At 41.9% G+C, this 57,671-nt stretch carries 48 protein-coding genes and 1 pseudogene; 24 read left to right on the top strand and 25 right to left on the bottom strand.

The window, feature by feature from the left end:
• Positions 1-101: 101 nt before the first annotated feature.
• From BACCOP_RS13490 to BACCOP_RS13480, 3 genes and pseudogenes are all read left to right on the top strand, one after another.
• The gene (locus BACCOP_RS13490) at positions 102-668 is read left to right on the top strand and encodes a flavodoxin (RefSeq protein WP_007570034.1); all 567 of its coding nucleotides are present in this window, start codon (positions 102-104) and stop codon (positions 666-668) included.
• 2 nt (positions 669-670) lie between these two features.
• Positions 671-1,192 (top strand): acyltransferase, encoded by a 522-nt coding sequence (locus BACCOP_RS13485; RefSeq protein WP_007570032.1) that lies wholly within the window; start codon positions 671-673, stop codon positions 1,190-1,192.
• A 369-nt stretch (positions 1,193-1,561) separates the two neighbouring features.
• A pseudogene (locus BACCOP_RS13480) lies at positions 1,562-3,028 on the top strand (sulfatase).
• A 338-nt stretch (positions 3,029-3,366) separates the two neighbouring features.
• Here BACCOP_RS13480 and BACCOP_RS13475 read toward each other — a convergent pair.
• The 9 genes from BACCOP_RS13475 to gltB all read right to left on the bottom strand — a co-directional run bounded on the left by BACCOP_RS13475 (position 3,367) and on the right by gltB (position 18,376).
• Positions 3,367-5,556 (bottom strand): glutamine synthetase III family protein, encoded by a 2,190-nt coding sequence (locus BACCOP_RS13475; RefSeq protein WP_007570024.1) that lies wholly within the window; start codon positions 5,554-5,556, stop codon positions 3,367-3,369.
• Between the two features lie 51 nt (positions 5,557-5,607).
• Positions 5,608-6,870: an ammonium transporter gene (locus BACCOP_RS13470; RefSeq protein WP_007570023.1), complete on the bottom strand. Its 1,263-nt coding sequence runs from the start codon at positions 6,868-6,870 to the stop codon at positions 5,608-5,610.
• A 43-nt stretch (positions 6,871-6,913) separates the two neighbouring features.
• Positions 6,914-7,270 (bottom strand): P-II family nitrogen regulator, encoded by a 357-nt coding sequence (locus tag BACCOP_RS13465; protein WP_007570022.1) that lies wholly within the window; start codon positions 7,268-7,270, stop codon positions 6,914-6,916.
• A gap of 89 nt (positions 7,271-7,359) precedes the next feature.
• Positions 7,360-8,079, bottom strand: a complete 720-nt coding sequence (locus BACCOP_RS13460) for a hypothetical protein (protein ID WP_007570021.1) — start codon at positions 8,077-8,079, stop codon at positions 7,360-7,362.
• Positions 8,080-8,653: 574 nt separating this feature from the next.
• A complete protein-coding gene (locus BACCOP_RS13455; RefSeq protein WP_007570019.1) occupies positions 8,654-9,883 on the bottom strand; it encodes an LL-diaminopimelate aminotransferase in 1,230 nt (409 codons plus the stop codon).
• A gap of 9 nt (positions 9,884-9,892) precedes the next feature.
• On the bottom strand, positions 9,893-10,693 hold the full coding sequence (gene dapF / locus BACCOP_RS13450) for a diaminopimelate epimerase (RefSeq protein WP_007570018.1): 801 nt from the start codon (positions 10,691-10,693) through the stop codon (positions 9,893-9,895).
• 45 nt (positions 10,694-10,738) lie between these two features.
• Positions 10,739-12,433, bottom strand: a complete 1,695-nt coding sequence (gene asnB / locus BACCOP_RS13445) for an asparagine synthase B (protein ID WP_007570017.1) — start codon at positions 12,431-12,433, stop codon at positions 10,739-10,741.
• 24 nt (positions 12,434-12,457) lie between these two features.
• Positions 12,458-13,810, bottom strand: a complete 1,353-nt coding sequence (locus tag BACCOP_RS13440) for a glutamate synthase subunit beta (protein WP_007570015.1) — start codon at positions 13,808-13,810, stop codon at positions 12,458-12,460.
• A 24-nt stretch (positions 13,811-13,834) separates the two neighbouring features.
• On the bottom strand, positions 13,835-18,376 hold the full coding sequence (gene gltB, locus BACCOP_RS13435; RefSeq protein ID WP_040312092.1) for a glutamate synthase large subunit: 4,542 nt from the start codon (positions 18,374-18,376) through the stop codon (positions 13,835-13,837).
• A 333-nt stretch (positions 18,377-18,709) separates the two neighbouring features.
• On the opposite strand from gltB, the gene tilS reads away from it, so the two are divergent.
• From tilS to BACCOP_RS13405, 6 genes are all read left to right on the top strand, one after another.
• The gene (gene tilS, locus BACCOP_RS13430) at positions 18,710-19,990 is read left to right on the top strand and encodes a tRNA lysidine(34) synthetase TilS (RefSeq protein ID WP_007570012.1); all 1,281 of its coding nucleotides are present in this window, start codon (positions 18,710-18,712) and stop codon (positions 19,988-19,990) included.
• A gap of 102 nt (positions 19,991-20,092) precedes the next feature.
• Positions 20,093-20,788 (top strand): hemerythrin domain-containing protein, encoded by a 696-nt coding sequence (locus BACCOP_RS13425; protein WP_040312091.1) that lies wholly within the window; start codon positions 20,093-20,095, stop codon positions 20,786-20,788.
• Complete coding sequence (locus tag BACCOP_RS13420; protein WP_007570008.1) at positions 20,785-21,393, top strand: response regulator transcription factor; 609 nt, start codon at positions 20,785-20,787, stop codon at positions 21,391-21,393. Before BACCOP_RS13425 ends, BACCOP_RS13420 begins: the two co-directional genes overlap by 4 nt.
• A gap of 325 nt (positions 21,394-21,718) precedes the next feature.
• Positions 21,719-22,459 (top strand): (Fe-S)-binding protein, encoded by a 741-nt coding sequence (locus BACCOP_RS13415; protein ID WP_022126144.1) that lies wholly within the window; start codon positions 21,719-21,721, stop codon positions 22,457-22,459.
• Positions 22,456-23,823 (top strand): lactate utilization protein B, encoded by a 1,368-nt coding sequence (locus tag BACCOP_RS13410; RefSeq protein WP_007570001.1) that lies wholly within the window; start codon positions 22,456-22,458, stop codon positions 23,821-23,823. Before BACCOP_RS13415 ends, BACCOP_RS13410 begins: the two co-directional genes overlap by 4 nt.
• A gap of 2 nt (positions 23,824-23,825) precedes the next feature.
• Positions 23,826-24,440 (top strand): LutC/YkgG family protein, encoded by a 615-nt coding sequence (locus BACCOP_RS13405; RefSeq protein ID WP_040312090.1) that lies wholly within the window; start codon positions 23,826-23,828, stop codon positions 24,438-24,440.
• A 115-nt stretch (positions 24,441-24,555) separates the two neighbouring features.
• Here BACCOP_RS13405 and BACCOP_RS20485 read toward each other — a convergent pair whose 3' ends face one another.
• The 11 genes from BACCOP_RS20485 to BACCOP_RS13355 all read right to left on the bottom strand — a co-directional run bounded on the left by BACCOP_RS20485 (position 24,556) and on the right by BACCOP_RS13355 (position 35,048).
• On the bottom strand, positions 24,556-24,714 hold the full coding sequence (locus BACCOP_RS20485) for a hypothetical protein (RefSeq protein WP_007569998.1): 159 nt from the start codon (positions 24,712-24,714) through the stop codon (positions 24,556-24,558).
• 111 nt (positions 24,715-24,825) lie between these two features.
• Entirely contained in the window at positions 24,826-25,488 is a 663-nt protein-coding gene (locus BACCOP_RS13400; protein ID WP_007569995.1) for a hypothetical protein, read from the bottom strand.
• Positions 25,469-26,308 (bottom strand): metallophosphoesterase family protein, encoded by an 840-nt coding sequence (locus BACCOP_RS13395; RefSeq protein ID WP_007569993.1) that lies wholly within the window; start codon positions 26,306-26,308, stop codon positions 25,469-25,471. Before BACCOP_RS13395 ends, BACCOP_RS13400 begins: the two co-directional genes overlap by 20 nt.
• Before the next feature lie 111 nt (positions 26,309-26,419).
• Positions 26,420-27,559 (bottom strand): aldose epimerase family protein, encoded by a 1,140-nt coding sequence (locus tag BACCOP_RS13390; RefSeq protein ID WP_007569991.1) that lies wholly within the window; start codon positions 27,557-27,559, stop codon positions 26,420-26,422.
• A 208-nt stretch (positions 27,560-27,767) separates the two neighbouring features.
• Entirely contained in the window at positions 27,768-28,064 is a 297-nt protein-coding gene (locus BACCOP_RS13385; RefSeq protein ID WP_007569989.1) for a hypothetical protein, read from the bottom strand.
• Between the two features lie 417 nt (positions 28,065-28,481).
• Positions 28,482-29,216: a LytR/AlgR family response regulator transcription factor gene (locus BACCOP_RS13380; protein ID WP_007569987.1), complete on the bottom strand. Its 735-nt coding sequence runs from the start codon at positions 29,214-29,216 to the stop codon at positions 28,482-28,484.
• 18 nt (positions 29,217-29,234) lie between these two features.
• Positions 29,235-30,284: a sensor histidine kinase gene (locus BACCOP_RS13375; RefSeq protein ID WP_007569986.1), complete on the bottom strand. Its 1,050-nt coding sequence runs from the start codon at positions 30,282-30,284 to the stop codon at positions 29,235-29,237.
• Positions 30,285-30,436: 152 nt separating this feature from the next.
• The gene (locus tag BACCOP_RS13370) at positions 30,437-31,657 is read right to left on the bottom strand and encodes an ABC transporter permease (protein ID WP_007569985.1); all 1,221 of its coding nucleotides are present in this window, start codon (positions 31,655-31,657) and stop codon (positions 30,437-30,439) included.
• A gap of 41 nt (positions 31,658-31,698) precedes the next feature.
• Positions 31,699-32,445 (bottom strand): ABC transporter ATP-binding protein, encoded by a 747-nt coding sequence (locus tag BACCOP_RS13365; protein WP_007569984.1) that lies wholly within the window; start codon positions 32,443-32,445, stop codon positions 31,699-31,701.
• Positions 32,446-32,463: 18 nt separating this feature from the next.
• On the bottom strand, positions 32,464-33,693 hold the full coding sequence (locus BACCOP_RS13360) for an efflux RND transporter periplasmic adaptor subunit (RefSeq protein ID WP_007569983.1): 1,230 nt from the start codon (positions 33,691-33,693) through the stop codon (positions 32,464-32,466).
• 11 nt (positions 33,694-33,704) lie between these two features.
• Positions 33,705-35,048 (bottom strand): TolC family protein, encoded by a 1,344-nt coding sequence (locus BACCOP_RS13355; RefSeq protein ID WP_040312085.1) that lies wholly within the window; start codon positions 35,046-35,048, stop codon positions 33,705-33,707.
• A gap of 146 nt (positions 35,049-35,194) precedes the next feature.
• On the opposite strand from BACCOP_RS13355, the gene BACCOP_RS13350 reads away from it, so the two are divergent.
• Genes BACCOP_RS13350 through BACCOP_RS13340 form a run of 3 tightly spaced genes read left to right on the top strand, consistent with a single transcriptional unit; the run spans position 35,195 to position 38,125 of the window.
• On the top strand, positions 35,195-35,425 hold the full coding sequence (locus tag BACCOP_RS13350; protein WP_007569981.1) for a DUF4492 domain-containing protein: 231 nt from the start codon (positions 35,195-35,197) through the stop codon (positions 35,423-35,425).
• A gap of 12 nt (positions 35,426-35,437) precedes the next feature.
• Entirely contained in the window at positions 35,438-36,934 is a 1,497-nt protein-coding gene (locus BACCOP_RS13345) for a cytochrome ubiquinol oxidase subunit I (RefSeq protein ID WP_007569980.1), read from the top strand.
• Positions 36,935-36,973: 39 nt separating this feature from the next.
• Positions 36,974-38,125: a cytochrome d ubiquinol oxidase subunit II gene (locus tag BACCOP_RS13340; RefSeq protein WP_007569979.1), complete on the top strand. Its 1,152-nt coding sequence runs from the start codon at positions 36,974-36,976 to the stop codon at positions 38,123-38,125.
• A 153-nt stretch (positions 38,126-38,278) separates the two neighbouring features.
• On the opposite strand, the gene BACCOP_RS13335 is transcribed toward BACCOP_RS13340, so the two are convergent.
• The 3 genes from BACCOP_RS13335 to ispE form a co-directional block, all read right to left on the bottom strand.
• The gene (locus BACCOP_RS13335; protein WP_007569978.1) at positions 38,279-38,797 is read right to left on the bottom strand and encodes a hypothetical protein; all 519 of its coding nucleotides are present in this window, start codon (positions 38,795-38,797) and stop codon (positions 38,279-38,281) included.
• Positions 38,798-38,909: 112 nt separating this feature from the next.
• Positions 38,910-40,559, bottom strand: a complete 1,650-nt coding sequence (locus tag BACCOP_RS13330; RefSeq protein ID WP_007569977.1) for an RluA family pseudouridine synthase — start codon at positions 40,557-40,559, stop codon at positions 38,910-38,912.
• A gap of 8 nt (positions 40,560-40,567) precedes the next feature.
• Positions 40,568-41,395, bottom strand: a complete 828-nt coding sequence (gene ispE, locus BACCOP_RS13325; protein WP_007569975.1) for a 4-(cytidine 5'-diphospho)-2-C-methyl-D-erythritol kinase — start codon at positions 41,393-41,395, stop codon at positions 40,568-40,570.
• 191 nt (positions 41,396-41,586) lie between these two features.
• On the opposite strand from ispE, the gene dnaB reads away from it, so the two are divergent.
• The 7 genes from dnaB to BACCOP_RS13290 all read left to right on the top strand — a co-directional run bounded on the left by dnaB (position 41,587) and on the right by BACCOP_RS13290 (position 48,450).
• Positions 41,587-43,146 (top strand): replicative DNA helicase, encoded by a 1,560-nt coding sequence (gene dnaB / locus BACCOP_RS13320; RefSeq protein ID WP_007569970.1) that lies wholly within the window; start codon positions 41,587-41,589, stop codon positions 43,144-43,146.
• Positions 43,147-43,303: 157 nt separating this feature from the next.
• The gene (gene pheT, locus BACCOP_RS13315) at positions 43,304-45,766 is read left to right on the top strand and encodes a phenylalanine--tRNA ligase subunit beta (protein ID WP_007569969.1); all 2,463 of its coding nucleotides are present in this window, start codon (positions 43,304-43,306) and stop codon (positions 45,764-45,766) included.
• A gap of 45 nt (positions 45,767-45,811) precedes the next feature.
• Positions 45,812-46,549: a YebC/PmpR family DNA-binding transcriptional regulator gene (locus BACCOP_RS13310; RefSeq protein ID WP_007569966.1), complete on the top strand. Its 738-nt coding sequence runs from the start codon at positions 45,812-45,814 to the stop codon at positions 46,547-46,549.
• Between the two features lie 117 nt (positions 46,550-46,666).
• The gene (locus BACCOP_RS13305; RefSeq protein WP_022125807.1) at positions 46,667-46,912 is read left to right on the top strand and encodes a TIGR03905 family TSCPD domain-containing protein; all 246 of its coding nucleotides are present in this window, start codon (positions 46,667-46,669) and stop codon (positions 46,910-46,912) included.
• 40 nt (positions 46,913-46,952) lie between these two features.
• A complete protein-coding gene (locus BACCOP_RS13300) occupies positions 46,953-47,525 on the top strand; it encodes a flavodoxin family protein (RefSeq protein WP_007569962.1) in 573 nt (190 codons plus the stop codon).
• 2 nt (positions 47,526-47,527) lie between these two features.
• Positions 47,528-48,073, top strand: a complete 546-nt coding sequence (locus BACCOP_RS13295; protein WP_040312087.1) for a hypothetical protein — start codon at positions 47,528-47,530, stop codon at positions 48,071-48,073.
• Positions 48,074-48,159: 86 nt separating this feature from the next.
• Positions 48,160-48,450 (top strand): hypothetical protein, encoded by a 291-nt coding sequence (locus BACCOP_RS13290; protein WP_040312086.1) that lies wholly within the window; start codon positions 48,160-48,162, stop codon positions 48,448-48,450.
• Positions 48,451-49,060: 610 nt separating this feature from the next.
• On the opposite strand, the gene BACCOP_RS13280 is transcribed toward BACCOP_RS13290, so the two are convergent.
• Positions 49,061-49,495 (bottom strand): hypothetical protein, encoded by a 435-nt coding sequence (locus BACCOP_RS13280; RefSeq protein WP_007569950.1) that lies wholly within the window; start codon positions 49,493-49,495, stop codon positions 49,061-49,063.
• Positions 49,496-49,731: 236 nt separating this feature from the next.
• Here BACCOP_RS13280 and BACCOP_RS13275 point away from each other — a divergent pair, with 236 nt between their 5' ends.
• The 4 genes from BACCOP_RS13275 to BACCOP_RS13260 all read left to right on the top strand — a co-directional run bounded on the left by BACCOP_RS13275 (position 49,732) and on the right by BACCOP_RS13260 (position 54,893).
• The gene (locus tag BACCOP_RS13275; protein WP_007569948.1) at positions 49,732-50,484 is read left to right on the top strand and encodes an MBL fold metallo-hydrolase; all 753 of its coding nucleotides are present in this window, start codon (positions 49,732-49,734) and stop codon (positions 50,482-50,484) included.
• Positions 50,426-50,692: an NUDIX hydrolase gene (locus BACCOP_RS21425; protein WP_317618156.1), complete on the top strand. Its 267-nt coding sequence runs from the start codon at positions 50,426-50,428 to the stop codon at positions 50,690-50,692. Before BACCOP_RS13275 ends, BACCOP_RS21425 begins: the two co-directional genes overlap by 59 nt.
• 253 nt (positions 50,693-50,945) lie before the next feature.
• Positions 50,946-54,194 carry a helicase-related protein gene (locus tag BACCOP_RS13265; RefSeq protein WP_007569942.1) on the top strand — a complete coding sequence of 1,083 codons (3,249 nt, stop codon included), beginning with the start codon at positions 50,946-50,948 and terminating at the stop codon, positions 54,192-54,194.
• 3 nt (positions 54,195-54,197) lie between these two features.
• Complete coding sequence (locus BACCOP_RS13260; RefSeq protein ID WP_007569940.1) at positions 54,198-54,893, top strand: DUF4391 domain-containing protein; 696 nt, start codon at positions 54,198-54,200, stop codon at positions 54,891-54,893.
• 168 nt (positions 54,894-55,061) lie between these two features.
• Here BACCOP_RS13260 and BACCOP_RS13255 read toward each other — a convergent pair whose 3' ends face one another.
• Positions 55,062-56,504, bottom strand: a complete 1,443-nt coding sequence (locus tag BACCOP_RS13255) for an IS4 family transposase (protein WP_007565685.1) — start codon at positions 56,502-56,504, stop codon at positions 55,062-55,064.
• Positions 56,505-56,827: 323 nt separating this feature from the next.
• Here BACCOP_RS13255 and BACCOP_RS13250 point away from each other — a divergent pair.
• A partial coding sequence (locus tag BACCOP_RS13250) for a site-specific DNA-methyltransferase (protein ID WP_007569937.1) occupies positions 56,828-57,671 on the top strand: 844 nt, incomplete at its 3' end.

Below are 57,671 nucleotides of genomic sequence, written 5' to 3'. Positions count from 1 at the left end.
TCCGAACCGACTTTTGCCGGTTTTATTGTTTAACTTTTAATTTTTCGGTAAAAATTTACCGAAGTATTGATTAGATAGTCAAACAATAATCAAAACAAGTCATGAAAAGTATAGTATTAACACTTTTGGGAATTATCAGCTTTAGTTTCTCGTTAGGAGCACAGAAACAAAGTGTAAACAGTGATGTGCAGTCAGGCAAAAAAATTTTAGTGGCCTATTTCTCATGTACGGGAACAACTGAAAAGGTTGCAAATGCCATTGTTGAAGTGACAGGTGGAAAACCCTATAAAATAACTCCTGCTGATCCTTATACCTCAGCCGATCTTAATTGGAAGGATAAGAATAGTCGAAGTTCTAGAGAAATGTCAGATGAACAATCGCGTCCTGTATTGAGTGGAGATGTTCTTAATGTGAAAGATTATGATATTGTATTTCTGGGTTATCCTATATGGTGGAATTTATGTCCGCGTCCGATTAATACATTTATTGAGAAATATGATTTCTCTGGTAAGACCATCATTCCTTTTGCTACTTCGGGAAGTAGTTCGATAACCAATAGCATAAAGTATCTCAAGAAACTTTATCCTCAGATAAAATGGGGAGAGGGTAAATTGTTGAATAACGGAACTGGACAGGCTAAAGACTGGGCAAAACAGATAATTAAGTAAATATGGAAGAATTAAGAATTGACTGCTTACATCAAACAGCTGAAGAGTTAGATAAAGCGAAAGTATTGAAACAGCATATTTTTCGTCTGAATCATACGATGCCAGACACGGAAGAATACTATGAATTATTACATAAGGTTTTTCCAAATCTGGGAGAAAATTGTCGTATCGAAATACCTTTTGCTGGTGTCAGAACTGGTAATGTGAAATTCGGGCGTAATGTGATTATCATGCCTGGCTGTCTGATGATGTCAGCAGGAGGAATAACAATTGATGATGATGTTCAGATTGCTGCTAATGTTCAGCTTATATCCAATAACCATGATTTGAAATACCGTCATATAATAACCTGTAAACCGATACATATTTGTAGAGGAGCATGGATTGGAGCTGGGGCAACTATTCTTCCGGGTGTTACAGTAGGAGAAAATGCTGTAGTTGGAGCGGCTAGCGTTGTTACCCATGATGTTGAATCGAATACTATAGTTGCAGGAAATCCAGCAAAGTTGCTTCGACGGATCTGACCTTCTGTTATTGTAATGTAAAATTTATTTTGAACTGATTTTGAGCCCTGTAACAAAGTTGTTGCGGGGCTTTATTATGAAAATCTGTCGTCGTGTTTCTAAAAATAACAGCAAGAGTTGTATTGGTTATATATAAAGCGATGATGTTGCGGCAGAAGGATATTTTAAAAGGACAGTCTGATTTTAATGAATATTATGAGGAGTGTCTGTACAAGTTGACAGATTTAGATTACTTTTGTACACGAAACTAAATTATACTTGTTAAAACATTATTTCCTATGAAAAAACACCTTATTCCATTTATTGCATGCAGTTCGTTTATTCCGGTATCTATTTATTCACAAATATCTCAGCATCCTAACATTAATTATGTTTCTGGTTGATGATATGGGGTGGCAGGACACTTCTGTTCCTTTTTATAATAACGAACTCACGTCACTGAATAAACGATTTATTACACCCAATATGGAACGAATGGCACAAATGGGTGTCCGTTTTACGGATGCATATGCATGTGCGATTTCTTCACCTACGCGATGTAGTCTGATGTCGGGAATGAATGCGTCACGGCATAGAGTAACAAACTGGACATTGGAACTCGATCAGAAGACCGATGCAAAGAGTGATGTAATTGATCTTCCTGAATAGAATTATAATGGTATTCAGCCTGCATCAGAGGAAAAGGAAATAAATAATTCTACGGCTATTACTTCACTTCCTCAAGTGCTCAAGGAAAACGGATACAGAACTATCCATTGTGGAAAAGCTCATTTTGGTGCAAGAACTACACCGGGAGCAGACCCTATAAATATGGGTTTTGATGTAAATATAGCAGGAGGAGCAAACGGTGCTCCGGGAAGTTATCTGGGGACAAAAAATTTTGGTGAGGGATCCCGCTTTGCAGTGCAAGGACTGGAAAAGTATTACGGACAAGATATATTCATTACCGAGGCACTGACAAGAGAAGCTATAACAGAAATGGAAAAGTCTGTGAAAATGGATAAACCTTTTTATCTGTATATGTCGCACTATGCAGTTCATACTCCGTATGACGATGATAAGCGTTTCAGTCAGAAATATCGTGGGCGTTACGATGAGCAACTCAAGACTGGACTGAATGAGAATGAAGCCAGATATGCGGCATTGGTAGAGGGCATGGATAAGAGCCTGGGAGATATTCTGGATTATTTGCAGAAGAATCCGGAAGTTGCTCAGAATACGATTTTACTGTTTATGTCCGACAATGGAGGACAGGGATTGAATAATGTCCGTCAGGGAGTAGCAAACAGAGACCAGAATTACCCTGCACGCGGTGGAAAAGGATCTGCATTTATGGGAGGAGTTCGTGAACCTATGATGGTGTACTGGCCGGGAGTTACCAAGCCAAATACTGAATGCAGCCAGCGAGTTATTATCGAAGACTTTTATCCTACAATACTCGATATGGCAGGAGTAAAGAAATATACCACTCATCAGGTTATAGACGGTGTGAGTTTTGCAGATGTGCTTAAATCTCCGGAAAAAACAAAAGACAGAGTATTGATATGGCATTTCCCTAACTTATGGGGCGAATCTCAGAATAAAGAAGAAGGATACGGTGCTTATTCTGCTATTTTGAAAGGAGACTATCACCTCATTTATACATGGGAAACACGCCAGATTCGGTTGTATAATGTGAAGAAGGATATAAGCGAGCAGAATGATCTGTCACAAACCATGCCTGATAAAGTAAAGGAACTGACTGCTGAACTGTCTGATTATTTGAGGGAAAGAGATGCACAAAGACCGTCGTTAAAGGCAACGGGAGAAGTGATTCCATTCCCGGATGAGCAATAACTGTGTATATTGGCTTAATATCGTTTGGAAAGATCTCTCTATTGCAGGTGTTTGTCATATTAGGATACAAGACTGAAATAGAGAGATTTTTTCATATAAAGGATTTAACTTGTAAGAGTTTTAGGACTGTTAAGTTCAGTATCGGCTCTTCAATCTGTCTGAATGGAATTTACTCAGCTATGCTTGGAGCTGTGTTTGGTGAGAAATATGATAGTTTCTCGTATCTCAGGAAATATGTTTTTTAAGAGGCTGAAAAATGATAAAGCCGAACTGTTTTCCCAACAGCCCGACTTCCATCAAACATCCAATAAAAAAATTAGAGTTCGTTTTTGGTTATTTTATCTTATGAATAACAGCTCTCTATATTTAGGTAGTGTCCACATCTGGTCATCGACAATTAATTCCAGTTTATCGATGTGGTAACGAATCTGTTCCAGCATTGGTGAAATATTGTCGTGGTAAGCGATTGCTTTTTCACGCTCATCGGCAATTTTGTTTGCTACTTTGCGAGCTTCTACCATTGCATCTACATGCTCTTTAATGTAAATGGTATGTTCGGAAATCTTACGGATAATTGCCAGATTTTCCGATGATAGATGTTCAGCTTCTTCGGCAGGGAACAGTCCTTTCATTTTATAAACGTTATCCAGCAGTTTGGTCTGATATTCAGTAGCGATAGGTACGATGTGGTTCATGACCAGATCGCCCAATACACGTGCTTCTATCTGGATTTTCTTCGTGTAAGTTTCCCATTTTACCTCATTACGAGCTTCCAGCTCTTTCTGAGTCATGACTCCGGTTGATTCAAACATCTTGATGCTTTCCGGAGTAAGGTAACGGTCGAAGATAAGCGGGCAGCTGGTTTCACAATCCAGTCCGCGGCGGGCTGCTTCTTCTTTCCATTCGTCGCTGTATCCGTTACCGTCGAAGCGGATAGGCTTGCATAGTTTGATGTATTTGCGGATAACCTGAATGATAGCAGAAACTTTCGGCTCTCCTTTTTCCATGAGTTCATCTACGTCTTTCTTGAATTCGATGAGCTGTTCAGCCACCGCAGTATTCAGGGCGATCATTGCACTGGCACAGTTGGCCTCCGAACCTACAGCACGGAACTCGAATCTGTTTCCGGTGAAGGCGAAAGGAGAGGTACGGTTACGGTCTGTATTGTCAATCAGCAATTCCGGAATCTGTGGAATATCGAGTTTCATACCATGCTTTCCGCCCAGTGAAATCAGTTCGTCGGTAGAACTGTCTTCCATATGATCCAGAACCTTACTCAACTGTCTTCCAAGGAATGAAGAAATAATTGCGGGGGGTGCTTCGTTGGCTCCCAGACGGTGAGCGTTGGTTGCACTCATGATAGATGCTTTTAGCAGACCGTTGTGGCGGTATACAGCCATCAGGGTGTTGACTACGAATGTGATAAAGCGCAGGTTTTCTTCAGCTGTTTTTCCCGGAGCCATCAGCAGGATACCGGTATCTGTTCCCAGTGACCAGTTGTTGTGCTTACCCGAACCGTTTACTCCTTTGAATGGTTTTTCGTGCAACAAGACACGGAACCCGTGTGTACGTGCCACTTTTCTCATAAGCGACATGATAAGCATGTTATGGTCTACTGCCAGGTTACATTCTTCGAATATCGGAGCAAGTTCAAACTGGTTAGGTGCTACCTCATTGTGACGTGTCTTGACCGGAATACCCAATTCCAAAGCCTGAATTTCCAGATCTTTCATGAAAGCAGCTACACGGGTAGGGATAGCGCCGAAATAATGGTCTTCCAGCTGCTGGTTTTTAGATGCCTCGTGTCCCATCAGAGTACGACCCGTCAGAAGCAAGTCTGGACGTGCTGCATACAGACCTTCGTCCACAAGGAAGTATTCCTGTTCCCATCCCAGGTAAGCAACTACTTTCTTGACATCCGGGTTGAAATAATGGCAGACATCTACGGCAGCCTTGTTGACTGCTCTCAGTGCTTTCAGCAACGGAGTTTTATAGTCGAGTGATTCTCCGGTGTATGCAATGAATACGGTAGGAATACACAATGTATCATCCACAACAAATACTGGTGATGAAGGATCCCATGCACTGTACCCACGTGCTTCGAATGTATTTCGGATACCTCCGTTAGGGAATGAAGAGGCGTCCGGTTCTTGCTGAACAAGTAATTTTCCTGAAAATTCTTCCATCATGCCGCCTTTGCCGTCGTGTTCCACGAAAGCATCGTGCTTTTCGGCAGTACCTTCTGTCAATGGCTGAAACCAGTGAGTATAGTGTGTAGCTCCCAGTTCCATAGCCCATCTTTTCATACCTTCTGCTACTTTGTCGGCGATGTCGCGGTCGAGTGCAACACCGTTATCCATGGCATCTACCAGCTTGCTGTAAACAGGAGTAGGCAGATACTTGAACATCTTTTCGCGGTTGAAAACATACTTTGCGAAGTATTCGCTTGGTCGTTCTGACGGAGCCGTTACTTCTAAAGGTTTTGTCTGGAAAGCTTTTTCTACAACTCTAAATCTTAACTTTGACATAATACCTTGATTTTAATTAATTTATTAATAAGATGTTTGATTTATTCATTTTTAATGACTGTAAGCTGATTCTCCATGTTCGTAGATATCGAGTCCTTCTTCTTCTACTCTTTTATCTACACGGATACCAACCAGACGGTCAGTTATTTTAAATAATATATAGGTCATTACAGCACTGAATACGATTGATATGACTGTTGCTATGATTTGTATCCACAACTGATGCCAGTCACCGTACAAGGCTCCTTTTACTCCGCCTTCTCCGGAGATGAACTGAGTGGCAAATACACCGGTAAGAATGGATCCTACTATACCTCCGATGCCATGTACTCCGAAAGCATCCAGTGTGTCATCATATTTGAATCTGGGTTTGATGACTGCTACCATGTAGAAACAGATAAGCGGGGTAATTAAGCCGATAAAGAAAGCTCCGATGATATCTACAGTTCCGGCTGCCGGAGTGATTGCTACCAGACCTGATACAGCACCGGTACATGCCCCTACGGTTGTCGGCTTTTTATTGTGTATCCAGTCGACTGCCATCCATGTAAGTGCTGCTACGCAAGTGGCCAGATGGGTAACAAGGAATGCGTTAGCTGCTATACCGTCGGCATTCAGTCCACTTCCAGCATTGAATCCGAACCATCCCAGCCATAGAAAAGCTGTTCCTAGGAATACAAATGTGATGTTGTGTGGAGTCATAGGGTGTCCAATCTTGTAGTCGCTTCTTTTTCCTGCCATAATGGCCATGACAAGAGCTGAAATACCTGCGTTGATGTGTACTACCGTTCCTCCTGCAAAATCTATTGCACCCATCTGCTGGAGAAATCCTCCTCCCCATACCCAATGTGCCATAGGTATATATACCAGTATGCTCCATAATACGGTGAACAGCAGGAAGCCCGAAAATTTAATGCGCTCGGCAAAAGCTCCTAAAATAAGGGCAGGGGTGATAATTGCGAACATGCACTGGAACAGGACAAATATCAGTTCCGGAATGTTACCGGCGGAAAGACTACCTGTTGTAATGCCATTTAGCAGAACTTTGTCGAATCCTCCTATCAGGAATCCCCAGCGACTGCCGCTTTCCATCAGATCTGTTCCAAAAACAAAACTGTAACCAAAGGCGATCCATATGATAGTGACGGCACATACGATAAGCATACATTGCATAATAATGCTTAGTACATTTTTCTGTCGAACCAATCCTCCGTAAAATAAAGCAATACCGGGAATTGTCATTAACAGTACGAGCAAGGTGGCAACAATCATCCATGCTGTGTTTCCTGTGTCGAGTATAATGTTTGTATCCATAATTATTCTTGTTTAGTTTTGTATTTTGTATCGTTTCGTTTGTTTATTTCTCCTGTTCTGCATTGTATAATGCTATGTCACCACGCTCTCCGGTTCGGATCCGGATAGAATCTTCTACAGGGATGATAAAAATACGTCCGTCTCCGATTTCTCCCGTGCGGGCAGCTTGCATGACAGCTTGTACTGTCTTTTCTACATTCTTATCGCGTACGACAATTGATATAAGTATTCTTTCTATCGAACTGGTGTCGTATACGATTCCTCGGTAAATGCGACCTTCGCGTGTCTTACCTACTCCTCTTACATCGTAGTAAGAGAACCATTCGATATCAGCTGCCAATAAAGCTTCTTTGACATCTTCAAACCGTGTTCTGCGAATAATTGCCTCAATTTTTTTCATAAGCGTTGTATTTGTATTTTGTAATGTATAAACGTTATCCTGTCTTTTTAACCTTAATATCAAAACTATACCTAAATTTTCTCTCTCTCTTAGAAATTAATGCCAAATACAAAGTAAGCTCCTTCTGTTGCCGGATTCCATATGGCTTTAGCCGATACCGGTAATGAATACGATTCTGTTATATCTAGTGTTTTTGTTGCTGCCAGACTTATATTTGCTATTTCAAAGCCATTAGCTCCAAAGTCATCGCTTCCGGATTTGTTGTAGAAGCTTGTAGCCCATGGAGTAGCTCCCACTTCAGCGCACCAGTTCAAACCTCCCAGCTTGAAAGGAGCGGCTAGGGAAAAATAAGATGAATAAGCTCGTTCTCCTTTCTTGTTAAGTCCGTCATTTCCGGCAAAGTTGGTGTACCAGTTGACTGCTATGAAGTCGAAATCATATCCTATTTGTGCTTCGAACACATGCGATGTATTTCTTGCGCCATAGTGGAAATAACCGGCTCCTCCGTCAAACCAATAATCTGTGATTGAAGCGCTAAAGCCTTTAATGCTATATCCTACTGTCAAATCGAACTCTTTGGTATCATCTTTATCAAATCCTACCGTTCCCCATCCTGATAACCATATTCCTTTGTAGCTGATGGAAGCGGAGGGCTGAATACTGATATTTCCCAAGTCCTGTCCTCGCCAAATATATCCACTGACGATGTCGGCTCCGATATCAGCTTCGATATGTTCTTGTGCCGATAAGGCTGCAGGTAGCATTGCTATTATTGCTGCTGCTAGTTTGTGTTGAATCGTTGTTTTCATTGCTTTTGCTTTTTAAATTAGTGTATTTGTATCTATTTGTATTGTGTTTTGTTTATTTTGTGTTTAAATTATATATAATATTTTGTATTTGTTTCTTTTTGTTTTTCTGTATTGCAAAATTATATCTTTTTGCTTTTGTGTGGAACATTGAAGGAGCAAATTGTTTCTTATAAAATCATATATGTTTTATTTTGAAACTAAAATCTTGTATTGTATTTTAAATTGAAACTTAAATTGTTTTATATATGATAAATTGATACAAATATCGTTCTTTATGAATCTTTTTGTATTCGATTTGGATGAAGAGATAACTTAACATTGCTTTTTTCCAGGTATAGATAACTTATTGTTTACAAATAACGTCAGCAGAGGGCATATAATTTTTGTACAAAAATTTTAGAAACATCGAGAAGTTTCTTGTAAAATATCAGCATATTTTTTTAAAACATCAGCATATTTTCGGAGAGAGGTGAGTATACTATTTATAAGCAGGTTTATAGCCATAAAAAAGGCCGTCGTTACCACTTGATAAACAAGAAGTAATCGACGGCCTCCCTTTTTATTTTATTATATTTTATATCCAGTTCTGTAAGCGCTGCATGGCTTCCTGACATTCTTCACGTTGTCCGAAGGCTGTGAGGCGTAAATAGCCTTCACCGCTGGGACCGAAACCAACTCCCGGAGTACTTACGATGTTTACCTCGTATAGTAACTGGTCGAAGAATTTCCATGAAGTCATACCTTCCGGAACTTTCAGCCAGATATATGGAGCATTTATACCTCCGTAAACACTGAATCCTGCTTTTTTCAGACCTTCGCGCATGATACGGGCATTCTCCATGTAATAGTTTATAGTTTCTTTTATCTGTTTCTGCCCGTCGGGGGTATAGATTGCTTCTGCGCCGCGCTGGGTAATGTAGCTTGTTCCATTGAATTTTGTACATTGACGGCGGTTCCATAGCGGATTAAGCGGAATACGCTGTCCGTCCAGGCTGGCTGCTGTTACCTCTTTGGGGATGACAGTATACCCGCAACGTACACCGGTGAATCCAGCTGTTTTCGAGAAACTGCGGATTTCGATTGCCACCTTTTTGGCTCCTCGTATTTCGTAGATGGAGTGGGGCACGTTAGGCTCCTGAATGAAGGCTTCGTATGCTGCATCGAAGATAATCAGTGTATCATTCGAGAGTGCATAATCTACCCATTTCTTTAACTGTTCGTGGGTTAGAGTAGTGCCTGTCGGATTGTTAGGATAGCACAGATATATCAGGTCGACTCTGTGCTTAGGCAGCTCGGGTATGAAATTGTTTTCTTCTGTGCATGGAAGGTAAGTTACATTACTCCATTTTCCGTTTTCATCCAGTGTTCCTGAACGTCCGCACATGATGTTACTGTCTACATAAACAGGATATACCGGATCAGTAATTCCCATGCTGTTGTCCCAGCGAAGCAGTTCACCAATGTTGCCGGTATCACTTTTGGCTCCATCGCTGATGAATATTTCCGATGGGCTGAGGCTGATGCCACGTGAGGCAAAATCATGTTTGATAATTGCTTCTATCAGAAAGTCGTATCCTTGTTCCGGTCCGTATCCGCGGAAAGTCTTGGCGTTTGCCATTTCATCTACGGCACGGTGCATGGCTTCTATGCAGACGGGAGGAAGTGGGCGCGTGACGTCACCTATTCCCAAGCGAATTAAATTTTTTCCAGGATGAGTAACTTTAAATGCATTGACTTTTTTAGCAATGTCCGAGAATAAGTAGCTTCCCGGCAGCTTCAGAAAATGTTCGTTTACTAATGCCATAATGTATAATTATATTTCTATTTTACCATCAAATACTTTAGTAGCAGGTCCTGTCATATAAATATGATTATCGCCTGCCCATTCTATTTCAAGTGTTCCTCCATCCATTACGATGGAACTTTTTCTGCCACATCGGTCTGTAAAAGCTGAGGCTACAGCTGTGGCGCATGCTCCTGTACCGCATGCCTGAGTGATTCCAGAGCCTCGTTCCCATACTCTCATCCGGACTTTGCTGTCGGTAAGAACCTGAACAAATTCTACATTTACCCGGTCGGGGAACAAAGGATGATGTTCTAGGGCAGGACCTACTTCTTCCAGCTTTATTTTGTTAATCTCGTCAACAAAGATTACCAGATGGGGGTTACCCATTGATACGGCGATGCCTTTGGAGGCGATATAACCTTCACCCAAAGCTACTTCGTGAATATCTGTCGGAATACCCATATCGACCGTTACGCTTTCTACCGTGTTTTTATCGTTGAGGTGCAGGTGTAAAATTTTGATGCCCGACAATGTTTCGAGCTGGATGTCTGTCTTGTTGGTAAGACCTTCTTCGTATAAATATTTGCCGATGCAACGGCTGGCGTTTCCGCACATGCGAGCTTCGGAGCCGTCGGCATTGAATATACGCATTTTAAAGTCGGCCTGATCTGAAGGGCAGATAAGAACCAGTCCGTCGGAACCAATACCTGTATGGTAGCGGCTCCATTCGACTGACAGTTCTTCCGGATTATCTATCGGATAGCGCAGGGTGTTGACATAAATATAGTCATTTCCTGCGCCATGCATTTTTGTAAATTCAATTTCCATATCAGTTTATTGTTGGTTGAATGGCAATGCAGTATTATTGCTTTTTTAGTAAGCAGCCTCGTGTACTCCGGCTACTGCGCGGCCACTCGGATCGTTCAGGTTTTTGAAACTTGCGTCCCATGCCAGTGCTTCGGCTGTAGAACATGCGACACTTGGTACACTCGGTACGCTTTTGGCTGCCGACGCACTGGGGAAGTGTTCTTCGAAAATACAACGGTAGTAATATTCTTCTTTGTTCTGTGGCGGATTGATCGGGAAACGTTCTGCTGCATGTTGCATTTCCTCGTCGCTGACAGCGGCTGCTGTAATTGCTTTCAGGGTGTCAATCCACGAATATCCCACTCCGTCGGAGAACTGCTCTTTCTGTCGCCATGCTACACTCTCTGGCAGAAGAGAAGCAAAGGCATCACGTACGATACGTTTTTCGATGGTATGTCCCGGACACATTTTTACAGCCGGGTTCAGGCGCATGGCTACATCCAGAAACTCTTTGTCGAGGAACGGCACACGACCTTCTACACCCCATGCAGAAAGTGATTTGTTGGCACGCAGGCAGTCGTACAAGTGGAGTTTGGAGAGCTTGCGGACAGTTTCTTCGTGGAAGGCTTCCGCTGTAGGGGCTTTATGGAAGTAAAGGTAACCTCCGAATACTTCATCGGCTCCTTCACCACTTAGTACCATTTTGATACCCATCGACTTGATGACTCGAGCCAGCAGATACATCGGAGTAGAGGCACGGACGGTTGTCACGTCGTATGTTTCGATGTAATATATAACGTCGCGTATGGCATCCAGACCCTCCTGAATCGTATAATTGATCTCATGATGTACAGTACCGATATGTTCGGCTACCAGCCGGGCTTTTTCCAGATCGGGAGCACCTTTCAGACCTACGGCAAAGGAGTGCAGCTGAGGCCACCAGGCAGGAGCTTTCCCATCAGTTTCGATACGTTTGTCGGCGTAAATCTTTGCTATGGCGGAAATAACCGAAGAGTCCAGTCCGCCTGACAAAAGCACTCCATAAGGAACATCGCTCATCAGCTGACGGCGTACGGCTGCTTCGAGAGCTGTACGCACCTCGTTTACCTGAGTGGTATATGCTTCTGATTCGGGTAATGAAGTATAACGGTCTTTTACGGCCTGATATTCCATCCAGTCACGTTTGTACCATCGCTCCATTTTACCTTCTCTGCTCCAGTAATAGTGTCCGGGAAGGAACGGTTCATACTCCTCGCAGAATCCTTCCAGAGCTTTCAGTTCACTGGCACAGTATACGGTTCCGTCTGCATCATGTCCTATATATAAAGGTATAACGCCTATCGGGTCACGGGCTATCAGAAATTCATCACGCTCTTCGTCATAGAGGGCAAATGCAAAAATGCCGCTTAAGTCTTCCAGAAAGTGTATGCCTTTTTCCTGATAAAGTGCCAGAATCACTTCGCAGTCACTGCCTGTCTGAAAATTATATTTGCCGGCATACTGCGCACGTATGTCGCGGTGATTATAAATTTCGCCGTTTACGGCAAGTACTTTTTTTCCGTCGCTTGAATAGAGGGGTTGCCCTCCTGATTGCGGATCGACAATGGAAAGACGCTCGTGTGCCAGTATGGCGCTTCCACCGCAGTAAATGCCACTCCAGTCCGGACCGCGGTGGCGTATCTTTTTCGCCATCGACAAGGCTTTCTGCCTGAGTTCCGGCGTTTGCTGTTTGATATTGAAAATGCAGGCTATTCCACACATAATGTTTCTGTTTTAAAATGTTCTTTAATGGCTGCCCTTTTGCAGCATAGCATCAATTTCAGCGGCTGCCCGGCGTCCTGCTGCTATACATTTTACTACCAGGCTCGGACCTGTAGCAGCATCTCCGGCTACTACCGCGTTTTGAGGAAGCTCGGGTAATTGTGGCTTGAGGAATCCCATGGCAAGCAATACTAAATCTGCTTCTATGATTTCTTTTTTGCCAGTAGGACGCATTTGAGGGCGTCCGCCGTCTGCTGCGGGAATCCATTCCACCTCTTCAACTTCTACGCCGCATACACGTCCGTCTTCAGTTCCCAGAAAACGGTTTGAAGTAAGACTCCAACGGCGTGTACATCCTTCCTCATGACTTGAACTGGTCTTCAGAACTACGGGCCATTGTGGCCAGGGGGTTGCGGGATTATGACCAACAGGAGGTTTAGGCATGATTTCTATCTGGCATACACTGATAGCTCCCTGACGATTGGCTGTTCCGATACAATCGCTTCCTGTATCACCTCCTCCGATTACGAGAACTTTCTTGTTCTTTGCCGTGATACGTTCTTCGTCGCTGAATGTCTGTCCGGCTAGAACTCTGTTTTGCTGTGCCAGTATTTCCATGGCAAAATGAATGCCGCGAAGTTCACGTCCGGGGATGTTCAAGTTGCGTGCCTCTGGTGTTCCTGTACAGATAGCGTATGCGTCAAATCCTTCGGGTAAATGTTCCAAGTCGATTGTTGAGTTTGTCTTGAAGCAAATACCTTCGTCTTCCATAATCTTCAGTCGGCGGTCGATTACTGGTTTATGCAGTTTAAAGTTCGGTATGCCGAAACGTAATAAACCTCCTATATATTCGTCTTTTTCGAATACTGTAACCTGATATCCCCGACGGTTTAATTGATTGGCAGCAGCCAGTCCGGCAGGTCCGGAGCCGATGACAGCAACTTTTAATCCGTTTCTTTTGTATTGTTTTGCTGTAATATATCCTTCCCTGAATGCTGCTTCGATGATAGCAGCTTCGTCTTCTCGGATAGTAACCGGTGAGTCAATACTCAGCTTGAGCACACATGACTTCTCGCATAGTGCGGGGCAGACCCTTCCGGTAAACTCCGGAAAATCGTTTGTACGGGTTAATATTTCATAAGCTTCACGCCATTTACCATTACTTAATGCGTCCTGAAATTCGGGAGGACGGTTGCCCAGCGGGCATGCCCAGTGACAGAAAGGTACACCGCAGTCCATGCAGCGTGATGCCTGCAACTTGCGTTCGCTTGAGTTCAGTGTTTGTTCTACTTCTCCAAAGTCAGAGATGCGTTCGTGGATGGGGCGATAGCCTGCCTCCTGGCGAGGTATATTTAGAAATGCTTTAGGATTTCCCATGTCAATAGTTTTATTAGTTGTTCTTTAGTAATCTCTTTGTACTTCTGCTATTTTCTGCTGAAGCTTTTTCATTTGTTCTTCTGCCAGTACGCGCTTGTATTCGATAGGAGTGACTTGAATAAACTCGTCTACATGTTGCTGCCAGCTATCGAGCAGTGTACGTGCTAACTTGGAACCTGTATATTTCCAGTGAGATTCTATCAGTTCGCGAAGTTCTTTACGTGCAGCAGAGTCTTCCAACAGGCTGAGTTCCACCATTTCCATATTGCAGAAATAATCGAATGTGCGTTCCGGATCCCATACATATGCGATACCGCCACTCATTCCGGCAGCGAAATTTCGTCCGGTATGTCCTAAGACAACAACTCGTCCGCCTGTCATATACTCGCAGCAGTGGTCTCCTACGCCTTCTACTACAGCAATGGCTCCTGAGTTTCTGACAGCAAAGCGCTCACCTACACATCCGTTTATATATACTTCTCCGGTTGTAGCTCCATACATTAGGGTGTTGCCGGCAATTGTATTTTTTGAAGCATCAAAGCAAGATCCCATTGGAGGAAGTACAGCTATACGTCCGCCGCTTAAACCTTTACCGACATAATCGTTTGCTTCACCTTCCAGACGGAAACTGATACCCCGTGTAAGGAATGCGCCGAAACTCTGACCTGCGGAGCCTTTGAATTTGACATTAATAGTTCCATCGGGTAGTCCTTTGTGTCCATATCTGGTGGCAACTTCTCCAGCAAGCATAGTTCCTACTGAACGGTCTGTATTCGAAATGGTATATTCCAATTCTACTTGTTTCCCTTTTTCCAGCGCTTCGTGTGCCGCAGCAATGATTGATCGGTCTTTTACCTCAGAAAGATCGGTAGGATGGTCGGCCGTATGGTGGATATCTGTTCCGTTATCTACCTGATGGAGAATACGGCTGAAGTCTAATCCTCCTATTTTTCCAGCATTATCATGCGGAATAATCTCGATAAGGTCTGTTCTGCCAATAATGTCTTCCAGACGCGTGAAACCCATATCAGCCAGATACTCTCGTACTTCCTGAGCAAGGAATTCGAAGTAATTGATCAGGTAGCGATAGTGTCCGCGGAAATGTTCACGCAATTTTTCGTCTTGGGTAGCGACTCCTACCGGACATAAGTTGGTGTGGCATTTACGCATCATTACACATCCCAACACAATCAGAGCAGCTGTACCAAAAGCGTATTCATCGGCTCCCAGCAATGCCATGCTGATGATGTCACGACCCGTTTTCAATTGTCCGTCTGTTTGCAGGCGAACTTGTCCGCGCAGTCCGTTAAGTACGAGTGTTTGCTGTGTTTCACTCAATCCTATTTCAGGTGGAATACCTGCATATCTCATCGAAGAAGCTGGTGATGCGCCTGTTCCTCCTTCTGCTCCAGAGATAACAATTAAATCAGCTTTGGCTTTCGCTACTCCGGCTGCAATTGTTCCTACACCGCTTTCTGCTACCAGTTTCACGCTGATGGTTGCACGTGGATTTACATTTTTCAGATCGAAAATAAGTTGTGCCAAATCTTCGATACTGTAAATGTCATGATGAGGTGGAGGAGAAATGAGGGAAATGCCAGGGATGGAGTGACGTGTACGTGCTATCACTTCATTGACCTTGAATCCTGGTAACTGACCGCCTTCTCCCGGTTTTGCTCCCTGGGCTACTTTGATTTGGATTTCTTCTGCATTGACCAGATATTCAGTTGTGACTCCAAAGCGTCCTGAAGCAATCTGTTTGGTCTTACTGCATAAACTGATGTCTTCATTGTCACTGTCGGAATGATATACGGCGCTGAATCGTGCACTGTCTTCTCCACCTTCTCCGGTATTGCTTCGTGCACCCAGTTTGTTCATGGCAAGCGCCATGGCTTCATGAGCTTCTTTACTGATGGCGCCGAATGACATTGCACCGGTTACGAAATGTCTGACAATGTTTTCTACCGGTTCGACAGAGTTTATGTCTATCGGATTACTCCGGAAACTGAAAAAGTCGCGAAGGAATACTGGAGCTGACTTCTCGTTTGCTTTTTGTGTGAACTCCTTAAACTTCTTGTAGCTTCCGGTACGAGTGGCCAGTTGTAGCAAACTAATGGTATCAGGGTTCCATGCATGTATTTCACCATCCTTGCGGAAAGAGAATTGTCCGATATTATCGAGCATTGCTTCTGCTTCATCATCGGTGATGGAAACTCCAGCGGTGTGGAATTTCAGATAATCGTTTGCAATGTCTTTCAGACCGGCTCCGCCGATAGTAGAAATACAAGTACCGAAGTATCTTTTCATCATTTCCGAATTCAATCCTACAGCTTCAAAAAGTTTTGCGCCACGATATGATCGGATGGTGCTGATACCCATCTTGCTCATTACCTTATATAGTCCTTTACACAAGGCCTTTATATAGTTCTTTTCGGCTGTATTGTAATCCAGTTGTACGTCGCCTCTCTTTACTAATCCGTCTATTACCGCAAATGCCATATACGGACAGATTGCACTTGCGCCGTAACCCAATAATAGGGCAGCGTGCATTACTTCGCGTGCTTCACCACTTTCAACTATCAGAGCAGTCTGTACACGTTTTTGTACTGATATCAGATGATGGTGTACGGCACTTACAGCAAGTAAGGAGGGAACTGGTGCGTGGCTCTCGTCTATATCCCGATCTGAAAGTACAATGTAATTAGCTCCTCCATCGACTGCTTCTTCTGCTTTCTTACATAGGTTGTCAATAGCGGCACGCAATCCGTCTTCTCCAGTTTGGGCGTCAAAGACCATTTTTAGCTTTACAGTACTGAAGCCCTTGTATCTGATGTTGCACAATATATCAAGTTGTGTATTTGTCAGTATCGGATGAGGCAGACGTACCATCTTACAATGCAGGGCATCTGGGGTAAGAATGTTCTTTCCTACCGCACCAATGTATTCAGTCAGTGACATTACCAGTTCTTCACGAATTGGATCAATCGCTGGATTGGTAACTTGGGCGAACTGCTGTCTGAAATAGTTGAAAAGCAGCTGAGGCTTTTCTGATAAGACGGCAAGCGGGGTGTCATTTCCCATTGAAGCTGTTGGTTCAGCCCCTGTTTTACACATTGGAGTCAGCGTTCTTTCTACATCTTCACGTGTGAATCCGAAAATACGCAACCGGCGTCCGGCATCTTTTACTGCATTTTCTACTTTACGACCGCTCCGCAATGTATCGAGCTCGATACGGTTGGCAGAAAGCCATTCAGAGTAAGGTAGGGCAGAAGCCAGGTTTTCTTTTACTTCATTGTCATAATATATTTTTCCCTCTTGTGTGTCGACAAGTAGAATCTTACCGGGCTGCAACCTTCCTTTTGCTTCAATCTCGTCGGGATTGAAACTGATTGTTCCTGTTTCGCTTGCCACAACCATTGTGCCACTCTTGGTAACCAGCCAGCGTGCCGGACGGAGTCCGTTACGGTCGAGCATACCTCCGGCATAGCGGCCGTCGCTGAAAAGCAAGGCGGCTGGTCCGTCCCATGGTTCCATTAAGATGGAATGATACTCGTAAAAAGCCTTTAATGCAGGGCTGATAGGGTTTTTGTCATTCGTCGATTCTGGAACCATCATGGCAAGTGCATGAGGTAAACTTAATCCTGACATGACAAAAAATTCCAGTACGTTATCCATTGAAGCACTGTCGCTCATGCCTGGTTGTATGATGGGGCGTATTTGTGAAATATCTCCTAGTGCTTCCGATGACAATACGCTTTCTCTGGCTTCCATCCATGCACGGTTTCCCCGGATCGTATTTATCTCACCATTGTGTGCCATCATACGGAATGGTTGTGCCAAGCTCCATGTAGGGAAAGTATTGGTACTGAAACGTGAATGTACCAAGGCTAGGGCACTGGTAAAATAGGGTTGTGTCAGATCGGCATAATACTCTCGCAACTGAGTGGAAGTAAGCATACCTTTGTATACCATGTTCCGGCTGGAGAGTGATACTATATAGAAGTCTTTGTGTTCGATTCTGTTCTCTATCTTTTTCCTTATTATATATAGTTTCTTTTCAAGAAATTGTTCGTCTGCCTCTGCCGTAATAAATATTTGTTTTACATCAGGCTCTGTTGCAAGAGCATCTTTTCCGAGCACATTTGAATTGACAGGAACACTTCGTACGTGCATGAGCGTCATACTTTCGCGTTCTATTTCTTCAATCATTATGCTCATGATAGCTTGTTGAGCCTCTTTATCTTTGGGCATAAAGACTAGTCCGGTTCCATATTTCCCTTTTTCGGGCACAGGGATTCCTTGTAGCAGAATGAATTCATGAGGTATCTGGACCATAATTCCAGCTCCATCCCCCGTTTTATTATCTGCTCCTTCAGCACCGCGATGCTTCATGTTTTCCAATACTCTTAGGGCAGAGTCTATCAAATCGTGCGATTTTGTACCATGTAGGTTGACTATCATACCTACACCACAAGCATCATGTTCATTGGCCGGGCTATATAGTCCGCATTGATGTTGCGATATATTTACGCTGCTATTTGATAAAATGTAACCTTTTTCTTTCATTTGCTTTCTTATTTTGTTTTTATATCCGTTTGTTATTTCTTTGTGTTTGCAAAAATATATATATGCTTTCAAAAAACAAATAAAGATGAAAGAGAGTTTTGATAAAATATATTTTTCTATTACAGTTTCTTATATATGCATTAATTATTGCTATTAAAAATAACAATATATTACTTTATTGTCGTAAAATGTTTTAATTTGATTATTTTGCTTACAGGAAAGTATTTTTTACAACATCCCTTATAAAGTAAGTTTTAAGTTATACAATGATATACTTTTCTACTTTTGAAATATTCACCTGCGTGTTTACAGAACATTTTTTACCTTTGCAGTATGTTTAGACAAAAGGTTATTCAATATATAAATGAGAAACACTTGTTTCATCGTAGCGATAAGATACTTGTGGCATTGAGTGGCGGTGCAGATTCCGTTGCTTTGCTGCGTGTGTTGTTGCTGGAAGGATATAATTGCGTTGCAGCACATTGCAATTTTCACTTACGTGGTGAAGAATCTGACCGGGATGAAGAATTTGTTCAGAATTTGTGTCGAGGACTGGATGTACCACTTCAGGTTATACATTTTGATACGAACGGATATGCTTCCCGAAAAAGAATTTCTATTGAGATGGCCGCACGCGAACTTAGGTATGAATGGTTCGAACAGGTACGTCTACAGGTTGGAGCAAGTGTGATAGCTGTAGCTCATCATCGTGATGACAGTGTAGAAACTTTTCTCTTGAACTTAGTCAGAGGGACAGGTATTAATGGACTTAAGGGAATTGCTGCTGTCAATGGTAAAGTGGTGCGTCCGCTGCTTGACGTCAGCCGTGATGACATATTGGCTTTTCTTGCCGATTTAAAACAAGATTATGTGACCGACAGTACAAATCTGGAAGATGAATATCTGCGTAATAAGCTTCGTCTCAATGTTATCCCGTTATTAAAAGAGATAAATCCTTCTGTCTGTGAATCAATAACTGAAACTGCACGCAGACTGTCTGATGTGGAGGCTGTGTACCGTAAGTCGATACAAACAGTATGTACAGAAGTAACAGAGAGGGAAGGTAAATTCAGTATTTCCCGAATAATGAAAGCTGTAGCTCCCCTTGCCGTTTTGTTTGAATTACTACATCCTTATGGCTTCAATGCTGTTCAACTGAAGAATATATATCGAAGTTTAGGTACAGAATCAGGTAAATTGTTTTATTCGGAAAACTATGTTTTACTGCGTGACCGCGATTATTTATTTCTGAAAAGAAGAGAAGAATCGAAGGAGGATCAATCTTACACTTTACATCAGGAAATTTGTCAAATAGAAGATGGTTTTGAGGTTTCCCGAAATCCTGAACTTGCCTGTTTGGATGCCGATACTGTAAAAGAACCACTTGTGTTGCGCCGGTGGCAGTCGGGGGATAAGTTTGTTCCTTTCGGTATGCATAGTTTCAAAAAAGTGCGTGACTATCTGCGCGATCGTAAATACTCTTTGTTTGAAAAAGAGAACCAGTATGTAGTCTGTTCGGGAGAGAATATTGTATGGCTGGTGAATGAACGTACTGATAATCGTTTTCGTGTAACCGAAAAGACGCAAAGAGTTTTGAAACTTTGGATAGAGTAAGGGACAGCCGGACTTAATAAATACCTATAAATAGGGATTGCGTACCCTGTATAGATTGTCTTACTTTGTAAACGAATATAATGTATGAATTCTATTTTTAATATGTGCGGAACCAAAATATATAAGCCAACCGATAAGATGAGTGACTTGATTTGCGAAAACTATGCTTTGTTGCAAGTCTTAAGCCGTTTTGGTGTATCACTGGGATTCGGAGATAAGTCAGTACAGGAGGTATGCAGCATGAATGGAGTAGATTGTACCACTTTTCTTGCTGTCGTAAATTTTCTGACTGAAGAAAATAATCGTATGCAGGATCACGTGACCGGGCTTTCTGTACCTGCTTTGATGGATTATCTACAGCGGGCCCATTCGTATTTTCTGGATTTTCAGTTGCCTACCATACGCCGTAAGTTGATTAAGGCTATAGACTTTTCATCTCAAAATGAAGTATCGTTTCTGATACTCCAGTTTTTCGATGACTATGTAGGTGAGGTCAGAAAACACATGGAGTATGAAAATGAGAAGGTCTTTACCTACGTACGCGGCTTATTGAACGGTGAACGTTCCGCCCAATATAATATAGGAGTCTTTGCGCGTCATCACGATCAGGTAAATGCAAAGCTGACCGAATTGAAAAATATCATCATTAAGTATTATCCGGCCAACGGCGATAATCAGTTGTTGAACGCAACATTGTTCGATATATTTAGTTGTGAAGAAGATTTGGCATCGCATAATCGGGTAGAAGATTACTTGTTTGTCCCTGCCATAATGGAATTGGAAAAGGGGGAAAAATGAAATCTCAGGAAATAATCTTGATAGCTGTGGCAGAAACTTCGGTGATAGTCCGGAGCGGACTGGTTGCGGTACTGAAGCGCCTGCCTGACATGAATATACAGACTATTGAAGTGACATCAAAAAAAGGACTTCAGCATTGTATGGAAGCACATACACCGAATATTCTGATTGTGAATCCTCAGTTCGAAGGGTGGTTCGATGTGGATGCTTTCAAAGAACATTATCCTCATCTGGAAACAAAGATTGTATCATTAATCTGCACTTTTGTAGATGCCAATCAGTTGAAGGGATACGAAGAAAGCATTAATCTGTTTGATGATGTTGAATCTTTGGAGAAGAAAATCTCTGTACTTATGAATTTTGCAGAAGAAGATGATTCCGGTCAGGATACACTAAGTCAGAGAGAAAAAGAAATTATCGGTTGCGTAGTACGGGGGATGACCAATAAGGAAATAGCCGAAAAACTCTATATTTCTGTTCATACTGTAATCACCCACCGACGGAATATTACGCGCAAGCTGCAAATTCATTCAGCGGCCGGACTTACTATTTATGCTATTGTAAATAAGCTGGTGGAACTAAGCGAGGTTAAAATGAAAATATAGTGTTCTTATCTGGAATGCTTCTAAAATACCTACAAATAGGTATTGCTGAGATAGGCAAATGACCGTATCTTTGCAGTGTTAGTCATATGAAATTACGTAAAACCACAAAGTAAAAAGTTAGTTATTAGTTGGGTGCACCCTGCGAAGTGATTCGCGGGGTGCACGCGCTTTATCCCTTTGGCTCAATTTTGATACAGTATAGACCGGACATCGCTTACTTTTTTCTTAAAAACCGCATATTTCTTAAACTTTTTCATTTTTCTTTTTTTGTTTATTCAATGATAACGCATACCTTTGTTTATACAGAAACAAAATAGGTAAAATGATGAAAGTAGGATTATTTATTCCCTGCTATATCAATGCCGTTTATCCCGAAGTTGGAGTTGCTTCATATAAGCTCCTTAAAAGTTTGGGGGTAGATGTAGACTATCCGTTAGACCAAACCTGTTGCGGACAGCCTATGGCGAATGCAGGGTTCGAAAATGAATCGAAAGAATTAGCAAAGCGATTCGACCGGTTATTCGAGAGTTATGATTATATAGTTGGACCTTCTGCCAGTTGTGTAGTATTCGTGCGCGATCATTATGGCAATCTGCTGGAAGGAGAAAAACATCGTTGTGCCAGCGAAGGCAAGATATACGATATCTGCGAGTTTATCCACGATGTGGTGAAGCCGTCTTCTCTTCAGGCTTCGTTTCCTCATAAAGTAAGTATTCAGAACAGTTGTCATGGAGTGCGTCTGATGAAACTCTCTTCTCCCAGTGAACTGAACATACCTTATTATAATAAGCTACGCGATTTGCTGTCGTTGGTAAAGGATATCGAGATCGTAGAACCCGAACGTCCAGACGAATGTTGTGGCTTTGGCGGTATGTTTGCCGTAGAAGAACACGATGTTTCAGGGCAAATGGGTCGTGATAAAGTAAAGCGTCACATGGCGACTGGAGCCGAATATATTGTAGGAGCCGATGGCTCTTGCCTGATGCATCAAAACGGTATTATCTCGCGTGAGAAGCTTCCTATAAAGACCATTCATATTGTTCAAGTATTAGCTGCAGGATTATGAGTACGAAACATTCAAAAGCTGCCGGAAAGTTTCTGGAGAATAAAGAACTGGCAGCATGGCACGATGAAACATTGTGGATGGTTCGTGCCAAGCGTGATAAAGTGAGCAAAGAGGTTCCTGAATGGGAATATTTACGTGATATGGCATCTGCCATAAAGATGTATAGCAACAGCCACCTGGATCAGTTGCTGTTGGAGTTTGAAAAAAATGCCTTGGCCAACGGAGCTTATGTATATTGGGCGAAAGATGCCGATGAATATTGTTCCATTGTCTATAATATATTGAACGGACATCAGGTGAAGCATTTTATCAAAAGCAAATCAATGCTGGCAGAGGAATGTGGACTGAATGAATTTCTTGAGAAGAAAGGTATAGAGGTCGTAGAAAGCGATTTGGGAGAGCGTATTCTTCAGCTGATGCATAAACGTCCGAGCCATATCGTACTTCCTGCTATCCATGTTAAGAAAGAAGAGATCGGAGAGTTGTTCGTCCGCGAGATGGGAACAGAGCCTGGCAATAATGACCAGACCTATCTTACTCATGCTGCCCGTAAAAACCTGCGTCGTAAGTTTATCGAAGCCGAAGCTGCTATGACGGGTGCGAATTTTGCTGTCGCTTCAACCGGAGAATGTGTCGTTTGTACCAACGAAGGCAATGCTGATATGGGAACATCACAGCCCAAACTTCAGATAACGGCGTTCGGCATGGAGAAGATTGTGCCGGACCGTGATGCACTGGGAGTATTTACCCGTCTGCTTGCTCGTTCAGGTACAGGACAGCCTATTACGACTTATACATCTCATTATCGGAAACCTCGTAAAGGGGGAGAGCTGCATATCATCATTGTAGACAATGGCCGAAGCCGTATTTTGGCCGATCAGGAACATGTAAAAGCCTTGAACTGTCTTCGTTGTGGAGCGTGTATGAATACCTGTCCGGTCTATCGTCGTTCGGGAGGTTATTCATATACTTACTTTATCCCTGGTCCTATCGGTATCAATTTGGGTATGCTGAAGGCACCTCTTCATTACTATGACAACGTATCGGCATGTTCGTTGTGCTATTCATGTCAGAACGTGTGTCCTGCAAAGGTAGATTTGGCCGATCAGATTTATCACTGGAGACAGCAGTTGCATACACTGGGGGTAGCCAGCTCTTCCAAGAAACTGATGTCAGGTGGAATGAAATTCCTTATGTCGCGTCCGGCATTGTTCAACTTCGCTTTAAAAAATGCTCCGATTGTAAACTCATTGCCTCGAGGCATGATATACAACGACTTGAATGATTGGGGTAAAGAACGTGAAATACCTGAATTTGCCAAAGAGAGCTTCAATGAAATGTGGAAAAAGAATAAAGTGAAATGAGTATGAGTAGCAGAGAAGACATATTGCAAAGCATACGCCGCAATACCAGAGTGCGTTATGAAAAGCCCGATTTGTCCGCCTTGGAGCATGAAGCTCTTACATACGAAGACAAACTTTCGAAGTTTTGCGAGGTTATAAAACAAGTAGGCGGACAGGCTGTAATACTGAAAGATAAGGAAAATGTCAATGACGTGATAAAGGCTGCATATCCTGATGCCAAACGCATTGCTTCAACAATAAAGGAAATAAAGACAGGAAATACAATACAACCCATTACTTGTAGTACTTTTCATCCGGACGATGTAGAGGAATCGGGAGATCTGGATGGTACTGATGTAGCAATCGTCGATGGACGTATAGGAGTCTGTGAGAATGGAGCAGTATGGTTGACACAAGATGTGGAACAACGTGCCGTATATTTTATATCCGAAGCGCTGGTGATTATACTCGACAGAAACAATCTGGTAAATAACATGCACGAGGCTTATAAGCGAATCGATACAGGCGAATATGGCTATGGCGTATTCATTTCTGGTCCTTCGAAGACAGCCGATATCGAACAGGCGCTTGTTATGGGGGCACACGGAGCCCGCAGTGTTACGGTAATTCTGGTTTGACAGTTCTCTTTTTGACCTGAATAAAAGCTTGCCCTATTCACATAGAGCAAGCTTTTTTATCATATAGGAAGAAAGTTTATAAAGAGATTATTTTGAGTGTTTCTGCATTATATGTTTAGCGTATACATAATATAGCAATCCACCACAGGAGATTCAGTACAATGATTCCTCCGATAATGGCACATATGGTTCTTGCTGTATTTTTCTTGTTTACTGTGGTACTTTCCATAATATGTTCCTCGCTATATTTATGTTCGATTTGCTGTATCATCATAATTATTTTTGTTAGTCATCTTTAAAATGAGTGATACAGGCAAATACTGCACTGGGCGGAAACGATTTTTCTTATTTTAAGCCTTGTTAATTATCGGGAAGCTAAAATCTTTTATTTGTTCTTAAACAGTTGCACTTTTGCACCGAAAGAAAAGCGAAGTACATCTCTCATGGTCAGACTCCGGTTGGTCGCTTTGCTGATGATATACAGCTCGCAGGTACTGACCTCGTAAAATAGAGAGATATGTTGTACTATACTGTTTTTCAGATTGAAGTTCATACGTTGCCCGATAAAGATATACGGGCGAATTTTCGTACTGAAATTATAATATCGGTTAGGATAGCGTCCGGGTTCCTTCTCCCAAAACTCTTCTCCGGCAATGGTGGTAAGATACATTCCGCAGTAAAAAGGCTCTAGTGCCCAATGCTTGTCGAAACTCATGCTCCACGGTATGTAGTTTTGCTTTACTGTCAGTGTAAGAAGGAAATCGCTGGCATATTTAGCAGGCAGATATCCGAGCAGAACATCTGTTTCCCATTGCCTGCGTTTACCATAATCCCAACCTACACCGGTAGACAGTACTCCCATACCACCGGCATATTGCATTTTTACGTGAGTAGGTTTCATTCGTTCCCATCCTTCATATCTTAAGTGTATACGTTTGTCCCATCTTTTAGTATCGGAAACCTCTTGAGGTTCATCTGTTATAGCAAGCAGATTGACTGGGAAAGCCAGCAGGAGAGTCAGTAAATATTTAAAAATTGACCAGTTCATAATCGTAACCGTTTGGGGTGATAGAAAAATAAATATAGCTCCGCTTGTTTATGGAAGGAGCAGAATAGTACATAATGCCGTCATCGAAAAACTCATTTTCATTAAAGCTGTGTACATGTCCGTACACGCAGAATTGCAAGGACGGGAACTGAGTAATGTAATACTGGAATACTTTTGCTATATTGTTATTGAACTGTTCAGAGTAAGGAGGTGCATGCATTGCCACTACTGTCTTTTTTGCTTGAGACGGAACGTGTTTCAGTTCATCTTCTAGAAACAAAAGGTTGGGAACAGCTTCCGAATAATCAAACTCCAACGCATTCGTATTCAGGCATATAAAATGAGTATCTCCACCGGTAAACGAAAAATTTTCATTGCCGAAGATCGTATTGAACACTTCTTTTCCGGTAGCAAGACAGTCGTGATTACCTAGTAAGCATACATAAGGAACGTTCAGTCGGTTCAAACGGTCACGTTGTTCTTCGAATTCCATTTTCATACCGAAATCGGATAAGTCGCCACAGTGTATTACGAAATCGATATCATTTCGTCCGTTGATTGCATTTACTGCATCTTCCGTTTCGTCATACCAGCGCTGGGTATCGCTGATAAGTGCAAACGAGATACTTTGCTTTCCGGCTGTACTGGCTTCTATCGACTGAATGTTCCTTTCATTAATATTAGTTTCTCCCTCTATGTTTAAATCGTAGGGGTGATATTCTATCATATCGCATCCAGTCTGGGCTATGATTGTACTTCCAAGTAAAAAGCAGCCCAACAGGCTATGCAAGACATGGATATATTGCTTTTTTTTGAACATATATTTTTGTTTTTCTGTTTGTTATGCAAATGTTGCCATAAAATATCACATTGCGATAACTGTTTATACAGAAAAACTGTTCCAATTTGCTGAATATCACCCAAAGACCTGTTATTTTTCTATAACGAACTTGTACATGGTATGGCTTTGGAATATTTCTCCCGGAGCCAATGCTGTAGAAGGAAACTGCGGGTTGTTCGGGCTGTCCTGAAAATGACATGTTTCGAAGCATACGGCTCCTCGGAACGGATAATAGATGCCGTTCTTACCTTCGACCTTGCCTTTCAGTCCGTTTCCTGTATATATGTGGACTGCTGGTTCGGTAGTATAAATTTCCATTTTACGTCCACTTTTTTCATCATATATCCATGCTGCCGGGCGAGTATCATCTCCCGGATGGTTAAGTGCCCAGGCATGATCGTAACCGTTCACTACATGCAACTGTCCATAGTCGTCGTTTATATGTTCACCTATTGCATGAGGTTGTTTGAAATTCAGTGGTGTACTTTCTACGGGCCAGAATTCTCCTGTTACGCATTTCTTGCTGTCGTAAGGAGTGAAATAGTCGGCATCTACCCACATGGTCTGATTTTCTACGCTGCTGTTCAGGTTTCCCGATATATTAAAGAATGAATGGTTACACAAGTTAAGAACGGTAGGTTTATCCGTGGTAGCCTTGTAGGATATATCTAACGCATTATCTTCAGTGACTGTATAAGTCAGCTCTATATGCAGATTCCCTGGAAATCCGTTTTCTCCATCGGGAGAAAGATAAGTCAGTGTAACAGACGAGGGAGAGGTTTGTCTGGCTTTCCACATTCGTGCACCAAAATTCGGATTGCCTCCATGAGCGGTATGTCCGTCAGCGTGATTGGCTTGCAAGTGGTATTCCTTACCATTCATTGTATATCTAGCATGCAGGATACGTCCGATGTATCGCCCCACGGTAGCACCATAGTTTTGTGACTGGCTGGTGTAGCTGTTTATATCAGAAAAGCCGCATACTACATCTTCCATTTTTCCGTTACGGTCGGGAACCATGAGGGATACTACCCGTGCACCATAGTTGGTAATACATGCTTCAACACCATTTTTGTTGTAGATCCTATACAGACAGGTTTTTTCTCCGTCTACCTTTTGTTGGAAATGAGCAGAGTGTAATCCTGACGAGGAGATAAATTTGTTTCCGCCACAGGAGTTGAACATGCAGGCAAAAGCCATACAGGCGAGGATATATACAGATTGTTTCATACGTGTTTATATTGGTTTGATATAATGTTAAGCAATGCTAATAAAAAATATGCTGATATTTTCCTGAAAAGAAGGTGATATTTTGAAAAAAATTGTACAAATTTTTATTGAAAGATTACCTTCTTTTATTAGATATTTTATGAATAGGGATAAATCGGTTTATCAGAAGCTTTAAATAAATCGCTTATTTAGGGTAATTTGTTTATTATCAGATTAGTAAGGCGGCTGCGAATCCTAAAAGGAGGATTAACGGAATTAAGTCTACCAAGCTGATGCACAATCCGGCAATGGCTAGTCCGCGGGGAGATTTGAATATGCCGATAAACGAAAAAATGAATCCCAGCAGCCACAATATCCAGTTGAGTACAGGTACCCAGCATCCTAAAAGCGCCAGCAGAGCCAGTACAAATCCGGCAGTTCCCAGACCGTTCGATTTTCTGGATTCTTCCCGAATGATAATTGTTTGGTGTACGGGATTGCCCGACATCTTTTCTTGATTTTCCATAATATTAAGTACAGTCCTTCAGTCCCGAAAAGACATTTAAGTAATACAAAAAGCGTGGAACTGCAATCTCTTTATTTACCGGAGGTTATAACGCTTTTAAAAGTTATTTCTTGATACCGCCGGAGCGATACAGAATTCAAAAATACGAAAATATAATCAATTTATGCTTTATCCTGCGAATTTATTGATAGAAGAGAAATATTATAAAAAAAGATACTCCTGATGAACACTTTCAGCAGGAGTATCACAACACAAAAACTAAACTAGACTTAACTAAACTATTCAAATAAGAAGTTTCACAACTTCTGTTCTTATTATGTACTCTACAAATATAGAGGTTATATTTAGAAGTGACAAGCCTTTGCGCAAAAAACTTCAAAATGTGCAGTAAAAAAAAGTTAAATAATAGTACTCTGACTAAACAATATGTTCATTAACATAATTTTGAAGTTCCTGTTTGTAACTGTCAGAGATCGGAATATAATCTTTTCCGAATACGATTCGTCCTTTGTCGATAACTTTTATTTTCTGTTTCTGTACGATAAAAGACCGGTGTACACGGATAAACTGGTTGGCCGGAAGCTTTTCTTCCATGACACGCATGCTGACCAATGACAGGATAGGTCTGTCTTCATTCTCAAGATGAATTTTGATATAGTCTTTCAGGCCTTCTATGTATAATATTTTGTTAAGCTCTATTTGTATTAGTTTGTAATCACTTTTTACGTATATATAGTCTTTTTTATTCTCGTCTGAATCTCCTTCCGTGCTTTGCTTATCTGCTTTTTGCTGTAGTTCAAACCATTTTACAGCTTTATTGATAGCTTCCATAAAATCGGAATAGCTGATGGGTTTCAGCAGGTAATCGAGGGCATTTACCCGATAGCCGTCGAGTGCATATTGGTCGAAAGCTGTAGTGAAAATAATTCGTGTGTCTTCAGATACCATGCGTGAAAACTCCAGCCCGTTGAGTTCAGGCATCTGGATATCCAGAAAAAGTACATCTACCGGATGATCGGGTAAATACTTCATGGCTTGTATGGCACTGGAATAACTGCCGGAGAGTTCCAGAAAAGGTGTCTTTTTTATGTAACTTTCCAGAAGCCCGAGTGCTAGGGGCTCATCGTCTACAATGGCACATCTTAAGTTCATATTTATAGTTTTTGAGAGTTAATGTTTAAGGTATATGATGATATTGGAAAAATACTCTTTTCCGTCGTCAGACAAGTGATTGTCCCATTTATATATTCCGGGGTAAACCAGTTCCAGGCGCTTTCGTACTTGTTCCAGTCCGATACCCGAACCGCTTTTATCGGCTCTTGTCTTAGGATAATTACTGTTGCGTATGGTACATTCTATCTTGTCATTATCTTCCGAAATGGAGATGTTTATATAACTGGGCTCTACGGGAGAAATCCCATGCTTGAATGCATTTTCTATCAGTGAGATAAAAATCAAGGGAGCAATGGGGGTCTGACTTTTGGGCTTGATATTGAAGTTGGTCTGTATATCTACCTGGGCAGAAATACGGATGCGCATGAGTTCGATGTAATTGCGTATAAAATCGATTTCCTTGCTCAGTGGGACAAACATCTGCTGGTTGTCGTAAAGTACATAGCGCAACAACTTGCTTAACTCTTGCACAGCTTGTTGTGCTTTGTCTGTATCAAATGTTATCAGTGCGTAAATATTGTTTAGCGTATTCAGCAGAAAATGAGGATTAAGCTGATTACGTAAGTTTTTCAGTTCTGCTTCGGTACGGCTTTTTACTGCTTCCCGGCGTTCCGCTTCGGTCTGACTCCAGCGCTTACTCATACAGATGGCAACGCTCAGCCCTGCCGAGAATATAAGGCTTGCCATATCGCGCAAATAAAAGATATATGATGGCGGCATGGGGCGATGAGACGGTGGAGGAGGGCAGTGCATATTGTTCCAGTAGCGTAAGCCAAAGGTCAGAATAATAATAACTATCGCATTTATGAAAATAAACCGTTTGGTTTGCTCATGAAATAAAATATGAGGTATAAAAACGAAATAATTCAGATAAAAGATAATGCATAGTGTGGTTGGCACTATACAGTGAAACATGAAATCTTTCCAGTTTATCGTTCCGTCATTGTTTTGCGTAAAGAACAACGGGAAAGCGAAAAAGAGTCCCCAGCAAATGGTGTGTATCAGGATTTCGAGTGAACGGTGTGTGTTATCAGTGAGCTGTTTCATAGGTGATGTAGTCTGTACAAACAAAAGTAACTAAAAAATTTAAAAAGTCCGGCTGCGTAGCAATACTTTTATTGCCATAGACAGCCGGACAAGGAAACCAAAGTTATGAAGAACAAAGTTATAAAGATGAACTTTCACAAGCTCATTTATCGTTATTCATATCGTAATGCTTCAATCGGATCAAGGTCGGCTGCTTTTTTGGCAGGATACCATCCGAAGAAGACTCCTGTAACGGTACATACCGCGAATGACAGCAATACACTCCAGGGCTGTATAAATACCGGCCAGTGTGCCACTGTTTTGATGACAAAGCTGGCTCCGCATCCTAAGATTACTCCAATCAGTCCTCCGGTAATACTTATCAGTATGGCCTCTATCAGGAATTGTGACAAGATGTCGATGCCGCGTGCACCAACTGACATTCGCAGACCTATTTCTCGTGTACGTTCCGTTACGGATACATACATGATGTTCATGATTCCGATACCTCCTACAACCAGTGAAATTCCGGCAATGCAGGCAAGCAAAGTTGTCATCAGGTCGGTTGTTGTATTCAGCATTGAACTCAATTCTTGCTGGGTACGGATGGTAAAGTCATCATCGTCGCTTGCTTTCAGTTTGTGTTCACGGCGCAAGATAGTTGTGATTTCATCTACTGCCTCTTGAGTCATATCTTCGGTCAGTGCCGAGGCGAAGATACCACTCAGATAAGTTTGTGCCAATAGACGCTTCATTACTGTGGTGTAAGGAGCCAGCACTACATCATCCTGGTCCATACCCATTGAGTTGTATCCTTTCGACTTCAGGACTCCTACTACCCGAAAAGGTATTTTGTTGCATCGTATAATCTTACCTATCGGATCGGTTCCGTCGGGGAAAAGATTGTCTACAATTGTTTTACCAATTACGCAGACTTTAGCTGCTGTCTGGATATCATTCTCTGTAAACATTTCTCCCTGTTCTACTGTGAGCTGGCGGATTTTCAGGTAATCTATACTTACTCCACTCACTGAAGAGGGGTAGTTGTTGGGGCCGGCTATAAGTTGTCCGGAAGAAGACACATTGGGACTGATGCCCGAGAGAAACATACATTCATTGCACAATGTTTCGTAGTTTTCCAGCTTCAATGTCTGCATGGAAGACGGGTCTTGGCGAACTCCTCCTCGCATTTCTGCTCCCGGATGAATCATAATCATGTTCGAACCCATTTCCGAAATCTGCTGTTGTATGCTTCGTTTCGATCCCTGTCCGATAGCTAGCATGGCAATTACGGAAGCTACGCCGATGATTATACCAAGCATGGTAAGGAAGGCGCGGAGCTTATTGTTGGCCAACGCACGGAGGGCTATTTTAAAAAGGTTTGTTCCGTTCATGTTGTTCTTAATTTATAAGTTATCGTACGATAAAGACTTAGTTAGTCTTCATCATTTTTCGGCAAGGCTGCAAGAGCCTCTGCTGCCGATAAAATATGATTGTTTACCGTATCTTCGATTACATGTCCGTCACGCAGGCGGATATTCCGGCTACTGTATTGAGAGAGTTCCGGATTGTGAGTAACGAAAATAATGGTGCGTCCTTCGGCATGTAGCTTCTGGAAGAGTACCAGAATTTCGAAAGATGTACGTGTATCGAGGTTACCGGTTGCTTCGTCGGCCAGAATAACTGCCGGATCGTTTACCAATGCACGGGCGATTGCTACACGCTGCATCTGTCCACCGGACATCTGGTTCGACTTATGTTCCAGTCTGTCGCCTAATCCTACAGCAATCAGCGCTTCTATAGCTCTGCGGCGTCGTTCGGCAGCACTGATGGCTGAATTATACATCAACGGGAGTTCTACGTTTTCTACTGCCGTTGTTTTAGGCAGCAGGTTGTAGTTCTGGAATACGAATCCAATCTTGCGGTTACGTAAGATAGCTCGTTGAGGCTTGCTCATGGTTCTTACGGAAACTCCATCCAGCAGATACTCTCCGCTGGTGGGAGTGTCCAGACATCCCAGTGTATTCAGTAATGTAGATTTTCCTGAACCGGATGTTCCCATGATGGTAACGAACTCTCCTTCTGTGATAGAGAATGAAACACCTCGCAGTGCGTGTACGGTTTCATCTCCTACCTGAAAGTTTCGTTTTATATTTTGTAATTCTATGACAACTTTACTCATTGTATTATTGTTGGAGTTTTATTTGTTTCCTTTGCTTTTGCTTTTATCTTTTCCCGGAGGGCCTGGCATGAAAGGACTGCGTTCTCCTTGTGTTTCCATAGCACTCATATCCGGCATGCTGCCTTTTATTACAGCTTCGGTTACAATGCTTGTTCCTTCGCTTACACCTTCCAGTATTTCAGTATGCGATCCATCGCTTAAGCCTACTTTTACAGGATGTGCAACGAATGTTTCGTTTTCCAGTGTCCAGACTTTATGCTCTCCCTGGCAATCTTTGATACTACGGCTGCCGGCAAGTTCTTTGTTCGGAGAAAAACGTAGTGCCTTGGCAGGAACAGTAAGTACATTTTCGCGGATCTGAGTATAGATAGTTACGTTTGCAGTCAAACGTGGTTTAAGCTTCAGGTCTGGATTGTCTGCGGTAATGACAACTTCGTAAGTTACAACTGTTTCCGATGTGCTTGTTGAACTGCTGCTTGAGCTGCTGTTTGTACTTCCCAGGCGAACCTGTCGTACTTTCCCTTCGAATACATCTTCCGGATATGCGTCTACAGTAAATGTGACACGTGCTCCTTCAACCACACCTGCTATATCGGCTTCATCTACATCGGCTACGACTTCCATTTTGGTCAGGTCGGCAGCGATGGTAAATAATGTCGGAGTTTCGAAACCAGATGCAACAGTCTGTCCTTCTTCAACATCCTTGCTGGTTACGATACCATCGATCGGCGATGTGATTGTTGCATATGAAAGATTACGTTCTGCTTTGGCCAGTTCTGCCTTGCTCTGTTCGTATGAACTGCGTGAGCGTTGGTAGTTGTATAATGACTCTTCGTAATCTGTATCGCTGATAAGCTGTTTTTTATGGAGTTGTTCATTGCGTTCGTATTGCTTTTTCTGATATTCGTATTCAGCCTTCGCTCCATTGTATGTAGCCTGTGCCGACTGGAGATCACTCAGAAGTGTCACTTTATCCATTTCGGCAATGACTTCGCCTTGCTTTACTACTGAATTATAGTCGATATATATTTTGTCGATGATACCTGAAACCTGAGTACCTACTTCTACTTCTGTTACAGGCTCTATCGTTCCGGTAGCTGTGATAGAATTGCTAACGTTGCCTTTCTGTACTTGTTCTGTGACAAAGTCGATCTTGTTTTTCGCTTTTGTTCCACCGAATATCCAGCATCCTCCAGCTATAATGATGATGGCAGCTGCTGTAATGATGATTGTTTTTTTATTCTTCATATTCAAATTTTTTATAGTTCTATTTTATTCCCTGCATAGAAATTGAGCAGTGTTCTGTTTAATATAGCCATATACTTGGCTTGTACCCGTTGTTGCTGTGCACTGAGTAAGTTATTTTTTTCTGTAAGGAGCTCTACTGTATTTTTCATTCCCAGATTGAATTGCTCGCTAACCATATCGAAGCTTGTCTGACTGCTTTCCACTTTACTCTCGGCAGCAGCGTATTGTTCTTGGGCATTCAGTGCATCCAGCCATAATGTTTCTATTGTGCTGTATAATTCTTTTTGTTTGCTTTGCAGCTCATACTGGCTGTTGCTGTATTGTAATCTTGCTTTCTGTACGTTGCTCTTGTTCTGTCGGTTATCGAATATGGGGATGCTCAAGCTGATTCCTATCATATTGTTCCAGCCGTACTTCATCTGCTGTGCCCAGTTATTAGTACTGGCGCTGTTTGTCGTACTTGAGCTGGAAGCAGATAAACTGATAGTTGGATAGTATCCAGCTTTAGCAACCGAAATACCTAATTTAGCGTTTTCAATGCTCAGTTGGCTGCTTTGTATTTCCGGACGGGTAGCCAGTGCAGTCTGATAGATGTCTGTCTGGCTTGGCAATACTTCCATCACGTGCTCATCGTTCAGTGTGGGAAGTGCCAGCTTCATTTCTGCTGTACCATCCAGTTCCAATAACTGTTTCAGTTGTAATTTATAGTTGCGCAAGGAGCTTTCGGCAGTAACCAGCTGATATTTGTCATTGCTTACCTGTGCTTCAAGTTGTGCAAGGTCTGCTTTAGAAATACTTCCTTCTTTGAATAATTCTTGAGCCCGGTTGAATGTAGCAGTACTCACTTCTAGCGTATTTTTGTTTATGTTGATAGATTCATCTGCATATAGAATCTGAATAAACAGTTTGGCTATTTCTTCTTGTAGCGTATTCTCGGTTTCTGTAACGGCAAGCCCAGCAATATCCCGGTTTGTTTTTTCCTGTTTGATGGTGTTCAGTCGCTTGCCGCCATTCCACAGCGTCCATTGAGCATTAAGACTGTAGTTCCCGTTGTAGGTCGTCTTATTATCACTGGTAATAATTTCCGTGCCGCTTACCGTAGCACTCTGTTCCTGATAAGGGCGGTTGATCATGTTGTGCCCAGTGCTGAATGATAAACTTGGGAAAAGATTAGCCTTTGCACTTTTTACATCTATTTCACTCTCTTGCAACGAGATCTTATTCTGCTGCAACTGAATGTTTTTCTCAAGTGCATAATTGATACAATCTTCCAGAGTCCATTCTTTCTCTTCCTGGGCATAAAGAGGAGAGGCTGCCGAAAGGATTGCAATTAAACATAGTGCTTGTTGTTTCATATTCTGTTTATTTAATTTTCTAATGCAAAAATACATTATACTATATATCGGCTCAAATGAACTAGATTAACCCTGATTTTATCAAGACAAAGGCTTGTTTTTTACCGATAAAAGACTTTACTTTGTAATCATTATAAAAATAAACTATGATTAAAAACTGTATCATTCGAATTTGGGAGTTTTATCGGGATGGATTTCGGGAAATGACGCTCGGCCGTACACTTTGGATGCTGATTTTGGTCAAGCTCTTTATTATGTTTTTTATTCTGAAGCTATTTTTCTTTCCTTCTTTTCTGAAGGATAAAACGGATGAGGAAAAACAGCAGTATGTAGGTTCAGAGCTTATAAATCGTTCAAGTAATTCAATTATTAAATAAAACTAGAAATTTATGTTAGAAAGTATTGACACATCGATGGTGGATTGGTCAAGAGCCCAGTTTGCCTTAACTGCCATGTATCATTGGCTATTTGTGCCGCTAACGTTGGGATTGGCTGTTATTATGGGGTTAATGGAAACACTTTATTATGTTTCCGGCAATGAATTCTGGAAGCGGACAGCCAAGTTTTGGATGAAGTTGTTTGGAATTAATTTTGCGGTGGGAGTTGCTACCGGACTGATTCTGGAATTTCAGTTCGGAACCAACTGGAGCAACTATTCGTGGTTTGTAGGAGATATATTCGGAGCTCCTCTGGCCATTGAAGGAATCGTAGCGTTTTTCATGGAGGCTACTTTTATAGCCGTAATGTTTTTTGGGTGGAATAAGGTGAGCAAAAAGTTTCATCTGGCGTCTACCTGGCTGACCGGATTGGGAGCAACTTTCTCTGCCTGGTGGATTTTGGTTGCCAACTCATGGATGCAGTATCCGGTAGGTATGGCATTTAATCCCGAAACAGTACGCAACGAGATGATGGATTTCGCTTCGGTAGCCTTTTCACCAGTAGCTGTTATGAAGTTTTTGCATACAGTGCTCAGCAGCTGGATATTGGGAGCTGTGTTTGTTATCGGTGTCAGTGCGTGGTATCTGTTGCGTAAACGTGAAAAGGAGTTTGCTGTAGCCAGTATTAAGATTGCGGCAGGAGTAGGATTGTTTGCAGCGTTGGTTACTGCTTTTTCCGGTGATAAATCTGCTTATCAGGTAGCCAAGTATCAGCCAATGAAACTGGCTGCTATGGAAGCTCTTTACGATGGAGGTACTCATGAACCGCTTACTGTGGTAGGCAGTCTTAAGATTCCAGAAATGTTGTCATACTTGGCAACGCATGATGTAGCTGGATATGTTCCGGGAATCAATAATATTTTGTTGGGAGGATATACGCTTCCAGACGGTTCTCAGGCACTTTCTGTTATGGAAAAAATGGAAAGAGGAAAACTGGCTATCAGTGCCCTTGCCGATTTCCGTCAGGCAAAGGAAGAAAAAAATGAGGACGGTATGCAGCGTGCCCGTCAGGTGCTGGATGAAAACATGCCTTATTTCGGATATGGATATATCAAAGATCCTAATTCGATCGTTCCGAATGTATGGTTGTCGTTCTGGTCATTCCGTGTAATGGTTGGACTGGGCATGTATTTCATCGCATTTTTTATTTTGATATTGGTTCTGGCATGGAAACATCAGTTGTCGAAAGCCAGCTGGCTGCATTGGATTGCATTTTGGAGTATTCCGTTGGCTTATATCGCCAGTCAGGCCGGATGGATTGTTGCCGAAGTAGGACGCCAGCCTTGGGCTATACAAGACCTGCTTCCTGTGAATGCTGCAATTTCCAGACTGGAAACCGGTTCGGTACAGACAACTTTCTTCATCTTCCTGATTATGTTTACAGTGCTGCTGATTGCTGAAATAGGTATTATGCTGAAAGCTATCAAGAAAGGTCCGGAAGAGGTGTAAATAAACGATAAGTCAACTATTACTTAAATAATAGAATTTATGGATTCAACATATATTTTTTTACAGAACTATTGGTGGTTTCTGGTTTCTTTGCTGGGAGCTTTGTTGGTATTTCTGCTGTTTGTTCAGGGAGGAAACTCTTTACTGTTTCGTTTAGGACAAACGGAAGAAGAGCGGACTTTGATGGTAAATTCTACCGGTCGTAAATGGGAGTTTACCTTTACTACACTGGTAACTTTTGGAGGAGCCTTTTTTGCCTCTTTCCCTTTGTTTTACAGTACAAGTTTCGGGGGAGCATATTGGCTATGGATGATTATTCTGTTCAGTTTTGTGCTACAGGCTGTCTCTTATGAGTTTCAGTCAAAGTTAGGTAATTTGCTGGGTAAGCGTACTTATCAGTATTTTCTGGTGATAAATGGAATTGTAGGACCTGTGTTGCTGGGAGCGGCTGTGGCTACATTCTTCAATGGCTCAAACTTCATTGTCAGAAAAGCTAATATGGCCAATGAAATGATGCCTGTTATCAGTCGCTGGGCAAACGGCTGGCATGGATTAGACGCTTTTGGTGATCCCTGGAATTTGATTTTAGGCCTGGCTGTATTTTTCCTGGCACGTCTGTTGGGTAATATGTATTTCATCAATAATATTCGTCATGAAGGACTGATTCTTCGTTGCCGGCGCCAGCTGATTTCAGATGCAGTACCTTTCCTGTTGTTTTTTCTGGCTTTTGTTATCCGTACGTTGCTGAAGGATGGGTTTGCTGTAGATGCAGAAACACAGACCATTGTTATGGAACCTTATAAATACTTCAACAATTTGCTGGCTATGCCTTATCTGCTGATATTGTTTTTGGTGGGAGTTATCGGTGTATTGTTTGGTCTGGTAAAAAGTATTCTCAGTGCTACATATACGAAGGGCATCTGGTTTGCAGGAACAGGTACGGTGCTTACCGTATTGGCATTGTTACTTTGTGTAGGATATAACCATACCGCTTATTATCCTTCAACAGCCGATTTGCAGAGTTCGTTGACGCTTGCCAACAGCTGTTCCAGTAAATTTACGCTGACCACTATGGCATATGTTTCTATTCTCGTACCGTTTGTTTTGGCTTACATAGTTTATGCATGGAGAGCTATAGACAGCAAGCCGATTACGGTAGACGAAATGAAAGAAGACGATCATGCGTATTAATCCTGACGGGAAATATTAGATAAATGTGGCTGCTCCAAAGCGGGATGAAGAAGACCTTAAACGGAGCGGGTAATAATAAAAAATCAGCCTCCAGTGAGTTACGCCGGAGGCTGATTCTATTTTCAAAGTTATCAATCTTGCATGAGTAAATACTTACTTTTGTGAAGCCGGACATTGCTTGCAAGGTGCCGGAGCTTCTCCCATCTTAGCTTTAGGACCTTGTGGGCACTGAGGCTTATTTATACAAGGACGATGAGGACGTTTAGGACCGTTGTCTTTGAATAAAACTTCTACCTGACGGATATTCAGGATCTTTTTAAACTTCTTGTAATAGGTTTCCTGAGTTTCCACAAGTTTTTTGCGAGCAGCAAAGCGGTCTTGCATCATCTGGTCTATTTCTGCATCAGTCAATTCTTTCTTTTCTCCTTTCTGTAATTGCTTTGGAGCCGGCTTGCATTGTTTCATAGCTTCCAGATACTCTTTGTACAACGGGGCAAATTTTGCAGCAGTTTCTTCATCCAGAAGAAGACGTTTCTGTGCTTTCTTTACTTGCATTTCGATCCGTTGTTCCGGTGTAAGTTTCTTTTCTTTCTGACCGGGTTGTGCCAATATTATGCCGCAACTCATCATGGTAGCCATCATCAATGCTGTGAATAAACGTTTTGTTTTCATTGTTGTTGTAATTTGGGTTTATACTAAAATCATTTTTAGCGCGCTTTCTGGTGTTATGACAGAAAGAAAGCAGAAAGGTTTATCGGGAATAACAAATTTTAGTATTTCCTGTTTATTCAAGAGAAAAGTCAGCCTCGCAGCAGATTGTAATATCTTCTCCGTTCACAGGGTGGATAAAGCTTAGTTCGGCGGCATGAAGATATAGTCGGTCTGCACGTTTTCCATACAGTTCGTCGCCCACAATGGGACAGGCCAGTCCTTGTGGATGAGCAGCATGTACGCGCAGTTGATGGGTACGTCCGGTAAGCGGATAGAACGCTATCAGCGTTTTCCCATTTTTCCGTTCCAGCACCTTGTAGCGGGTGATGGCTGGTTTGCCATATTCGAAACTTACCATTTGTCGCGGGCGGTCGTGAAAGTTCAGACAAAGCGGCAGGCTGATAGTTCCTTCATCAGCGTTGACTATGCTGGACAGTACAGCTGTGTAACGCTTTTTAATCTCTCTTCCGCAAAATAAAGCCTGTAGTTTTTGATGCGTATCTTTGTCTTTTGCTGCAAGCAGTAAGCCGGATGTTGCCATATCCAGCCGATGTACAAGCATAGGACCTGTTGCTTCCGGATAGCGTTCGTGCAGAAACTGGTATACCGAGTTCAGTGCTTCTTTGCCGGGTACGGATAACATACCGGCAGGCTTGTTGACCACAACCAGCCAGTCGTCCTCATAAACAATTTCAGGCTTTGTGTCCTGGTGTATGTTTTCTGCCAATGGGTTCTTTTCCACTTGCAAGCCGACAAGCATATGTTTCAGAATGGGTTCACACTTTCCCTTACAAGAAGGGTAGAAGTGCCCTGCATGCCTTATCTCTTCTTTTGGCGATTTCCCCCACCAGAATTCTCCCATAGCAAGTGGCTTTAGTTGGTGCAGATAAGCATATTGCAACAGCTTGGGTAACGCACATTCACCTGTTCCGGCTGGAGGAGCTCCTTGTGGTGTATCTTTAAATAGCTCACATAAGTCTTTTACTTCTCCTTTGGCATTCAGCATACGAAATTGTTCGAACAGCTTTTGTTGCAGGGCAGCAGAACGTACTTTGCGTTCCTGTTTCAATTGACAGATCAGATGCTCCATATGTTTCAGCTCTTCCTCCTGCTGCTGTGTTTCTTCCTTCAGCTTTTTCTCCAGTCGTTTGTATTCAGCCTTTTGAAACTGACTCTCACGGATCAGGTTTTTCTGCTCTTCTTCACTGATACCTTCAGCACGCTGTTGTTCACGCGCGAGTTTAGCTTCTTTCATTTGCTGTTTGGCGTCAGCCAATGTCTGGCTAGCTTGAGCCTGACATGCCGCCAGCCTTGAGCGCATGTCCTTCAGTTGCTGGCTACCTTCCAGTTCCTTAATCTGTTTGTTGATTGCAGAAATGTTTGCTTCTTCGATGCGGAAGAAACCGTCTGGCTGTAACAGATCATATACGGGAGGTACAAAAAACTGGTGTAAGTTACTGCCTGCAAGATTCCCGGAGAATGCAGCCAGATAGCCGACTTTTTCATCAGGAGTCTGTACAATCAGCACCCCGAACATTTTTCCTGCTGACAATTCTTCAGTCCAGTCTGTTCGTGAAGCGATATAATTCTGCACCTCGTGCGCAGCCTTGACAGTTAATGGGTGAGGAGTATAATGAAAAGGAAAAGTAAATTCCGACGGAAGCTCTATTCCGTCGGAATCAATATTCAGATAATGTATTTTATCGTCTATGAAGTCTGTCATACAAAAAATTATTCCAGTTCACGCTGACGGCAGAAGCATTCGCCGAATTTTTCATCTACGTTTTCTATCGCTTCCTTGAAGATACCATAAACAGCCGATCCTGATCCGCTCATTGAAGCATAGACTGCTCCCAGATCGTACAATTTATCTTTGATAGCTGCAATTTCCGGATATTTCTGGAATACACTGTATTCAAAATCATTCTTCATACAGTCTTTCCATGTTTCTATCGGGCGTTTGATAATCTCTTTCAATGAAACTTCCGGATGTTGAGGTTTGATACATGCAAAAGCATCACGTGTAGAAACGAATATATTCGGTTTTACTAGTACGAGATAATAACCTTTCAGTGAAATCTCTATAGGTTCGAATATATTTCCAATACCAGACGCAAAGACCGGTTTGTTCTTAATAAAGAATGCGCAGTCCGCTCCCAGACGTGCAGCATATTCTTCCATTTTCTCTTCGCTTATTCCAAGCTTGAATTTTTCATTCAGCAGTTTTATCATAAAAGCAGCATCAGCCGATCCGCCACCCAATCCGGCACCAGTCGGAATGTGCTTAAACAGATGAATGTCTACCGGAAGCATCTGGTAATTTTCTGCTTTCAGCAGATTGTATGCTTTAATAACCAGATTATCCTCAAGGTTTCCTTCGATAACAGTTCCGCTTGTATGAATCTTATAAGGAAGATCAGAACCTTCCAGACGATTCACTTCCAGCGCATCTTGCAGTTTGATAGGATAAAAGACAGTTTCCAGATTATGGTATCCGTCCGGACGCTTCTCTACGACGTTTAGTCCGAGATTTATTTTTGCATTAGGAAAAGTAATCATATCGTTAAATTTTGTTTTTTCAAAGATAGTGTAAAGTTTTTAAAATCTGCATCCATTTCCGGAAAATATACATCAGGTGAGGGTAAAACATTATAGCCTGTGCCATGTACAATAAAGTTTGGCATGCCCGCCATTATGGAAATAAGAATCATTTTTTCTATCTTTGCACAATTAAAATCTAAAAGAGAGAAATGGCAGAAACGAGAAGAACTACCCGTGTCCCGAAGGCTACCAAAACGAAGCCGGTTGATGAATACGGACATTTGCAGCCACAGGCTCCTGAACTGGAGGAGGCTGTGCTGGGTGCATTGATGATTGAAAAGGATGCATATTCGCTAGTCAGTGAAATCCTCCGTCCTGAGTCTTTTTACGAACACCGCAATCAGTTGATTTACGCCGCGATTACCGATCTGGCAATACAGCAGAAACCGATTGATATCCTGACGGTGACAGAACAGCTTCGTTCGCGTGGTGACCTGGACGAAGTGGGAGGACCTTTTTATATCACTCAGTTAAGTGGTAAGGTAGCTTCTTCTGCCCATATCGAATATCATGCTCGTATCATCGCCCAAAAGTTTCTGGCACGCGAGCTGATCTCTTTTACCAGCAACATCCAGACAAAGGCGTTCGACGAGACTCAGGATGTAGACGATCTGATGCAGGAAGCCGAAGGAAAACTCTTCGAAATCTCGCAGCAGAACATGAAGAAAGACTATACGCAGATTAATCCTGTCATTCAGGAAGCGTATGAGATGCTTCAGAAAGCAGCGGCAAGAACCGACGGTTTGAGTGGTTTGTCGAGTGGTTTCCATCAGCTCGACAAGATGACTTCCGGCTGGCAGAATTCCGACCTTATTATTATTGCTGCCCGTCCGGCGATGGGTAAGACAGCATTCGTACTCTCTATGGCGAAGAATATGGCCGTAAACAATAAAGTTCCCGTTGCATTGTTCTCTTTGGAAATGAGTAACGTACAGTTGGTGAACCGTCTGATTGTGAATGTGTGCGAGATCCCCGGTGAGAAAATCAAGAGCGGTCAGCTCGCTCCTTACGAATGGGGACAGCTCGACTATAAGATAAAGGAACTGTACGATGCTCCGCTTTATGTTGACGATACACCTTCCTTGTCTGTATTTGAGCTGCGAACCAAAGCACGCCGACTTGTACGTGAACACGATGTAAAGATTATCATTATCGACTATCTTCAGTTGATGAATGCCAGCGGTATGTCATTCGGAAGCCGTCAGGAAGAAGTAAGTACCATCTCACGTTCGTTGAAAGGACTTGCCAAAGAGTTGAATATCCCTATCATCGCCTTGAGTCAGTTGAACCGTGGTGTGGAAAGCCGTGAAGGTATCGACGGCAAGCGCCCTCAGTTGAGCGACTTGCGTGAATCGGGAGCCATCGAGCAGGATGCCGATATGGTATGCTTCATTCACCGTCCGGAGTATTACAAGATTTATACCGATGAAAAAGGAAACGACCTTCACGGTATGGCAGAAATCATTATTGCCAAGCATCGTAACGGTGCGGTAGGCGATGTGCTGTTACGCTTCCGTGGCGAGTTTGCCCGCTTCCAGAATCCGGATGACGAAATGATCGTGCCGATGCCGGGTGAAGAAAGTGCAGCTCCTGTACTCCGTTCGAAAATAAACAGCGGCGGCGGACAATCGTTTGTTCCTCCTCCAGTAGAGATGGCTCCGCAACCCGAAAATCCGTTTGGCGCTCCGGTTCCGGATGTGCCGTTCTGATGCGTACATCCGTATGATAAGAAGGCGGAAAATAAAGTAATTTATTTGGATATCTGTCTTTGAGTGAACGTAAAAAACTCCCTGCACTCATATTCTATCCCAAATATTTATATTACATTTGCACGACAATTTAAGAAATACATAAAACTATACATATATGAATATCTCGTATAATTGGCTGAAAGAATATGTCAACTTCGATTTGACACCCGATGAAGTGGCAGCCGCACTTACTTCCATTGGTCTGGAAACAGGCGATGTAGAAGAAGTTCAATCGATAAAAGGAGGATTGGAAGGGCTTGTTATCGGCGAAGTGCTGACTTGCGAACCGCATCCAAATTCAGATCACATGCATATCACTACCGTTAATTTGGGACAGGGCGATCCTGTTCAGATTGTTTGTGGAGCTGCAAATGTAGCTGCCGGACAAAAGGTAGTAGTTGCAACACTCGGAACCAAACTGTACGACGGTGATGAGTGCTTTACCATCAAGAAGTCAAAGCTTCGCGGCGTTGAGTCGAACGGTATGATTTGCGCTGAAGACGAAATCGGTATCGGTACAAGCCACGAAGGTATCATTGTACTTCCTGAAGATGTTGTACCGGGAACTCTTGCCAAAGACTATTATAATATCAAGAGCGATTACGTGCTGGAGGTAGATATTACTCCTAACCGTTCGGATGCCTGCTCTCACTATGGCGTTGCACGCGATTTGTATGCATGGTTGATTCAGAACGGACGTCAGGCAACATTGAAACGTCCTTCGGCAGATGCATTCAAGGTCGACAATCACGATATGAACATTGATATTGTGGTAGAAAACACTGAAGCTTGTCCCCGTTATGCAGGTGTTGCTATCAAGAACGTAACAGTAAAGGAAAGTCCCGAATGGCTGCAAAACAAACTGCGTCTTATCGGTGTACGTCCTATCAACAATATTGTCGATATTACCAATTACATTCTTCATGCATACGGTCAGCCGATGCACTGCTTCGATGCTGACAAGATTAAAGGTGGTAAGATTGTAGTAAAAACTTGTCCCGAAGGAACTAAGTTCGTTACTTTGGATGAAGTAGAACGTAAGCTTTCCGACCGTGACCTGATGATCTGTAATGCAGAAGAACCGATGTGCATCGCCGGAGTATTCGGTGGACTCGATTCTGGAACTACAGAAACAACAAAAGATGTATTCCTCGAAAGTGCATATTTCCATCCTACATGGGTACGTAAGACTGCACGCCGTCACGGGTTGAGCACAGACTCTTCTTTCCGCTTCGAACGTGGTATCGAACCTAATGGTACTATTTACGCACTGAAAGAAGCAGCCCTGCTGGTAAAAGAACTTGCCGGCGGTGAGATTGCATCCGAAATAAAAGACAACTATTCTGCACCTATAGCAGACTTCCCGGTAGAGCTTTCTTATGAATATACTAACGCTTTAATCGGAAAAGTTATTCCGGCAGAAACAATCAAGAGCATTGTAACCAGCCTCGAAATGAAGATCACTGATGAAACACCCGAAGGACTGTCATTGCTGGTACCGGCATATCGTGTAGATGTTCAGCGTCCGTGCGATGTAGTAGAAGACATTCTTCGTATCTATGGCTACAACAATGTGGAAATACCTACATCTGTGAAGTCAAGCTTAAGCGTAAAAGGCGATGTAGACAAGTCTGTAAAACTTCAGAATCTTGTTTCAGAACAGCTGGTTGGTTGTGGATTCAATGAAATAATGAACAACTCTCTTACTGCTGCTACTTACTACGAAGGTCTGGAAACTTACAAGCCTGAAAATCTGGTACAGTTGATGAATCCATTGAGCAACGACCTTAACGTAATGCGTGCTACACTGTTGTTCGGTGGTTTGGAAAGTATCCAGCACAACGCTAACCGTAAGAATGCTGACCTGAAGTTCTTCGAATTCGGTAACTGCTATCACTTCAATGCTGAAAAGAGGAATCCGGAAAAAGTTCTTGCTGCTTATTCAGAAGAACTGCATTTAGGCTTGTGGATTACCGGTAAGCGTGTAAGCAACTCTTGGGCACATCCTGATGAAAACACTTCTGTATACGAGTTGAAAGCATACGTATTGAATATCTTCCGTCGTCTGGGAGTAAACTTCGGTGGACTGGTATTCGGAAACCTGACCGACGATATTTATTCTGTAGCTATATCAGTACATACACGTGGAGGTAAATTGCTGGCAACTTTCGGTGTGCTGCATAAGAAAATACAAAAAGCCTTCGATATCGACAACGAAGTTTATTATGCTGACCTGAACTGGAAAGAACTGATGAAAGCTATCAAGAACAATACGGTAGCTTATAAAGAAATCTCTAAGTTCCCGGCAGTAAAACGTGACCTTGCTTTGCTGATCGACAAGAAGGTACAATTTGCCGAAATCGAAAAGATAGCTTACGAAACAGATAAGAAATTACTGAAGAGCGTAGAGCTGTTCGACGTTTACGAAGGTAAGAATCTGGAAGCCGGCAAGAAGAGTTATGCGGTAAGCTTCATGCTTCAGGATGAAAATGCTACACTGAACGACAAGCAGATTGACAAGGTAATGCAGAAGCTGATTGCTAACTTGCAGAACAAGCTGGATGCCAAACTGAGATAATTAAGAAAATAACAATTATAAAAAACATATTAAAACATAAATCCAATGGGAAGAGCGTTTGAATATAGAAAAGCTACTAAGCTGAAAAGATGGGGTCACATGGCCAAAACATTTACAAGACTGGGTAAACAAATTGCTATTGCTGTAAAAGCTGGCGGTCCGGAACCGGAAAACAACCCGGCATTACGTTCAGTTATCGCAACTTGTAAGCGCGAAAACATGCCGAAGGATAATGTCGAACGCGCAATCAAGAACGCAATGGGTAAAGACCAGAGCGAATACAAAGGAATGACATACGAAGGATACGGTCCTCACGGAGTTGCTGTATTTGTTGATACGCTGACAGACAATACAACACGTACCGTTGCCGATGTACGTTCTGTATTCAACAAGTTCGGCGGAAACTTGGGAACAACTGGTTCTTTGGCTTTCTTGTTCGATCACAAATGTGTCTTCACATTCAAGAAGAAAGATGGTGTAGACATGGAAGAACTGATTCTCGATCTGATTGACTACAACGTAGAAGACGAATTCGATGAAGATCCGGAAGAAGGTACAATTACTATCTATGGTGATCCGAAGAGCTACGCAGCAATTCAGAAGCATCTGGAAGAATGTGGTTTCGAAGATGTAGGTGGTGACTTTACATACATTCCTAACGACTTGAAGGATGTAACTCCTGAACAGCGTGAAACCATCGACAAGATGATAGAACGTCTGGAAGAGTTTGATGACGTTCAGACTGTATATACAAACATGAAACCTGAAGAGGTAGAAGAATAATATTACCCATCATTTCATTCCGGATAAAGCGGCAGAGCAGGCAGTGAAAACAGCCATTATAAGAATGCCCGGCTTTGTCCGGAATGTTTTTTTTATAGCAGCAAAAACTTCAACATCATGAAAATAAATTACAGAACACAAGGTACATGCAGCAGTAATATCGAGATAGAGGTAGAAAATGACATCATCACAGACGTACATTTCACAGGAGGCTGCAACGGAAATCTGAAAGGAATCAGTTCTCTTGTCAAAGGAATGAAAGTAGACGATGTAATCAGCCGGTTGGAAGGAATTCATTGCGGCAACAAATCTACTTCCTGCCCCGATCAGTTATGCAAGGCATTGCGTGCCATGAAAGCATAATACACAGCAATCTGCAATTATAAATACATCTCCACTTCTCATGAATATTTTGATTATCAACGGAAGCCCGCGCATTCACGGAAATATCTCTGCCATGCTGGATGCCATTCGCGAGGAAGCAGAACAAAGAGGAGCAGAAGTCACTACCGTCTTAGCTTCCCGATTGCAGGTAAAACCCTGTACCGGCTGTATGACCTGCCGTGAAACCCACCATTGTGTATTGCCCGAAGACGATGCACAGTGTGTACTTGCTGCCATAAAAAGCTGCGATGTGCTGGTTGTAGGAGCACCCTGCTATTGGGGAAATATGCCCGGGCAGTTGAAAATCATCTTCGATCGTATCGTATACGGCATGATAGGAGAAGATACCCTTGGGCTGCCTCTGCCGCTTCATAAAGGCAAAAAAGCCATATTAATAAGTACAAGCACTACACCTTTCCCTTTCAATATCCTGTTTGGGCAAAGCCGTGGCGCAATAAAAGCTATGCGTGAGATTTTAAAATGGAGCGGTTTCAAAGTCGTATCAGCTATTGAACTTGGTGGAACCAGACAGCATCCGGCAGGAGAGAAAGTGCTGAACCGTTGCCGGAAAGCAATTAAAAAATGCATGTAGATATGGCAGAGACTGACAACTCCCATAATCTTCGCAACAGACTTCTTGGGCGAATCCACGAAAACGACATTCATGAGTTGTGTCATGTTATCCAGTGCTGCGAAGATCATTCCTTACTCGAACAGCTTTACACTCTGCTCTTCGACAGCGAGAAAAGAGTTGCTGATAATGCAGCCTGGCTGTTCACTCATCTCGATGCAGCCCATCAAGGCTGGTTATACCCCAAATGCGACGAGCTGATGCAAGAAGCCATGAGTACATCCAGCGAAACAAAGCGCCGGTTACTGCTTACGCTACTTGTGGCCCAGCCATTATGTGAAGACAATCTCCGTACCGACTTTCTCGATTTCTGCATGAACCAGATGATATCTTCCGGAAGCTCTGTAGGAGTCCGGGTGCTAAGCATGAAGCTTTCCTTTCTTCTATGCAGATTATATCCCGAGCTTCTGGCAGAATTCAGTTCCGCACTCGAAATGCTGGACGATACCTCCCCGTTAACTCCCGCCCTGAGAGTTGCCAGAAAGAACATTCTGAAAAAGATACACTGAAAACAGATATACACCTTTATCGTTCTTTTCTTGTGAATGAAGAGAAAAATCCTTATCTTCAGGCAGTTGGTTAAATGTATGCTGCTATGGGAACTTTAGGATGTATAAACGATATGATGCAGCGCGATAAGGAAAACCGCGAACTGCGAAAAGTCGGAAAAAAACGTATGAGCGAAACTCATGGTCGTTTGCTGGGACTTACCGGCAAGCGTTGTTCGTCCGACATTTCACCCGAAAAACTAGAACAGATTCAGGCCGAAACAGAAGTACGGACTGCGTGGGAACAAAAGAGTTATTTTCGAGGAAAGTTGATATTTATTACCATTGTAGCTGTGGTTTCTCTATTGATATGGCTGGTGATTTTGTGGCTTTCGTAGAGAGTGCTGTTTTGTGATTCCGATATTTTACTTTCTTTTTGTAAGTATTCCTTTTATTTATTTAACAGGATATCCGAAGAAAATTCCCCTTCCGTCAGTAATATAAGGAGATTTTTATTCGTTTTTCACTCTTGAAAGATGCTTTATGGCAGTAAATGAGGCAAAGAAAGACGGTGAAAAAACAGTGAAAACATGCTGAAAGATTAATGAAAAGATGCCGAAAAAAAATAAAAACTTCCAGATGTTTTTCCTCTATTCCCATATTGCGGTGAAAAAGGTCCTATATGGACACTCCGGAAAGATCTTTTTTATCTCTTAAAGACATTTAAGCACTGTTTTTCTTTTAGCATAAAGTCAGTCTTTATAGCTCCATTCTCTTTGAAAGCAATCTGCTGAGGCACTATCGGAAAAATACATCTGCCAGTTTGGCTGCTTTGCTTGCTTTCTGAAAAAATCTGCCTTATGAGAATCAGAAATAAATTCCAGCACCCCGGGGAGTAACCGAAAAAGAGATTCTCAAAAGGCAGAAATGTCATTTTGACAAAAAGTAAATTGATATGGATGATATAAATTATAGCTGTCTGACAGAAAGTGTACGCAAATATTTTTATCAATATCCTTTCTTGTTGTGAGGCTGAGCTATCCGGTAACTTATATACGTTTTTCCTCTTCTTATTTTAAAGAGTAATTCCTGTCTGTCTTTCCTGGTCATTTTCGAGTGAATATTTACACAAAATTCGTACGTTTCACCCTTTTTCAAGTCAGGAAGGAGGAGCTTGCTTACCCTCTTGTTTTTGTAATATACATAAAAAAATGCTTTTTTGAGCTTCTTTTCGTCGTTGTTGCAGACTTTTATTTTCAGTCTTTTTCCCTCAGGCAACGTTCCGAATACGGGCGGATAAATTGCAACTTCGTCCAGCCGGTGATTTTCATCGTTTGTCTCTACTACCTCAAAATAACTTTTACACGATACATTTTGGGCATATAGTCCGCTTCCGCAGCATATAGCCAGCAGGAAAGCAAGTAATAATATTCCTTTTTTCATTTTTTGTGTCCTATTTGTTCTTGCCTATGTCTGTTTGTATAAACTGCCTTAAAGTTAAAAATAATATTGGCTTGTTGTAACAGGTTTTAGCTTTCCCCTTGCTCTTTTAAGCGTTTTTTTAAGACTGTTTGCTTTTGTTTCACAGAGGCGGAATCGAGAGAAAATTACTATATTCGCACTCATTCAGTCAAGGATGATATAAACCTTGCATTATTTCGATATACAATAGTAAAAAAATGAGACTTACATATATTTTTCACAGTGGCTTTGCCATCGAAACAGATCGGTGCATCCTGATATTCGACTACTGGATGGACCCGGAGGGCATTGTACCTCAGCTGCTAAAAACTGAGAAGCCGGTGTACGTGTTCTCCAGTCATTTTCACGAAGACCATTTCAACCGGGAAATCTTTTCGTGGCGGCAAACGAGGTCCGACATCATTTATATCCTCTCGAAAGATATCCTGAAACATCGCCGGGCACAGAAAGAAGAAGCCGATGTCTGGCTTGCCAAAGGAGGTACATGGAGCGACGGACTGATTCGTGTAGCGGCAACTGGAAGCAACGACAGCGGTGTGTCGTGGATAGTGGAAACTGATGGCAGGCGTGTCTTCCATGCAGGCGACCTGAATAACTGGTATGCCCGTTTCCTGACCGATGATTATCGGGGCGGGCTGGTCTACAGCGCCGAATTCGGTATCGATGTCAATCCCGAGAAAGAAGAAAAACGCTTTTTGGGAGAACTGAAAGACATCCGAAAAATAACGGACAGTTTCAGCGTGGTAATGTTTCCGGTAGACGGCCGTATCGGTAACGGATATACCCGTGGCGCCCGTCAGTTTATCGACACGTTTCAGGTAGGACTGCTTGTTCCCATGCACTTTGTGGCAAGTGGATTCGAGTCAGCCTGGCGTATGAAAGAGTTTACAGATGCTAAAAACATTCCTTTCTGGTGCATCAGTAGGGAAGGAGATAGTATTGAATTTTGAAGGGAAAAATAGTTTACATATTGAGATGAAGCAGATAGAAGTTGTAGCGGCAATAATTTGTCGTGAAGGAAAGTATTTTGCCACCCAGCGCGGCTATGGTGAGTTTAAGGACTACTGGGAGTTTCCCGGCGGAAAGATAATTACCCAGCTTTCCACCTCACGATGCACTGCTTTTTATGCTCTGTCCGTTCCGGTCATCTGGTGTTGAAGGAGCATGAAAACGCAACTTGGCTGAATCGGGAGGAACTGGGGTCTGTAGACTGGCTTCCGGCGGATGTGGAGGTAGTGAAGAAGTTGGTGGGGAGAAATAATGTTGAAATAAAAGTAGAGAGGCAGGCGGTAATGTTTTAAATATTTATATCTTTGTGTATAGCGCAAAGAAACTGAGAATACAATAATATTAAATATTGGCTAAATAGCTTTTCTCTTTGGTGTTGAAATTTGATAAATGAAAAGAGAAAATGAGAGTTCCGAAGCAATTCAATAATATAACCGAACGTGTTATAGATGATTTGAAGCAGCTATTGTTGTCTGACAATAGCCAAGTCTCTATAGCGGCAGCCAGTTTTTCTATCTATGCATACGAAGCATTGAAAGAAGAACTGGAAAAGGTGGATTGTGTAAACTTTATTTTTACTTCACCGACGTTCTATACGGATAAGTCTGAAAAGCAAAAAAGAGAATTCTATATACCCAAATTAAATCGGGAAAGAAGTCTTTTCGGATCGAATTTTGAAATAAGGCTTCGAAACCAGCTTACACAGCGGGCTATTGCGAGAGAATGTGCAGACTGGATTCGCAGAAAAGCACGGTTCAAGACAAATATAACTCACGGCTCCATGAATACCTTCCTCAATATAAAGGAAAGAGAAGAAACCTATACTTATATGCCTTTCAATGAGTTTACCACTACTGAACTCGGGCTTGATAGAGGGAACAATATCTGTCCGATGGTGGTAGGTATGCCTGGACATAGTTCTACAGATATGTTTTTGAAGAATTTTGCAGAATTATGGAAAGACAAAGAGAAATTTCAGGATGTGACAGATAATGTCATAGAAAATATCGAAACCGTTTATAAGGAGAATGCACCGGCTTTTATCTACTTTATTACGCTATATAATATCTTTAATGAATTTCTTGAAGACATAAGCGAGGATGTATTACCTAATGAAGCTACAGGATTCAAAAGTAGTGTTATATGGAATAAACTGTATAATTTCCAGCGTGATGCATCATTGGCAATCATAAACAAACTGGAAAAATACAACGGGTGTATTCTTGCTGATAGTGTGGGATTGGGAAAAACATTTACGGCTCTTTCGGTTATCAAGTATTACGAAAACCGAAACAGAAATGTATTGGTTCTTTGTCCCAAAAAGTTGAACGACAACTGGCAGACATTCCGCTCCAACTATAAAAATAATCCGGTATTGGCAGACCGTTTGCGTTATGACATTCTGTTTCATTCTGACCTGTCAAGGGATAAAGGTTTGAGTAATGGACTTGACTTGGAACGGGTGAATTGGGGGAATTATGATTTGATTGTAATAGATGAAAGTCATAATTTCCGCAATGGCGGTCGGTTTGATAATGATGATGAAGATGATGATTTCAAGGAAAACCGTTATGCCCGGCTGATGAATAAAGTTATACGCAGTGGTGTAAAGACTAAAGTGCTTATGCTTTCCGCTACACCGGTAAACAACCGTTTCAGTGATTTGAAAAATCAGCTGCAACTTGCGTATGAAGGAAAGGCCGAGAATATAAATGATTTGCTTGATACAGGGAAGAACATAGATAGCATTTTCAGAGATGCGCAGACTGTATATTCTAAATGGGCTAAATTGCCTCCGGAAAAGAGAACAACAGAGAAACTGGTAGATTCATTAAGTTATGATTTCTTCCAGTTGCTTGATGCAGTTACCATAGCCAGAAGCCGAAGCCATATCATTAAGTATTACAACACGAATGATGTGGGCAAATTTCCTGAACGTTTGTCACCTATATCACGCAGACCTAAGCTTACGGATTTGAACGATGCTATTACTTTCGCGGATATAGCAGAAATGCTTAACAGATTGAATCTTTCCATATATACACCTTCTTTGTTTATTTTTGAGAGTGAAAAAGGTAATTACGGAATAGATTATGAAGGTGAGGGACTCACTGTAGATGGACGTGAAAAAGGTATTCGGAAATTGATGGCTATCAACCTGTTGAAGCGTCTGGAAAGTAGTGTGAACTCTTTCCGTCTGACTTTGACAAGAATTCGTGATTTTATAAATGATTCTATTACTGCTATTGATAAATTCCAGGAAAGCGGTGCAGATACAATAGATGTAACTGATTTTTCAGAGGATTTTGATACTGAAGATAATGAAAATGATCCGTTTGTAGGCCGTAAATCAAAAATCAATCTTCGGGACATGGATTATGTTAGTTGGCGGCGTGATTTGAAAGCTGATTTGGAAGTACTGGAACTGCTCATCCTTATGCTAAAGGATATTACGCCGGAACATGATACGAAACTGCAACAGCTGGTAGCAGACTTGAAAAACAAGTTTGAACATCCAATCAATGGTAGCAATAAGAAAGTGCTGATATTTACAGCATTTGCTGATACAGCCAATTATCTGTATGAACAACTTTCCGGCAGGATTTTGAACGATTGCGGACTGCATACAGCTCTGATAACCGGCAGTACGGAAGGGAAATGTACGTTGCCGAAACTGAAATGTACATTCAATGACATATTGACCTACTTCTCGCCTTTGTCAAAAGACTGGGATGCCATTCATCCGAATGATACAAGAGAAATAGATGTACTGATTGCTACCGATTGTATCAGTGAAGGACAGAACTTGCAGGACTGTGATTATCTGATCAACTACGACATACACTGGAATCCGGTACGCATCATTCAGCGTTTTGGCCGTATAGACCGTATCGGAAGCAAGAACGATGTGATCCAGTTGGTGAATTACTGGCCGGATATGGAACTGGATGATTACATCAAGCTGAAAGGTCGTGTGGAAAGCCGAATGAAGGCAACGGTTATTACCAGTACAGGTGATGATAATTTATTGTCAGCTAATGAAAAAGGCGATTTGGAGTACCGCCGTAATCAGTTGAAGAAGTTGCAGAATGAAGTGGTAGATATTGAGGATATGGATACTGGTGTCAATATCATGGATTTGGGGTTGAATGAATTTCGTCTGGATTTATTGGCTAATCTGAAAGAGCATCCCAATATGGATTTGACACCGTTTGGGATGAGTGCTGTGGTCAATGCTTCCGAACTGGTAGAACCGGGCGTGATGTATGTGCTGAAAAATAAGAACAACGGTGTGAACATTGACCGTTCCAATCTGTTGCATCCGTTTTATATGGTTTATCTTTCGCATACAGGAACCGTTATCTGCGACCATCTGTCACCTAAAAAACTGCTTGACAAGATGCGTTATGCCTGCAAAGACAAGACAGAGCCGGATAAGGTACTTTGCAAGCAGTTCAACAAGGAAACACGTGATGGAAAGAATATGCGTCATTACAGCGACCTGCTGCAATCGGCTATAGAGAGTATTATCACGGTGAAAGAAGAAAGTGATATAGACAGTCTTTTCTCTGTAGGTGAAACAAGTGCTTTGACCTATAACATTAAGGGACTGGATGATTTTGAATTGATTTGTTTTTTGGTGATTAAGTAGATTATGGATAATATACTGAATTTTCCATCCACAACAATAGTCAATAAGCCAGTGTCAAAGAATGCGTTTTATGGAAGAAGTGGCGATTCTTCCTTGCGTGAATTTCTCACACGGGAGTTTGAAGGTATTGTTTGGCTATATAAACTTGCACCTGCTACACTCAATGTAGAAGATGGTGAATATGTGCATGAGATTGATGTGTTCTATTGCAGGATGAAAGAAAATGAGTATAGCATTAAGCCTTTCTGTGCAATGGATGAGTTGTTACCACGGCATACGGTTTTCATTATTGAGTACGGCGAAAAGCTTGATTTACTGATGCATCATAAAGAAATGTCGGTTGTTCATGGAGAACAGAAATGGAAGTGTGGAGTTAGTGAAATTCAACGGGATATACGAATTGATGCTGATACGCTGAACATTCAAGGGCAGTCTATGGATGCCGTTTACAACGGCTTGCTCAGCCAAATATCAGGATTATCTGCATCTACCAAAGAAGAATATAAAGAACTAGTTGATATACGTAAACAAATAGAAAGTATTCAGAAACAGATTTTGATGCTGCAAAAAAGAATAAAGGCGGAAAAGCAGTTTAATCGACAAATGGAATTGAATACTGAGGTGCGTCAACTTAGGAAAGAAATAACATTACTAACTGATAAATTAAATAAGAACAATATAAATTCTGAGATCAATTAAAGATGGATTCACATTTAGAAGATATTGGAGTGGGAATAATTATTATCGCCACATTTTTAATTGCCACCACTGTGCATATAGAATTATTACCTATAAGTTGTGTATTAGGATTTTTAATGATATGTCCATTATTATTTACTTAAGTTTCGCAAGTGAATTTTAGCCCCGTTAGGCGGCGACCGCCAGCTTGTCAAAGGCCATTTTCACTGCTTTAATTTGTTTATCGTTTGATATTACCTGTTCGGTCAGAGCCATAGCGTCACAGTTGAGAGCCTCGGCAATGACGCTTATAACTTCTACGATCAGCAGCCAGATTTTTTCTGCTACTGAAAGTTCAACAGAGTTCTTTGTAATTTCAGCAAAGAGTCCTCCGATGGTCTCGTAAGACTCATTGCGTTTGACATAACTGAGTATATTGTACTGCAAGACGCATAATGATATGCCGGCGATCTGTCCGGCAAAGTCCCTACACTGGTTTTTACCGAGCTTTAGATTTTGCTTCATTTCCTTGTGAGCGACCTCAATAACCCATCTTCTTGAGTAAAGTCTGAAGGCTTCCTTGGCGTCCAACTTAAGATCGGAGGTTAGCAGGGCATTCCAGTTACCGTTCTTGCCTTTTCTATAGAAGAACAGGTTGACCTTGATGCCTGAGATCTTTGCAGAGATGGTAGCAGTATAATAACCGATTGATCGGCTGTACTTTAAGTTCTTTGTCTTCTGAAGAACCTTGATAAGTTCAGGTGCGGTCTTGGTTCCGAGAGCTGTCTCATACTTGATCTTGCCCATCTTTATCATTCCAATAAGATGGCAACCAAAGTGCCTTGAGACTATGAACTTCAGGAGTTCGGTGCAGGTGAACCAGCTGTCGACAAGAAGATAGTCGAAGCGTACACCCTCAATGATTGAGCGCTTCAGCATACTGATAGCAGTCTCAATCTTGCTTGCAAGATACTCAGAGCTACGTTTAGCAATACGCTCATCCTCAGAACGTTCCTTGGTATAACGTGAGTTTGCCTGCTTCTTGGATAAGCCCTGTGGCTTGTCGCTGCGCTTACCCTCTTCTCCATGAAGAGAGAAGTCAAGAATAGACTGAGATATACCGTCAGTAAAGCATAGGAACATTGCTTTGAAGCCCAGTATAGGCTTCATTTGAGTATGAGAGAAGACTTTACCGATCTTCTCTGTCTTGAATCCGGTCTTAGGAAGATCTGTATCATCGATAATGACGCATTTGACATCAGATTTTGCTGTTGTCTTGCGGCTCACACGAGAATACAGCTGTCTGAAAACCGAGTAGATTATACATCGCCAATTGACGTTGCCGTCATTCATGAAACGATAGAACATATCCTTATCGCATGTAAACAACTTGCAGAGTGCAGAGGACGAATAATTGGCAGCATTTTTCACCGAGAAGAACGGGAAGAGCACGAGCAACTGCAACACCTGAAGACAGGTGAACTTGCAGTTCGGATTCTTGACTGAACCGATGACTTTGCTCTGTATCCTAATGCTGTTCATTATGGTTGATATGCTGTTTATTGCCTTGCTGGCATCATTGTTTGCAAAAAACTCTTGGAGTTCACCGATAATATGTCTATTTTTGTTCATGGCTAAAGGGTTCTATGTTTTTTGTTTGACGACTTTAATATAGTGATAATTAACGAATTATCAAACACTTTAGCCTTTTTTATTACATCATTTTAGCACTTGCGAAACTTAAATTATTTATACTTAGTAAAACAAAATACGGATATAAACATAAGTGGGTTATAATATTATTATGTTTATTTATTATTGCTGCCCATTTAGTATTAATAACCTTTATTTAGAATTGTTTGATATAGATAATATGGTCGCATTATTGTATATAATTAGGACTATATAATCACTGTGCAAGATATAAAATAACGATATTTGAAAAATATATAATCATGAAACCCAATAAATTAGAATTGAACTCGGTTGATGGAACACAACTGAATTTGGAAGCTCTCTATCAGATAGCACCATCCTGTTTTACGGAAGTAAAGGATGATAAAACCGGAGAGTTACGCCATGTGGTAAATTTCAAGACTTTGCGTCAACTGCTTGGAGATAATGCGGTTGAAGATGCGGATGAAATGTATCAGTTTACTTGGCCGGGAAAACAGGAAGCTCGTCGGGAAGCTGCTCGCCCTACTACAAAGACTTTGCGTCCGGTGGTAGAGGATAGTGTGGATTGGGATAATACACAGAATCTGTATATTGAAGGTGATAATTTGGAGGTATTGAAGTTACTTCAAAAGTCATATATGGGTAAAGTAAAGATGATTTATATTGACCCGCCTTACAATACGGGTAATGACTTTGTGTATGATGATGATTTTGCGGTTTCACAAGATGATTATGATTTGTTTTCTGGAAATGTGGATGAATTAGGTAATCGTTATCGTAAAAATACAGAATCTAATGGGCGTTTTCATTCGGATTGGTGTTCTATGATGTATCCACGATTAATGGTGGCAAAAAGTCTTCTTTCAGATAGTGGATCTATTTTTTTAACACTTGATGATCATGAAATCGTAAACGGGAGAAAATTAATGGATGAAATTTTTGGAGAGAAGTCTTTTATTTCTACTGTAATTTGGGAAAATTTTTATGGTAGAAGTAATGCGGCTGCAATTTCTCTTGCCCATAATTATATCCTGATTTATTCAAAAGCTGGTGAAGAGTGGAAAAATATCAGAAACCTATTACCAAGAGATTTAAAAAGTAGTGAGAAATATAAAAATCCTG

The organism is Phocaeicola coprocola DSM 17136 (assembly GCF_000154845.1).
Lineage (GTDB): Bacteria > Bacteroidota > Bacteroidia > Bacteroidales > Bacteroidaceae > Phocaeicola > Phocaeicola coprocola.
Note: the sequence above shows the minus strand (reverse complement) of the source record. Positions and strands in the feature narration are given on the sequence as shown.

What these genes read in the sequence shown, in the direction of transcription:
- BACCOP_RS13490 (WP_007570034.1), top strand. Translation starts at nt 102, where the DNA reads ATGAAAAGTATAGTATTAACACTTTTGGGAATTATCAGCTTTAGTTTC.
- BACCOP_RS13485 (WP_007570032.1), top strand. Translation starts at nt 671, where the DNA reads ATGGAAGAATTAAGAATTGACTGCTTACATCAAACAGCTGAAGAGTTA.
- BACCOP_RS13475 (WP_007570024.1), bottom strand. Translation starts at nt 5,556, where the DNA reads ATGTCAAAGTTAAGATTTAGAGTTGTAGAAAAAGCTTTCCAGACAAAA.
- BACCOP_RS13470 (WP_007570023.1), bottom strand. Translation starts at nt 6,870, where the DNA reads ATGGATACAAACATTATACTCGACACAGGAAACACAGCATGGATGATT.
- BACCOP_RS13465 (WP_007570022.1), bottom strand. Translation starts at nt 7,270, where the DNA reads ATGAAAAAAATTGAGGCAATTATTCGCAGAACACGGTTTGAAGATGTC.
- BACCOP_RS13460 (WP_007570021.1), bottom strand. Translation starts at nt 8,079, where the DNA reads ATGAAAACAACGATTCAACACAAACTAGCAGCAGCAATAATAGCAATG.
- BACCOP_RS13455 (WP_007570019.1), bottom strand. Translation starts at nt 9,883, where the DNA reads ATGGCATTAGTAAACGAACATTTTCTGAAGCTGCCGGGAAGCTACTTA.
- dapF (WP_007570018.1), bottom strand. Translation starts at nt 10,693, where the DNA reads ATGGAAATTGAATTTACAAAAATGCATGGCGCAGGAAATGACTATATT.
- asnB (WP_007570017.1), bottom strand. Translation starts at nt 12,433, where the DNA reads ATGTGTGGAATAGCCTGCATTTTCAATATCAAACAGCAAACGCCGGAA.
- BACCOP_RS13440 (WP_007570015.1), bottom strand. Translation starts at nt 13,810, where the DNA reads ATGGGAAATCCTAAAGCATTTCTAAATATACCTCGCCAGGAGGCAGGC.
- gltB (WP_040312092.1), bottom strand. Translation starts at nt 18,376, where the DNA reads ATGAAAGAAAAAGGTTACATTTTATCAAATAGCAGCGTAAATATATCG.
- tilS (WP_007570012.1), top strand. Translation starts at nt 18,710, where the DNA reads ATGTTTAGACAAAAGGTTATTCAATATATAAATGAGAAACACTTGTTT.
- BACCOP_RS13425 (WP_040312091.1), top strand. Translation starts at nt 20,093, where the DNA reads ATGTGCGGAACCAAAATATATAAGCCAACCGATAAGATGAGTGACTTG.
- BACCOP_RS13420 (WP_007570008.1), top strand. Translation starts at nt 20,785, where the DNA reads ATGAAATCTCAGGAAATAATCTTGATAGCTGTGGCAGAAACTTCGGTG.
- BACCOP_RS13415 (WP_022126144.1), top strand. Translation starts at nt 21,719, where the DNA reads ATGAAAGTAGGATTATTTATTCCCTGCTATATCAATGCCGTTTATCCC.
- BACCOP_RS13410 (WP_007570001.1), top strand. Translation starts at nt 22,456, where the DNA reads ATGAGTACGAAACATTCAAAAGCTGCCGGAAAGTTTCTGGAGAATAAA.
- BACCOP_RS13405 (WP_040312090.1), top strand. Translation starts at nt 23,826, where the DNA reads ATGAGTAGCAGAGAAGACATATTGCAAAGCATACGCCGCAATACCAGA.
- BACCOP_RS20485 (WP_007569998.1), bottom strand. Translation starts at nt 24,714, where the DNA reads ATGATGATACAGCAAATCGAACATAAATATAGCGAGGAACATATTATG.
- BACCOP_RS13400 (WP_007569995.1), bottom strand. Translation starts at nt 25,488, where the DNA reads ATGAACTGGTCAATTTTTAAATATTTACTGACTCTCCTGCTGGCTTTC.
- BACCOP_RS13395 (WP_007569993.1), bottom strand. Translation starts at nt 26,308, where the DNA reads ATGTTCAAAAAAAAGCAATATATCCATGTCTTGCATAGCCTGTTGGGC.
- BACCOP_RS13390 (WP_007569991.1), bottom strand. Translation starts at nt 27,559, where the DNA reads ATGAAACAATCTGTATATATCCTCGCCTGTATGGCTTTTGCCTGCATG.
- BACCOP_RS13385 (WP_007569989.1), bottom strand. Translation starts at nt 28,064, where the DNA reads ATGGAAAATCAAGAAAAGATGTCGGGCAATCCCGTACACCAAACAATT.
- BACCOP_RS13380 (WP_007569987.1), bottom strand. Translation starts at nt 29,216, where the DNA reads ATGAACTTAAGATGTGCCATTGTAGACGATGAGCCCCTAGCACTCGGG.
- BACCOP_RS13375 (WP_007569986.1), bottom strand. Translation starts at nt 30,284, where the DNA reads ATGAAACAGCTCACTGATAACACACACCGTTCACTCGAAATCCTGATA.
- BACCOP_RS13370 (WP_007569985.1), bottom strand. Translation starts at nt 31,657, where the DNA reads ATGAACGGAACAAACCTTTTTAAAATAGCCCTCCGTGCGTTGGCCAAC.
- BACCOP_RS13365 (WP_007569984.1), bottom strand. Translation starts at nt 32,445, where the DNA reads ATGAGTAAAGTTGTCATAGAATTACAAAATATAAAACGAAACTTTCAG.
- BACCOP_RS13360 (WP_007569983.1), bottom strand. Translation starts at nt 33,693, where the DNA reads ATGAAGAATAAAAAAACAATCATCATTACAGCAGCTGCCATCATCATT.
- BACCOP_RS13355 (WP_040312085.1), bottom strand. Translation starts at nt 35,048, where the DNA reads ATGAAACAACAAGCACTATGTTTAATTGCAATCCTTTCGGCAGCCTCT.
- BACCOP_RS13350 (WP_007569981.1), top strand. Translation starts at nt 35,195, where the DNA reads ATGATTAAAAACTGTATCATTCGAATTTGGGAGTTTTATCGGGATGGA.
- BACCOP_RS13345 (WP_007569980.1), top strand. Translation starts at nt 35,438, where the DNA reads ATGTTAGAAAGTATTGACACATCGATGGTGGATTGGTCAAGAGCCCAG.
- BACCOP_RS13340 (WP_007569979.1), top strand. Translation starts at nt 36,974, where the DNA reads ATGGATTCAACATATATTTTTTTACAGAACTATTGGTGGTTTCTGGTT.
- BACCOP_RS13335 (WP_007569978.1), bottom strand. Translation starts at nt 38,797, where the DNA reads ATGAAAACAAAACGTTTATTCACAGCATTGATGATGGCTACCATGATG.
- BACCOP_RS13330 (WP_007569977.1), bottom strand. Translation starts at nt 40,559, where the DNA reads ATGACAGACTTCATAGACGATAAAATACATTATCTGAATATTGATTCC.
- ispE (WP_007569975.1), bottom strand. Translation starts at nt 41,395, where the DNA reads ATGATTACTTTTCCTAATGCAAAAATAAATCTCGGACTAAACGTCGTA.
- dnaB (WP_007569970.1), top strand. Translation starts at nt 41,587, where the DNA reads ATGGCAGAAACGAGAAGAACTACCCGTGTCCCGAAGGCTACCAAAACG.
- pheT (WP_007569969.1), top strand. Translation starts at nt 43,304, where the DNA reads ATGAATATCTCGTATAATTGGCTGAAAGAATATGTCAACTTCGATTTG.
- BACCOP_RS13310 (WP_007569966.1), top strand. Translation starts at nt 45,812, where the DNA reads ATGGGAAGAGCGTTTGAATATAGAAAAGCTACTAAGCTGAAAAGATGG.
- BACCOP_RS13305 (WP_022125807.1), top strand. Translation starts at nt 46,667, where the DNA reads ATGAAAATAAATTACAGAACACAAGGTACATGCAGCAGTAATATCGAG.
- BACCOP_RS13300 (WP_007569962.1), top strand. Translation starts at nt 46,953, where the DNA reads ATGAATATTTTGATTATCAACGGAAGCCCGCGCATTCACGGAAATATC.
- BACCOP_RS13295 (WP_040312087.1), top strand. Translation starts at nt 47,528, where the DNA reads ATGGCAGAGACTGACAACTCCCATAATCTTCGCAACAGACTTCTTGGG.
- BACCOP_RS13290 (WP_040312086.1), top strand. Translation starts at nt 48,160, where the DNA reads ATGGGAACTTTAGGATGTATAAACGATATGATGCAGCGCGATAAGGAA.
- BACCOP_RS13280 (WP_007569950.1), bottom strand. Translation starts at nt 49,495, where the DNA reads ATGAAAAAAGGAATATTATTACTTGCTTTCCTGCTGGCTATATGCTGC.
- BACCOP_RS13275 (WP_007569948.1), top strand. Translation starts at nt 49,732, where the DNA reads ATGAGACTTACATATATTTTTCACAGTGGCTTTGCCATCGAAACAGAT.
- BACCOP_RS21425 (WP_317618156.1), top strand. Translation starts at nt 50,426, where the DNA reads ATGCTAAAAACATTCCTTTCTGGTGCATCAGTAGGGAAGGAGATAGTA.
- BACCOP_RS13265 (WP_007569942.1), top strand. Translation starts at nt 50,946, where the DNA reads ATGAGAGTTCCGAAGCAATTCAATAATATAACCGAACGTGTTATAGAT.
- BACCOP_RS13260 (WP_007569940.1), top strand. Translation starts at nt 54,198, where the DNA reads ATGGATAATATACTGAATTTTCCATCCACAACAATAGTCAATAAGCCA.
- BACCOP_RS13255 (WP_007565685.1), bottom strand. Translation starts at nt 56,504, where the DNA reads ATGAACAAAAATAGACATATTATCGGTGAACTCCAAGAGTTTTTTGCA.